This is a genomic window from Actinophytocola xanthii, from assembly GCF_001921205.1.
Taxonomy (GTDB): Bacteria; Actinomycetota; Actinomycetes; order Mycobacteriales; family Pseudonocardiaceae; genus Actinophytocola; species Actinophytocola xanthii.
In genome coordinates this window covers 1-43,576 of sequence record NZ_MSIE01000017.1, presented here as the reverse complement: position 1 = coordinate 43,576, position 43,576 = coordinate 1, and the positions used below count along the sequence as shown (strand labels likewise).

The 43,576-nt window shown below is 65.8% G+C and carries 36 protein-coding genes; 23 read left to right on the top strand and 13 right to left on the bottom strand.

All coding sequences use genetic code 11. The features are described 5' to 3' along the window. Positions 1–1,038: FG-GAP repeat domain-containing protein (locus BU204_RS11720; RefSeq protein ID WP_143229459.1), on the top strand; the 1,038-nt coding region annotated here is incomplete at its 5' end. Between the two features lie 29 nt (positions 1,039–1,067). Next, entirely contained in the window at positions 1,068–2,768 is a 1,701-nt protein-coding gene (locus BU204_RS11715) for an FG-GAP repeat domain-containing protein (protein ID WP_075125653.1), read from the top strand. A gap of 721 nt (positions 2,769–3,489) precedes the next feature. Here the strand turns inward: BU204_RS11715 and BU204_RS11710 are convergent. The 3 genes from BU204_RS11710 to BU204_RS11700 form a co-directional block, all read right to left on the bottom strand. Continuing rightward, the gene (locus tag BU204_RS11710; protein WP_075125657.1) at positions 3,490–4,269 is read right to left on the bottom strand and encodes a maleylpyruvate isomerase family mycothiol-dependent enzyme; all 780 of its coding nucleotides are present in this window, start codon (positions 4,267–4,269) and stop codon (positions 3,490–3,492) included. Between the two features lie 27 nt (positions 4,270–4,296). Further along, the gene (locus BU204_RS42245) at positions 4,297–4,599 is read right to left on the bottom strand and encodes a dihydrofolate reductase family protein (protein ID WP_198942844.1); all 303 of its coding nucleotides are present in this window, start codon (positions 4,597–4,599) and stop codon (positions 4,297–4,299) included. Between the two features lie 200 nt (positions 4,600–4,799). Further along, on the bottom strand, positions 4,800–7,517 hold the full coding sequence (locus BU204_RS11700; RefSeq protein ID WP_075125656.1) for an AAA family ATPase: 2,718 nt from the start codon (positions 7,515–7,517) through the stop codon (positions 4,800–4,802). Positions 7,518–7,624: 107 nt separating this feature from the next. Between BU204_RS11700 and BU204_RS11695 the strand changes: the two genes are divergently transcribed. The 4 genes from BU204_RS11695 (at position 7,625) to BU204_RS11675 (ending at position 10,752) form a co-directional block, all read left to right on the top strand. After that, entirely contained in the window at positions 7,625–8,728 is a 1,104-nt protein-coding gene (locus BU204_RS11695) for a serine hydrolase domain-containing protein (protein WP_075125655.1), read from the top strand. Positions 8,729–8,794: 66 nt separating this feature from the next. Next, positions 8,795–9,433, top strand: coding sequence for a transposase (locus BU204_RS11690; protein WP_075125652.1), 639 nt, complete (start codon positions 8,795–8,797; stop codon positions 9,431–9,433). 294 nt (positions 9,434–9,727) lie between these two features. After that, positions 9,728–10,312 (top strand): CGNR zinc finger domain-containing protein, encoded by a 585-nt coding sequence (locus BU204_RS11680; protein WP_075125651.1) that lies wholly within the window; start codon positions 9,728–9,730, stop codon positions 10,310–10,312. Further along, complete coding sequence (locus BU204_RS11675) at positions 10,309–10,752, top strand: protein-tyrosine phosphatase family protein (RefSeq protein ID WP_075125650.1); 444 nt, start codon at positions 10,309–10,311, stop codon at positions 10,750–10,752. Before BU204_RS11680 ends, BU204_RS11675 begins: the two co-directional genes overlap by 4 nt. A 97-nt stretch (positions 10,753–10,849) precedes the next feature. Here the strand turns inward: BU204_RS11675 and BU204_RS11670 are convergent, their stop codons facing one another. From BU204_RS11670 to BU204_RS11660, 3 genes are all read right to left on the bottom strand, one after another. Then, entirely contained in the window at positions 10,850–11,281 is a 432-nt protein-coding gene (locus tag BU204_RS11670) for a DUF6292 family protein (protein ID WP_075125649.1), read from the bottom strand. A 281-nt stretch (positions 11,282–11,562) separates the two neighbouring features. Continuing rightward, positions 11,563–12,045 (bottom strand): hypothetical protein, encoded by a 483-nt coding sequence (locus BU204_RS11665; protein WP_143229458.1) that lies wholly within the window; start codon positions 12,043–12,045, stop codon positions 11,563–11,565. Positions 12,046–12,701: 656 nt separating this feature from the next. Next, a complete protein-coding gene (locus BU204_RS11660; RefSeq protein ID WP_158073444.1) occupies positions 12,702–16,043 on the bottom strand; it encodes a CHAT domain-containing protein in 3,342 nt (1,113 codons plus the stop codon). A 154-nt stretch (positions 16,044–16,197) separates the two neighbouring features. Here BU204_RS11660 and BU204_RS39065 point away from each other — a divergent pair, with 154 nt between their 5' ends. Then, entirely contained in the window at positions 16,198–16,581 is a 384-nt protein-coding gene (locus tag BU204_RS39065; RefSeq protein WP_143229457.1) for a hypothetical protein, read from the top strand. After that, the gene (locus BU204_RS11655; RefSeq protein WP_075125646.1) at positions 16,578–17,513 is read left to right on the top strand and encodes a hypothetical protein; all 936 of its coding nucleotides are present in this window, start codon (positions 16,578–16,580) and stop codon (positions 17,511–17,513) included. Before BU204_RS39065 ends, BU204_RS11655 begins: the two co-directional genes overlap by 4 nt. A gap of 302 nt (positions 17,514–17,815) precedes the next feature. Here BU204_RS11655 and BU204_RS11650 read toward each other — a convergent pair whose 3' ends face one another. The 3 genes from BU204_RS11650 to BU204_RS39060 form a co-directional block, all read right to left on the bottom strand. Next, positions 17,816–18,973, bottom strand: a complete 1,158-nt coding sequence (locus BU204_RS11650; RefSeq protein WP_075125645.1) for a helix-turn-helix domain-containing protein — start codon at positions 18,971–18,973, stop codon at positions 17,816–17,818. Positions 18,974–19,002: 29 nt separating this feature from the next. Further along, positions 19,003–19,806: a hypothetical protein gene (locus BU204_RS11645; protein ID WP_075125644.1), complete on the bottom strand. Its 804-nt coding sequence runs from the start codon at positions 19,804–19,806 to the stop codon at positions 19,003–19,005. Between the two features lie 346 nt (positions 19,807–20,152). Continuing rightward, a complete protein-coding gene (locus BU204_RS39060) occupies positions 20,153–21,178 on the bottom strand; it encodes a hypothetical protein (RefSeq protein ID WP_143229455.1) in 1,026 nt (341 codons plus the stop codon). 178 nt (positions 21,179–21,356) lie between these two features. Here BU204_RS39060 and BU204_RS11630 point away from each other — a divergent pair, with 178 nt between their 5' ends. The 4 genes from BU204_RS11630 to BU204_RS11615 all read left to right on the top strand — a co-directional run bounded on the left by BU204_RS11630 (position 21,357) and on the right by BU204_RS11615 (position 27,900). Then, positions 21,357–21,896: a hypothetical protein gene (locus BU204_RS11630; RefSeq protein ID WP_143229454.1), complete on the top strand. Its 540-nt coding sequence runs from the start codon at positions 21,357–21,359 to the stop codon at positions 21,894–21,896. A 982-nt stretch (positions 21,897–22,878) separates the two neighbouring features. Continuing rightward, on the top strand, positions 22,879–26,286 hold the full coding sequence (locus tag BU204_RS11625; protein WP_075125640.1) for an NACHT domain-containing protein: 3,408 nt from the start codon (positions 22,879–22,881) through the stop codon (positions 26,284–26,286). Between the two features lie 180 nt (positions 26,287–26,466). Continuing rightward, positions 26,467–26,862, top strand: coding sequence for a nucleotide pyrophosphohydrolase (locus BU204_RS11620; RefSeq protein ID WP_332888572.1), 396 nt, complete (start codon positions 26,467–26,469; stop codon positions 26,860–26,862). Positions 26,863–27,072: 210 nt separating this feature from the next. Next, positions 27,073–27,900: a hypothetical protein gene (locus BU204_RS11615; RefSeq protein ID WP_198942842.1), complete on the top strand. Its 828-nt coding sequence runs from the start codon at positions 27,073–27,075 to the stop codon at positions 27,898–27,900. A 1,049-nt stretch (positions 27,901–28,949) separates the two neighbouring features. Here the strand turns inward: BU204_RS11615 and BU204_RS39055 are convergent. After that, complete coding sequence (locus BU204_RS39055) at positions 28,950–29,216, bottom strand: hypothetical protein (protein WP_143229453.1); 267 nt, start codon at positions 29,214–29,216, stop codon at positions 28,950–28,952. A gap of 623 nt (positions 29,217–29,839) precedes the next feature. Between BU204_RS39055 and BU204_RS11605 the strand changes: the two genes are divergently transcribed. The 3 genes from BU204_RS11605 (at position 29,840) to BU204_RS11595 (ending at position 31,819) form a co-directional block, all read left to right on the top strand. Further along, the gene (locus BU204_RS11605) at positions 29,840–30,679 is read left to right on the top strand and encodes a helix-turn-helix domain-containing protein (protein WP_075125637.1); all 840 of its coding nucleotides are present in this window, start codon (positions 29,840–29,842) and stop codon (positions 30,677–30,679) included. Continuing rightward, on the top strand, positions 30,676–30,870 hold the full coding sequence (locus BU204_RS11600) for a DUF397 domain-containing protein (RefSeq protein ID WP_075125636.1): 195 nt from the start codon (positions 30,676–30,678) through the stop codon (positions 30,868–30,870). Before BU204_RS11605 ends, BU204_RS11600 begins: the two co-directional genes overlap by 4 nt. Before the next feature lie 148 nt (positions 30,871–31,018). Beyond that, positions 31,019–31,819, top strand: a complete 801-nt coding sequence (locus tag BU204_RS11595; protein WP_233160059.1) for an aminoglycoside phosphotransferase family protein — start codon at positions 31,019–31,021, stop codon at positions 31,817–31,819. On the opposite strand, the gene BU204_RS11590 is transcribed toward BU204_RS11595, so the two are convergent. Then, positions 31,719–33,173 carry a hypothetical protein gene (locus tag BU204_RS11590; RefSeq protein WP_075125634.1) on the bottom strand — a complete coding sequence of 485 codons (1,455 nt, stop codon included), beginning with the start codon at positions 33,171–33,173 and terminating at the stop codon, positions 31,719–31,721. The two genes, BU204_RS11595 and BU204_RS11590, sit on opposite strands and share 101 nt — an antisense overlap. 221 nt (positions 33,174–33,394) lie before the next feature. Between BU204_RS11590 and BU204_RS11585 the strand changes: the two genes are divergently transcribed. Continuing rightward, positions 33,395–33,592 (top strand): hypothetical protein, encoded by a 198-nt coding sequence (locus BU204_RS11585; protein WP_075125633.1) that lies wholly within the window; start codon positions 33,395–33,397, stop codon positions 33,590–33,592. Positions 33,593–33,601: 9 nt separating this feature from the next. Here the strand turns inward: BU204_RS11585 and BU204_RS11580 are convergent, their stop codons facing one another. Continuing rightward, positions 33,602–34,015 (bottom strand): GntR family transcriptional regulator, encoded by a 414-nt coding sequence (locus tag BU204_RS11580; RefSeq protein WP_075125632.1) that lies wholly within the window; start codon positions 34,013–34,015, stop codon positions 33,602–33,604. Between the two features lie 100 nt (positions 34,016–34,115). On the opposite strand from BU204_RS11580, the gene BU204_RS11575 reads away from it, so the two are divergent. From BU204_RS11575 to BU204_RS11545, 7 genes are all read left to right on the top strand, one after another. Further along, complete coding sequence (locus BU204_RS11575) at positions 34,116–34,340, top strand: hypothetical protein (protein ID WP_075125631.1); 225 nt, start codon at positions 34,116–34,118, stop codon at positions 34,338–34,340. Positions 34,341–34,530: 190 nt separating this feature from the next. Further along, positions 34,531–35,553 carry a hypothetical protein gene (locus BU204_RS40715; protein ID WP_075125630.1) on the top strand — a complete coding sequence of 341 codons (1,023 nt, stop codon included), beginning with the start codon at positions 34,531–34,533 and terminating at the stop codon, positions 35,551–35,553. A gap of 74 nt (positions 35,554–35,627) precedes the next feature. Continuing rightward, complete coding sequence (locus BU204_RS11565) at positions 35,628–37,754, top strand: cell division protein FtsK (protein ID WP_198942841.1); 2,127 nt, start codon at positions 35,628–35,630, stop codon at positions 37,752–37,754. Between the two features lie 274 nt (positions 37,755–38,028). Continuing rightward, positions 38,029–39,042 carry a bifunctional DNA primase/polymerase gene (locus BU204_RS11560; RefSeq protein WP_083661223.1) on the top strand — a complete coding sequence of 338 codons (1,014 nt, stop codon included), beginning with the start codon at positions 38,029–38,031 and terminating at the stop codon, positions 39,040–39,042. Continuing rightward, complete coding sequence (locus BU204_RS11555; RefSeq protein WP_075125628.1) at positions 39,039–40,298, top strand: DUF3631 domain-containing protein; 1,260 nt, start codon at positions 39,039–39,041, stop codon at positions 40,296–40,298. Before BU204_RS11560 ends, BU204_RS11555 begins: the two co-directional genes overlap by 4 nt. Then, a complete protein-coding gene (locus BU204_RS11550) occupies positions 40,295–40,588 on the top strand; it encodes a helix-turn-helix domain-containing protein (RefSeq protein WP_075125627.1) in 294 nt (97 codons plus the stop codon). The genes BU204_RS11555 and BU204_RS11550 overlap by 4 nt, the downstream gene beginning before the upstream one ends. Positions 40,589–40,599: 11 nt before the next feature. Then, complete coding sequence (locus tag BU204_RS11545; protein ID WP_075125626.1) at positions 40,600–41,925, top strand: tyrosine-type recombinase/integrase; 1,326 nt, start codon at positions 40,600–40,602, stop codon at positions 41,923–41,925. A gap of 135 nt (positions 41,926–42,060) precedes the next feature. Here BU204_RS11545 and BU204_RS39050 read toward each other — a convergent pair whose 3' ends face one another. After that, positions 42,061–42,942, bottom strand: coding sequence for an AlbA family DNA-binding domain-containing protein (locus BU204_RS39050; protein ID WP_143229452.1), 882 nt, complete (start codon positions 42,940–42,942; stop codon positions 42,061–42,063). Positions 42,943–43,576: the final 634 nt, after the last annotated feature.

Genomic DNA, 43,576 nt, shown 5'->3' with positions numbered 1-43,576 from the left:
GGCACGGTCAACGGCGAAGCCACCTGGCGGTCGAACACCAAGGTCAGCCACGGCTGGGGCGGCATGACAGCGGTCCTGCTCGGCGACGTGACCGGCGATGGGAAGTCGGACCTGCTCGGGCGGACCGAATCGGGCGACCTACTGCTCTACCCGCACTCCGGCACGGTCAACGGCGAGTCCACGTGGTGGACCCAGACCAAGGTCGGCCACGGCTGGGGCGGCATGACCGCGATGATGCTCGGCGACGTCACCGGCGACGGGCACAAGGACATCGTCGCCCGCACCGCCTCGGGCGACCTGCTGCTCTACCCGCACTCCGGTTCCGTGAACGGCGAGGGCACCTGGTGGAACCCGACCAAGGTCAGCCACGGATGGGGCGGCATGACCTCGATCCTGCTTGGCGACGTCACCGGCGACGGGCGCCCCGACCTGATCGGGCGGACGGCCTCGGGTGACCTGTTGATGTACCCGCACTCCGGTTCGGTGAACGGCGAGTCCACCTGGTGGAACCCGACCAAGGTCAGCCACGGCTGGGGCGGCATGACCGCGATGCTGCTCGGCGACGTCACCGGTGACGGCTACTCGGACCTCGTCGGTCGCACCGAGTCGGGTGACCTGCTGCTCTACCCGCACTCCGGTTCCGTGAACGGCGAGGCCACCTGGTGGACCCCGACCAAGGTCAGCCACGGCTGGGGCGGCATGACCGCGATGATGCTCGACGACGTCACCGGCGACGGGCGCCGCGACCTGATCGGGCGGACGGCCTCGGGTGACCTGTTGATGTACCCGCACTCCGGTTCGGTGAACGGCGAGTCCACCTGGTGGAACCCGACCAAGGTCAGCCACGGCTGGGGCGGGATGACCGCGATCCTGCTCGCCGACGTCACCGGTGACGGCTGGTCGGACCTCGTCGGTCGCACCCAGTCGGGTGACCTGCTGCTCTACCCGCACTCCGGCTCCGTGAACGGCGAAGCCACCTGGCGCTCGAACACCAAGGTCAGCCACGGCTGGGGCGGCATGACGGCTGTGCTCCTGTGAGCGCCGTCCCAGGGCAGGGGCGACGCGGAATGCGGCGTCCGGTCAGGATCCTCGCCAGCGCCGGTGTCGCCGCGGTGCTCGCGTTGGTGGGGACGCCGAACGCGGTGGCGGAGCCTTCGCCGCCGGTGGGCATGGCCGTCAGCTTCGCGCCGTGCGGTGGTGCGCCGACCCAGAGCGACGCGGCACTCGCGACCGTGCTGAACGGCCGGCTGCGGGCCAAGATGAAAGGGGCGATGACCGCCTACCGCGTCTCGTGCGCTCGGATGATCGTCCAAACCGGACGTTCCCGCGGGTTGTCCGAAAGGGCAGCGGTCATCGCCATCACGACGGCGATCGTCGAGAGTGGCCTGCAGAACTACGCGACGGCGGTCGACCACGACAGCCTCGGCCTGTTCCAGCAACGGGGATCGTGGGGATCGGCCGCGCAGCGGACCGACCCGGTCTGGGCCACCAACGCGTTCCTCAACAAGATGATCAGGGAGTATCCCAACAACTCCTGGCAGACGGCGCCGATCGGCGAAGTGTGCCAACGGGTTCAGGTGTCGGCGTTTCCCGCGCGCTACCAGCCCGAGGCCGGCGATGCCCAGATCATCGTCGACACCCTCGGCGGGCTGGCGGACGTGACCGGCGACGGGCGACCGGACCTGATCGGACGGACGGCGTCGGGCGACCTGTTGCTGTACCCGCACTCCGGGTCGGTCAACGGCGAGTCCACCTGGCGCTCGCCCACGAAGGTCAGCCACGGCTGGGGCGGCATGACCGCGATGCTGCTCGGAGACGTGACGGGCGACGGCTGGTCCGACCTCGTCGGCCGGACGGCGTCGGGCGACCTGTTGCTGTACCCGCATTCGGGGTCGGTCAACGGCGAGGCAACGTGGCGGTCCCACACCAAGGTTGGCCACGGTTGGGGCGGCATGACCACGATCCTGCTCGGCGACGTCACCGGTGACGGCCGCCCGGACCTGATCGGCCGCACCGCATCCGGTGACCTGTTGCTCTACCCGCACTCCGGCACGGTCAACGGCGAAGCAACATGGTGGAACCCGACCAAGGTCAGCCACGGCTGGGGCGGCATGACAGCCGTCCTGCTCGGCGACGCCACCGGCGACGGCCGCCCGGACCTGATCGGCCGCACCGCATCCGGTGACCTGTTGCTCTACCCGCACTCCGGCACGGTCAACGGCGAAGCAACATGGTGGAACCCGACCAAGGTCAGCCACGGCTGGGGCGGCATGACAGCCGTCCTGCTCGGCGACGCCACCGGCGACGGCCGCCCGGACCTGATCGGCCGCACCGCATCCGGTGACCTGTTGCTCTACCCGCACTCCGGCACGGTCAACGGCGAAGCAACATGGTGGAACCCGACCAAGGTCAGCCACGGCTGGGGCGGCATGACAGCCGTCCTGCTCGGCGACGCCACCGGCGACGGCCGCCCGGACCTGATCGGCCGCACCGCATCCGGTGACCTGTTGCTCTACCCGCACTCCGGCACGGTCAACGGCGAAGCAACATGGTGGAACCCGACCAAGGTCAGCCACGGCTGGGGCGGCATGACAGCCGTCCTCCTGGCCGACGTCACAGGTGACGGCTGGTCCGACCTCGTCGGCCGGACGGCGTCGGGCGACCTGTTGCTGTACCCGCACTCCGGGTCGGTCAACGGCGAGGCCACCTGGCGGTCCCAGACCAAGGTCAGCCATGGCTGGGGCGGTATGACGGAGATGCTTCTCTGAGAGGAGTGCCTCCCCGGACGTGGCGCCGTGTCAAGCCCTCGCTGACACGGCGCCACGTTCATTCGCGGAAGGTTCCGGCGCCGCGGGCCTCCCGGTTGCGCGAGTGGCGGAATATGGACCGCCCCCGCACTGGCGGGGGCGGCACGTTCAGCATGCCCCGGGTTGCCGCTCCCTGTCGATCCGTCTCACCTGCCTGGCTGGTACTCACTCCGTCTGGGCGTCGTTCTGAGGTGACAGGGCTTTTCGGACATCTCACCTCAGTGACCTCCGTCGGCAGAATGGAGTAGCCGAGACCTCGGTCGAACCAGCCGATGCCACAAACGGCGTTTGCTGCCTCGGGTTCGAGAATCCGGCATAGACGGACCAGAGGCAGTTTGGCATCTCGTGGCACGTCCCGCCGTCTATCGGTTCGCCTCGGTCGTAGCGCTGTCCTTTGCGGCCACAACGGCGATGGCCGACGGTCTCGTTACCTCGTCAAGTCTCCGCGCTTCCCCGGCGAAAACTTCTGATGTTTCTCCACGCTAAGAAATTTTGTCAGGATATTGCAACTTTGACCCAAACACTGCGGCAAGCAGGCGAACTTTCTCCGTTTGCTACTCGGTGTCTGATGCTCAGTCCTCGCCGGCGCGGCGCGTGCCGCATCGCCAACCGCCGCAGCCACACCGGAGCCCTGTTCGCGCAGGATGGTTCGCTGCCAGATCCTTCGCCCCGGAGGATCGCGTCAGGCGTCGGTGACCCAGTCCATGTGTTCGATCCAGTGGTCGAGCAGTGCGCGATCCCCGTGGACTTCCAACGTAGTTGCCGAACCCAGCGGGCGACGCCGGCTGACCACGAGCAGTAGTTCGGCGGCCGAGCCGCGGACCGCGACGTCTGCCTTGCCGTGCGTGCGTTCCAGGGCGACCCTGTCCGGTTCCCGCCGTGCCAGCCACTCCCCGGACGCGTCGGTTGCGTGGAAATGCAGGGTCTGGCCGTCGCCGCGCATCGCAGTGGCGAAGTCCGGTCTGTTCTCCCAGTAGCCGCGGGACGTCATCGTGTCCAGCCAGTCCTCGATGGCCCCAACGGCGAGCTCCGGCGCCAGCTCGTACCGCGTCCCGAGCGTCGCGGCAGCGTCCGCGCGATGCACGCAGGCCTCGCCGAACAGCCGACGTGACCAGAACGGCACGCCCGCGGCGTCACCGGACGGATCCCACACCGGCGTGTCGTCGGCGACCGACTCGAACGCCTGTCTCGCCTCGGCGGCGCATCCGTTCAGCCAGGCGCGCCACTGGGTCGAATCGCTCGGGGCCGGAACGTAGCCGGCGAACGCACTGCTCGGCTCCGTCATCCGCTGTCCCACGATCATCGCGACCATGCGCTGGGTCGCGCCGACGTGGTCCACAAGATCCGCCAATGTCCACTTCGGACAGGTCGGTACCGGGGTCGTAGCATCCCCGCCGTCCACCCAGTCGGCCAACGTGCTCGTCTGTTCGACGACGGCGTTCAGGTATGCGGTCGTGTCCATCTGCTGCATCTCCACGTGCTCCGTTCCTCAGGCCGCGACCGGCCGGTAGCGCAACCAGACGACTCCGGATCGACAGGGCGTGGCCGCGACCAGCTGCAGGCGGATCGGGCCCACACCATCGAGGATCCGCGGCCCGGCCGGCCAAAGCTGCGGATTCACCCAGAACCAGAACTCGTCGACCAGCCCCTGCTGAGCGAGGGTGTGTGCCAGCTCCCCGCCTCCGGAGACGATCAGGTTGCCTGCGTGCTTCTCCTTGAGTTCGGCGACGGCCTGCTGTTGATGCGCTCCGCGTAGTAGCCCATCGTCGGGTCCTCGCCGAGGTGCGGCCAGACGGCGCGTCGGCCAGGATCAGCTGTTCGAGGCCGGCGTCGCCGCTGTCGGCGTCGAGCTCCAGCCATTCCTCGGGGGTGGGCGCCTCGAAGGCGCCGTTGAGGGTGGTCTGGTGGTGAAGAACGACTTGCCCATGCCAGTGAACCTATGAGTCGAACGGGTGCGTCCGCATCGGTTGAATGACTGGTGGGCACGAGCCTTCACAGGGCGAGCTGCCCCAGCTCCGCCCGTCTTCTGACGCCAAGTTTCGGATAGGCCCGGTAGAGGTGGTGGCCGACCGTGCGTGGGCTGAGGAACAGCTCGGCGGCGATCTCCCGGTTGCTCATGCCCACGGCGGCGCGCCGCACCACCTGCAGCTCCTGCGGGGTGAGGCCGCCGATGCTTCCGGCGTCGGCGTCCCCCGGAGCGGACTCGCCGAGAGCGGTCAGCTCGGCGCGCACGCGCGGGAGCCAGCCATGGGCGCCGATCCGGTCGAACGTCTCGTGCGCCTTCAGAAGCTGCTCCTTGGCCTTGGTGCGGCGGCGGTGCCGGCGGAGCCACTCACCGAAGACCAGTCGTGTCCGCGCCTGGTCGTAGGGCCCGCAGCGCTCGGTCGCCAGGGACTCCTCGAAGCACCGGTCCGCATCGCCGTCGCCGTCGTCGTCGAGGAGCGCATCAGCTCGCAGCAGGAGGGCTCGGGGTACCGCACTCTTGGTGTACGTCGCCCAGTCGATCAGGCCTGGCAGGACCCGTCGGGCGCGATCGGTGTCGCCGACCCGCACCGCGGCCTCGACCAGATCCGGGACGGCGCGCACCATGATGTCGCGACCGGACGAACCCTCGCAGACGCTCTCGAGCCGCTCGAGCGCCCGCTGGGGGTCGCCCCGCATGAGGTCGACCAGCCCGAGCGCCCAGGTGGCCTGCGCGGCCGCCATCCCGTGCTTGCGCGAGTCGTCGAGGACGAGCGCCGCCATCCGCTCGGCCCGGGCATGGTCTCCGCGGGCCGCGGCGAGCCACGCCGCTGTCGCGGAGAGGACGACGACCTCGAGCTCCTGACCCAGCTCCTCGGCCAGCGCTATCGCCTCCGCGACGTTGCCGTCCGCGTCGCGAAGCCTGCCCGTGACCATCTGCGCGAGCACGAGCGGCTCCTGGGCGTACGGCAGCCAGCCCAACGCTCCCTGGCTGCGCAGCTCCGCGACGTGGGCGTCGAGCATCGCCACGGCCGAGTCGTCCTCGCCGATCAGCAACCCCATGAACGCGGCGTTCAACCGCTCCAGGGTGGCTTTGCCCGCATTGTCCCGGGCGGCGATGAACGCGCGGCGCATCGGCTCGACCGCCTCCGCGGCATCCCCGCACAGCAGTTCGACGAAGCCCACCAGCCCGTCGATCAGCCGGGTGGGACCGTCCGGGATTGCTCGGAGCCGCTCGGCGCAGGCACGCAGAAGCGCTGTGTCCGCCGCGTCGCGCGCGCACCAGGCGGCCTCGGTGAGGATCGAGACAGCGAGGTCAGGCTCGGTCACGAGCACCGGGTCGGCGGCTTCCAGGGCGATGCGGGATGCCTCCGCCGGTGATGTGCGCTCGTAGGCCACCTGAGCGCAGATCCAGCCAGCCTCCGCCACCTCACCGGGCTCGACGCTCAGCTCGGCGCCGGCGACCGCCAACTCGACGGCTCTGTCGGCCTGCCCGGCGTCGTAGGCCGCCCGCGCGGCGGCCACCAGTCGTCTGCCGCGGACGGCGGCTGCGCTGGTCAGTTGGGCCGCCCGGTCGAGGGCCTGCGCCGCGGCCGCCGACGCGCTTCGGCCCGTCGCCCGGGCCGCTACCTGCTCCAAGCCGTCCGCGGCCGCGTCGTCCGGCCCGACGGCTGCCGCCGCGACGTGCCAGGCGCGCCGGTCGGCGTCGCGGGGATCGGTCAACACCCGGGCAAGCGCCCGGTGCGCGGCGCCCCGGCGGGCGAAGGACGCGTCCTGGTAGACGGCCGCCCTGATCAGGGGATGGCGGAAGACCGCCCCGTCAGCGGTCACGTGGACGAGCCGACTCCGCTCGGCCGGCTCGAAGTCGGCGGCCTCGCCCCCGAGCTCCGCGGCGGCGGCGATGAGGGTCGGCAGTGCGGACCCGTGGTCCGCCGCGGCGACCAGCAGGACTGTCCTGGTCGGCTCACCGAGGGCACGCACCTGTCGACGGAAGTGCTCCTCGAGCCGTCCCGCGGCTGGCAGCGGCGTGACCGGCGCCGGGACCGCGGGCACCTCGGTCGCATGGGCCGCCAGCTCGACGATGGCGAGCGGATTACCGCCGGACTCAGCGACGATCCGATCGGTCACGTCGCTCGGCAAGGTTTCGACGGCCCCCGCGAGACGAGCGGCGTCGGCGGCGCCCAGCCGTGGGAGCGTGATGCTCTCCAAGCCGGGGGCGGGGAACGGGCGCTCCCCGTCCCGGGCGGCGAAGATGGTCGCGACCGGGTCGGCGGACAGGCGGCGGATGGCGAAGAGCAGGGCGTCGATCGACGACTGGTCGCACCACTGGGCATCGTCGAGTATGCACAGGAGCGGCCGGTCGCCGGCGATCTCGGAGAGCAGCGACAAGGTTGCCGCACCTGGCAACCCTCGTTCGACCGGAGCGCTGCTCGCTCCGAACGCGGCCATGAGCGCCTCCGCCTGCGCGTCGGGTAACGCGTCCAATCGGTCGAGCTCGCTCATGAACATCAACTGGAGGGCGGCGTACGCCACGTCGGCCTCGGACTCGATGCCTACCACCCGCAGTACCCGCATTCCGCCGGCGACGCTTTCCGCATAGTCGAGCAGCGCCGTCTTGCCGATCCCGGCCTCCCCGCGCAGTACCAGCGATCGGCTGCGGCCGTCCTTCGCATCGGCCACGAGGCGGTTGATCCGCGCCTGTTCCGCAGAGCGTCCAACTATCACAACCGGCACGCTACGCCCTCGCATACGGCCGACCATCGCGGTTCTCCGCAATAAGAGCTGCGGTTCTCCGCAGGTCGATTCTGCGGAGAACCTCGTGGTTCGCCACACCATCCCGGAATAGCGTCGTGACCATGCTCCTGAACGCGATCCTGTCCACCGCCCTCGCCATCAGTCCCGGCCTCGCACCGTCCACACCGGACACACCGGCGTCGGAGTTGCACGACCAACTGATCGGTCTGGTGAACGACCAGTTCATCACGGCCGGGCTGATCCACGTTCACGACGGAGAGGCCGAGTGGTCGGAGGCCGTAGGCGTCAGAGACCTGACCACGAGGAAACCTGCCGACCCGAACGGACACTTCCGGATCGGCAGCGTCACCAAGACCTTCGTGGCCACAGTGTTGCTGCAGCTGGTCGACGAGGGGCGACTGGCCCTGGACGACCCGATCGATCGTCACCTACCGGATGTCGTACCCGACGGCGGGCGCATCACCGTCCGACAGCTCCTGCAGCACACCAGCCTCCTGCACGACTACATGAGCGAACCCGGCTACTCCACCAATCGTTGGCGCGGCGACGCACGCTTCGACGACTACACCCCGAGCGAGCTGATCGATGTCGCGTTCACTGCCGACGCGGACGACGCCCCGGGCGAGCTGTGGCGCTACTCGAACACCAACTACATCGTGGCCGGACTGCTCATCGAGAAGCTGACCGGCCGACCGTACGGCGAGGAGGTGAAGCGACGGATTCTCCGCCCACTCGACCTCGATCACACGAGCGTCCCAGGCCATCGCGCGTCCCTACCCGCACCACACGCCCACGGCTACGAACCACTGCCCACGAGTCCACCGACGATCGTGGACGCCACGAAGATGGACCCGTCCCTGGACTGGGCGGCGGGCGAGATGGTCTCCACTACCGAGGACCTGACAACGTTCGTCACGGCCCTGCTCAAGGGCCGTTTGACGAGCCAGACAAGCCTGTCCGAGATGCGACGCACGACACCGGCCGATCCTCTGTTCCGCTACGGCCTGGGGCTACAGGAGTTCACTCTCCCCTGCGCCGACGGGCCCAAGCCGGTCTGGGGACACACCGGCCAGCTGATCGGCTACCTGACCTTCGCGCTGACCGACGGTGAGGGCAAGTCCCTGGTTCTGTCACTGAACCCGTACCAACAGGACCCACCTGCCCCGGCGATCGTGTCCATAGGGGTGACGGCCTTCTGCCGTTAGTCGTCAGTTCAGAATGGGCTGGTGTGTCGGCTTTGCCTGTGACGCGGGATGTTCTGAGATCACGTCGTGCGTGAGGTCCTGACCGACGAGCTGTCGGCACGACTGGAACGGTTGATCCCGGCGCACCCGAGGCGCTTCCGCTACCCCGGCCGCAAGCGAGCCGACGACCGGGCCGCGCTCGAAGGCAATCTGTACGTGGCGCGCACCGGTATCGGCTGGATCGGCTGCCCACCAACCTGTTCGGCCGCCACCTGCTGGCGCCGGTCGACCGAGTGGTACGAGGCCGGCGTCTGGCAACAACTGCACGAGCGACTGCTCGCCGAACTGCGCAGGGCCGGGCTGCTCGACCTGCGCGGCCCTGATCGGCTCCACCCACCTACGTGCCCTCAAAGGTGGATCACACCGGCCCTGCCGCGACACCCAGTGGTGGCCGACTCCATCTACGGCGATGCGGCCGCGTCCCGGCAAGGGCTGACCGACCGGGAGCCTGACCTACGCGATGCGGTCTCGGCGTTCACCAGCGTCCGGCCGGACCAGGCGGTCTCGGGTATCGCCGAGGTGGTCGGCGCCGGCCGTCCACCGACGAAAGGGACCTACCCGGATCGCCGAACTGCCCAGCGCTGGCCTGCTCGGCCTGTCCGTAGCCCTGGCCGACTCCACTCACCCCGGTTGACCGGCGCCAACGGGGGTCCAACCGCCGCCTGATCGCCGACACCCCCGGGCATCCCGCTCGCCGTCACCCTGACCGGCGGCCATCGCAACGACGTCACTCAGCTGATCGACGCCGTCCCGCCGGTCTACGGCGTCGTCGGCAAACCACACCGTCGACCCCCGCCAGCTGGTCCGAGCGCTCAGCATCCCCGGTCATCGCCCAAACGTCGTGTCGAGCATAGGTCCGGCCTCGCTCGGTCCGTCGGCCGCTCAAACGGACCAGCGGCGCCACCTTGATCACCAGGAGGTAATAGCTGTACTCTTCGAATAAGCCTTACAGGAGGGCGTGTGGACATACCCCTGATCGACTACCCAACCGGTGCCACCGTGGCGACGGACCTGGTCAACACCTCCCCGACGGTACGGACCGACGGAGACGGCCTGCCCACCCCCGAGTCGCTCACGGAGTTCCTGGCCGAGCACGGCCTGCGACTCGACGCCGTCACGGACCTGGCGCCGACCGCCGAAGATCTGTTCCAGGTCCACCTGCTCCGCCGCGAGGTGCGCGGGATCCTGGAGACCGAGACGGAGGACCAGGCCATCGCGGGTGCGCACGTGCTGACCCGCCGTGCCGCGCTCGCCCCGGCGCTGCGCCGCGACGTCGAGGACCGGTGGCAGTGGCACGTCCCCACCGCTCCTGGCGCGCCGCTGGCCGACGAGCTGGCCGCGCTCGTGGGCGTCGGCCTGCTCGGCGTGGTCCGGGTGCTCGGCCACGGCCGCTTCCGGGCGTGCGAGGCGTCGGGCTGCCGCGGCGTGTTCGCGGACACGAGCCGGGCCGGACGTCGGCGCTACTGCATGCCGGAACGGTGTGGCAACCGCGTCAATGTTGCCAACCACCGTGCTCGCCAGCAGGTGAGGAGCGTAGTCCGATGAGCGATGCACCCCTGGCCGGCGGCATCCAGCTGCCGGACGGCTCCTGGGTCCGCGGGCGGGGCCTACGCCACCCGCTCCCGGCGGGGCCCGCCCCGGACTTCGGCCTGTACCTGGGCTCCCATCGACTCCGCCGCAAGCACGACGCCACCCTGGGCTGGCCGCACACCTGGCTGGAGTGGCCGGACTTCCGTCTACCCCGCGACCACGACGCCGCCGTCCGGGAAATCCGAGCATTGCACGACCGCGCACGCGCCGGCGAGGCCGTCGAAGTCGCCTGCGGAGGCGGCATCGGCCGAACCGGCACCGTCCTCGCCTGCCTCGCGGTTCTGGCCGGAGTCGACCCGCCGCAGGCCGTCGCCTGGTCTCGCCAGCACCACAATCCCCGAGCGGTCGAGACCCCCTGGCAACGACGATGGATACTTCGGTTCCCATCTGAATAACGCCATGCGCCCAGCGGAACACCGGCTGACCGAGACAGTCTCCCTCCTCGACGCGGAAGGGATTGGCCGCCAGCAACGCCGCTTTCTCTGTCGTGGTTCAGGTGGACTGGTAGGTGGCCAGTACCTGCTCCAGGCGCGGGTTATGGTCGGTGGCCCTGCGCTGGGGTCGCGGGCCCGGCTCCGGCGCCCGGCTGTCGAACCCTTCGTCGATCCGTGCCACCACGTCAGCCGGCGCGGCGACGACGTCCACACCGAGCCCGTAACGCGCCTCCGTCCAGCCATGTGGGGGCCCGAGAGAGTGCGCGGCCATGATCGTCCAGCCGAGTTCCTCGTCCCATTCCAGCGTGACTTCGGCGGCGTACTTCCAGCCGTCCCAGGGCTGGAGGGTGTAAAGGAACATCGCCGCCGAGCGCTTCGCCGGGTCACCGGCCGACTGGTTCCGACACATGCCGACCTCCATGCCGCTTGCCTTCAGGGCGGCGGCGACCGCTCGCACGTAACCCATGTGTTGGACGCCGGAGGAGGCCACCGGTGCATCCTCCCAACGCGGCTCCGACGCCGCAACGGTCCCGATGCCTAACCCACGGATCCGTTGCGGCGGCCAGGTGAAGTGGTGCGTCACCAGTACCCGCACGAGCCGCGGGATGTGGACCGTGCCCTGCCATGCGATCGCGGACCGAGCTCCAGCTCGCCGCAGGTTCGTGCTCGCCCGTCATAGGGATCAGCGGATGGCTAACCCGCTCGGAGAAGAGGTAGCCCGATTTGGTCTCCCACCGCTCGAGGTATGGCAGCCGATGATCCCGCGCGTGTTCAACGCAATATCCGGAAGTCGCCTCTGGTAACAGGGAACTCCTGCTCTCGCGACATGTGACACGTCGTCACCTGCTCTCGCGAAGCGACGCTGAGGGTGTCCTGCCCGCCGTTGTCGCGCACGGTCAAGGCGATCGAATCGCCCGGGGCCGCCGGTGCGAAGTCCTGAGCGTCGCTCACGACGGCCGTCACGACAGCCCGCGAGCCTACGGATCGAACGCAGTCGACCCTGGCAACCATCCAGCCGACGAGCTCGTCGTTGTGGTGCGACATCCATAGCACGCCCTCACCCGAGCGGCCATCTCCCCGCGCGTGAACCGAGAACTCGAATACCGAGTACGGGTCGTGAATCTCTTTCTCGGCGCTGCCCAGCACCGCGACACTCGGTGCGGCCTCGACGTCGGCGGTCGCCGCGCCGGTTGTGGTCAGCATCGCCAACGCCGCGGTCAGGGTACCGAGCACTGTTCTACACGTCTTGTTCATGGCCCAAGGATCTCCACGCTCGGCTGCGGGATCCTCCCCTGCCAGAGGGAGATCACTCATCCTTGGGGAGGACAGCTCACATGCGGGACATCCGTCTCCATACGTCGGTTTGATCGGCACATCAGGCGGGCTGTGCTTCTGGATGACCGAGTCGCCTCGGGGGTCGTGTCGCACTCAAGGCGCTACTCCGCGAAGCCGAGGTCGGGACGCTCGGCTGCACGCCGCCGGGACAGCATCTCTGCTCAGGTCAACACGCTGCTCCGGGCACTCAAATGAGACCCAGGCGGACGACGGTCGAATCGGTTGTCGCGCTCCAACCGCCGTCTTCGCTGGTCAGGCTATGCGGAGGCGGAGGGATTTGAACCCCCGGACCCGTGAAGGTCTCCTGTTTTCAAGATCTACGCAACCACGTTCAGAGAAATCCATCGACCTACATAGACCAGGTCAGACCGCTTCTCATCGGCTCTGCGAACCGCGGCGAGCCGAGGTGAATGAGACCCGAAAAGAGACCCTCGCCGCAACGCGTCAACGGCTGCCACAGCGGTGACGCCGAGCAACGCGCTCTACCTGTCGACAGCACTACTCCTGTCACTCAAAGTGACCATCAAGGATGCCAAGGACCAGGAGGCTCGTGCCTTCTCTACATGGTTTCACTTCTAGTGGCCTGTGTGGATGTGGGCAGCCCATTGCGTCGGTTGGTTCGGGTGAGTGTTGCGATGGAGTCGGGTGGCCTGATGCAGGGCCTCAGCGGCGTGGTCGGGCTCAAGCGCGCTGGCGTTGGTGTTCGTGAGGTGGGTGTAGACGTGGTTGGTGATGGCGGCCGCAGCGGTGTCATTAATGGGCCAGATGGTGCCTATGACAGAGCGGTAACCGGCGAGTTGGAAGGCGGCGGTGAGGTGGGTGGCTTCGTCAGTGTGTTGGGGGTTGGTGTCGGTAGTGCTACACGCAGAGAGGTAGGCGAGCTTGGCCTGGGTGAGACGGAGCTTGGCTACGTCGGCGACAGTGAAGGGACGGGTGTGGTGGTCATGAAGGATGAGCCTGCTGGTGGCTGGGTCGGTCCAGTCAGCGAGACCGTGACAGGCAAAGTGTGCGATCGCGTGGTCAGGTAGGGCAGCGAGTACTGCCTCGTGAGTGGCGACCTGACCAAGCGGAGAAAGGGTGGTGGCGCCGGGGATGAGTTGGGAAAGACGACTGGCCTCGGCAGCGGCCCCGGGAAGACGGTTAACGCCGGGAGCATCGGGTACAACGACGATCAAGGCGCGGTTAGCACTAGCAGGTGGACGGCGCGCGAGGGTGTGGAGGAGCGCGCGGGTAGTGGGTATGTACGAGGAGATCACTCGGTCTATCACGGTGCTAGCTGTGGGAACGATGCGGCCGGTGTTGATGTCGTCTCGGCCAGGGTGGTATCCGGCTGCGTGCAGCGGGAAAAAGGTGGCCACGTCCACGGGGCACCAGTAGATCCGGGGCCACTGACGTCCTTCTAGCGGCGTGGCGCAGTAGCCAAGGTGATCAAGGACTGGCTGGGTGATGACGTCCCACAGCCAGCCGAACACCTTGAGAATCTGTGCTTGGGCCGCGATCTGATTGCTTGCAGGGCTGTCACGATCAGTGGCCGTGTGGTGAGCGTGGCGCAGCAGGTGAGTGCAGTCGCCGGCAGACAGTTGGGTGAGGCCCGGGAGCGGGATGGGGTGCGTGGGCTGGTTGGGATCATTCCTTAGGATGATGGCGTGGCTACCGTGAGCGTGGATGACGATGTATACGATCGGGCCGTGGGCCGCAGCGTGCTGAAGCTGTTGAATGGGGGGCGGTAGCAGGAATCCAGACAGGGCGGGGACGCTCCGAATTCGGCCGAGAAGCCGCTCCCAGTCGCCGAGAATGCGTTCTCGCGTCTGCACCTGCTGCTGATAGTCCTCTTCCGTCGTGGTGGTGGCGAGCGTCGGGGTGTCGCTGTGGTCGAGCTCGTCGATGGCGTCACGGAGAACCGCAAATTCCGCAGCTAGGTCGGGTGCATACCGCTGGAGTGAGCTGACGTCTCCTCGTGTGTCGAGTGTGTCCGCGATCAGCAATCCGCGCGCTTGTTCCAGCAATTCCACAGCGCGATCGCTGCGTCCAGCAGCCAGGGCGGCGGTGGCCACTGTGGATGCCAACCCCGTAAGGCTGGTGATCCTATGCCGACGGTCTGACCGGCGCAGCCGTCGCGGCGCCACCAGCCCGAGCAGTCGCACCGCGAGCTCCGCCATCTCCAACGCGTGATCGAGATTGCCAGCAAGCAAGTCCGCATCGACAGCTCGCCGCGCAGCCATTACACGCACGTCCACCGCTCCAGACGTCTCCTGCGCGGCATTCGTGAACCACCCTCGAGCCTCGTTGAGTACGGCCAGCTCTCCGGTGCGCTCGAACTGCCTCAACAGCGTGACGCCGAGGCTCAACAAATAACTGCCGCGGTTGGGGTGATTGTTTGGGGTGGTAGTCACCGCCTGATGTCTGGCCCGGATGGCCTCGCGGAGGAGCGTGACGTCTCCGGAACGCTCGAATCGGGTTAACAGGACGCCGCCGAGATTCGACAGGTAGTCGCCGCGGTGAGGGTCGTTGCCGCTGACAGCGTCCACAGCCTCGCGGGCGACATCAATGGCTTCGGAGAGGGCGTTGACGTCCCCCGTGCGTTCGAACTGCTTGTTCAGAACACCGCTGAGATTGGACAAGTAGGCGCTGCGGTTGGGGTGGTTTCTCGGGACTGCGGCCACCGCCTGCCGGAGGAACAGGACGGCTTCAGCGAGACCAGAGAGGTTTCCGCCTCGTTCGAATCGCCTATATAGAGCGGTTCCGAGATTCGACAGCCACCTGGACCGGTCGGGGTAGTTGTCCGGGGCGGCCGCCACCGCTCGTCGGCCGACATCGATCGCCTCGTTAAGGACCGCCAGCTCCCCGCTGCGCTCATACAACCTGTGGAGTGCACCGCTGAGGTTGGATAGGAGAGTGGCACGGTCGGGATAATTGTCCGGGGCGCCCGCCATCGCCTGTCGGGCAACGTCAATGGCTTCAGAGAGAACGGCCAAATCAACGGTGGACTCGAACTGGCTCCGCAGGGCATTACCGAGGTTGGACAGGTAACCGACGCGGTTGGAGTGGCTGTCGGGTGCGACGGCCACCGCCTGCCGGTGGGCATGGATGACCTCATCTAGAACCGCCCGCTGACCAGTGTGCTCATACAACCTGTGCAGAGCACTACCCAGGTTGGACAGATAGTCGCCACGGTTGGGGTCGTTGTCGTGGGTGGCGATCACCGCCTGCCGGTGGGCGTGAATGGCCTCACCGAGAATCGCCAGGCCCCCCGTGTGTTCGAACTTCCTCTTCAGGATGAGTCCGAGGTTGGAAAGATACAGGCTACGGTTGGGATCGTTTTCGACGCTAGCAGCTACGGCCTGCCGGGCCACATCGACGGCCTCGTCAAGGGCCGATAGTTCTCCAGTGCCCTCGAACCTGGTCAACAGGACATTGCCGAGGTTGGACAGGGCACCGCTGCGGCTGGGGTAGCCGACGGAGCTGGCGTCGGCAATCTGGCGGAAGTAGGCCACTGCCTGATCAAGAGTTTTCAGGTCACGCGTGTACTCGTAGGCGCGTGCCAACTCCACGGCGCGGCTGATCTGCTCGTCGAGGGCGCTTCGGGAGTAATGGGAAAGAAGCTCAGGCGGCACAGCCTTCGGGTTGACTGCGGCGATGGGTGCCAGCAGACTGACGGCGAGCCGAAGGTCGGTCTGATCCTCCCCGACGGGAAGGGCGAGATAGCGCAGCCAGTGCCACCACCCCAGTACATGACGAGCTTCCAGATCCTCATGAATACTTGATACTGCGATATCAACGACTGTGGCGGCTAGGGTTGTCAATTCCGGAGTCAGCACTGCGGTGGGATCAACTCCCGATACGACCCGGTTGAGCTCGTTCCTCAGTGCGTTGATCGCCGCGTCACGATCGAGGTGTCCCTTCCGATCCCCGGCCACGCCTGCCCCTTCCCGAACGGAGTCACTCTTACACGACACGTCGGCCAGACCGCTCGATCGGTTACGGTGAGCCGCCGACAACCGATACCCGTGGAGACCGGGCCGTCGAACACGCGCTGGCAGCGCCCGTAGTTGGAGACAAGGGGCAGCACCCATGGGGACGGAACGCATCTCGCAACTCTGTGAGAGGCTGGCACGGGATGCCACCCTGCAGGACGTTCTAACGCAAGGCGGTGTCAACGTCGAAGAGTGGGACGCTCTGTACGAGGCAGTCCTGGCAGGCGCAGATCCGCAGGCCTTGACAGGCCTGCTGGACCGGATTGATCTGATCGCCGATCACCTCGGCCTGGACCCGGTCACCAGTGGGAGTCGGGAGTACCGACCCCTGCCGACCGGCCTGCCCGGCTATCGGTCGGTAGAAGCGTGGAGATGCCCCCACCAGCGGGCCTGCGGCCGCAGTCAGGTCGGCGGGTCGACGGCGCCGACCTGTGGACTGACCGGAGATGCGCTGGAACAGATACGGGTGGTCAGCGGATGAGCGGGTTCTTGGATGAACTCGGCAAGAAAGCCGCCGAGCGCTGGCTCGCGCTCCTCGTCCTACCCGGTTTGCTGTGGACGGCCACATTGCTGGCGGCCATCCACCTCAACCACGCCGCTCCCACCAGCGTTCAGCCGCTGATCGAGGCAATCAGTGCCCGGACCTCAACACCCTTCACCACGCCCGTGATCATCGCACTGCTGGTCGGGTTCCTCCTATCCAGCATCGGCGCTGGCATAGTCGCCGCTGGAATTGGAGTCTTCATCCGCCGCGTCTGGACTCTACCTGGCCGACGCCGACCTGCCCGATGGCTCATCACCTGGCGACGCCACCGCTGGAACATACGCAACCAGCAAGCCGACCAACTCGTCCTCAACGCGATCACAACGTCCGCTGGTGCCCATCCAACTGGATCCGACAAGCAACCAGTCGTTACCGCCAGCCCTGCTCTCGCGGAGACGTTGGCCCTTCGCGATGCCATCAGTCTCGAACCTCCCAGTCGGCCCACGTGGATCGGCGATCGGTGGCAGTCCACCACCAAGCGCATCTACCGCGCTCACGGCCTGGATCTCACGGTCGCCTGGCCCCGACTCTGGACTGTGCTTCCCGACAACCTCCGCACCGACATCACTACTACTCAAACGGCCTACGTCACCAGCAGTACTCTCACCAGTTGGGCCTTCCTCTACCTCCTGCCGGCCCTGCACTGGTGGCCCGTCGTCCTAATCTCCCTTGCCACTGCGGCTACCAGTCTGGTTCGAGTCCGCACTGCCACCAACACTCTCTGCCTCCTCATCGAGACAGCCGCTGACTTCCACACCCACACCCTCGCCGAGAAACTCAACCCGCCCGACCCCGAAGTTGGCTACACAATCAACTCTCACCTCCACAAGCAGGCGCTGCGAGCTCCAGGAACCAACGTCAACCATTGAAGTTGCCCGTAACGGCATAGGCGCATGTCAGGAGTGACAACAAACAAGGACCACCGATCAAACGGTCATTGCGCGTGGCCAGACTAAACACACCAAGGACGATCGACCGGAAGGTGGTTGCTCCTCTTCCTCCTCGCCTTCGCTTTCTGACCAGCAAGGCGAAACCGCAGGCTTGCCTTGTTATCCGTCGTCGCCCTCTTCGTCTACCTCCAGGATATGCGACCGCCGGTTCTGTAGCTCGTCGACAGCATCAGAATCCGCCTGCGGAGCGCGTCCCGAAGGGCAGCTTGTGCCCACCATCCTCATCGGAGGCGTCGCTCCAGCAGTGAAACCACCCGGTCACTTGCAGAATGCGGGCTTACCGACGTTTCAACTGGCGCAGTTGGTTCAGTTTCGGGTGCACGTGCTGTAATGACGCGGAACAAATCCGGCGGCACGCGGCACTGTGCGACCAGGTGCACCTCGTCAATACCTTCTTGTGACAGCAGCTCCACGGCCCTCGGCAGCAGGGACGGCTGTTCGATCGCGCTAACCAGCCCTGGTTCGTTACGGCGCCAACCACGAGCAGAAATTGTCGTCATGGCGTTGCGGTACGACACGTCACTTAGTCGCCCTAGCCACCGGGCGCGGTACAGCAGAGCCTGGATGCTGACGCCCCATTGCTCTTTGAGCCGGGCTAGCGTTCGCCACACGTTGCCGCCCATGGTGACCGGCAAGAGGTCACGGACCTGGTCGGCGGGCATCAACAGCTCAGCAGCAAAGCGATGCGCCTGGTCCTCCACGATGCGTCCCCCCGGCTCGGCGTCGGCATGCATTACCAGATGTCCCAGCTCATGCGCCACATCGAACCGCTGACGGTAGTAGTCCCGCTTGATCGGATTGAGAATCACGACGGGCCGCAGTTTGCTGTCGAATGAGTAGGCGTCGACCGAGGCTGTCTGAGGTGGGCTGAACACCACGAGCGTGCCGTGGTTCTCCAGCAGTCGGACAAGATGCCCGGCGGGGCCGGCTTCCATGCCCCACTCCCTGCGGACGAGCCGCGCGGCGCGCTCGGGGCCATCCCCGTTCTGATCATCCGCAAATACCGACAGACTAGGTATGCCCGGATCTGGAAATTCGACGTGTCGCTCCAGGCTAGTGGCGATGTCCACGGCGAGTTGCCCATAGGCGTACGCCTGGTCGCGGGCCAGCTGGCTGGTGGAACGCAAAGAGCGAAAGTGCGGGGTGGTGCTCAGGGCAGCCACATCCTCCGGGCGTACAGCGAAGAACCCTGGATCGACCGACAAGGCCAACGCCAGCTGCGCCACTGTGACGGCTGTAGGTCGCTTTGCACCGGACTCCCACGCCGCGACGGCTGTCGCACTCTTGTCCACCAGCGCGGCGAGATCGCTCTTGCGGAGACCCGCCAGATGTCTGGCTAGTGTCAGGCGGGCTCCGTCGAAGAAGGGGACGACTTCCATCGCCCGATCTGCACTGGGCCTGCGAGAGCTCACTGTTCACCACGGGCGTGATCATCGCGCCGCTCTTCTGCGGGTCGACGCAGGCGAACAGGTGCGTCCAGCACCGTATTGGGTCCGGTCGGCAGCGGAGTGCTGTCCCTACGGCGTCCACCGCCAGCCGGCGGAGTGCCCAGGAGGTTCTGCCTCCAATGCCACGCCTGGCCGCCGCCGGTGTTCAGCCGGGGACGACCGAAGATCAGCTCGATCTGCTGACTGAGCGGGTCGAGGCTGTGGGCGACCACATAGGTCGTGAGGTCGGGGTCCTGCTCAGCTGTCGCCATGGCCTCCAATCCGCCGATCTCTTCGAACGCGAGGTCTTCAAAGAGCGAGGGCTGCGACGGTTCCGGGTTGCGCTGGCGGGCGACGCGCTGCTTCGTCGGGCTCTTCTGTGGCCAGGGCATCTGGTCCACCTGGCCGAAGGCACTCGACGCGAGCAGGAACCGACGTTCGCTGTGCGCCCAGCCAGGACTGCCGTTGAGGTTGACTCGCCGTACAAGTCCTGCATCCAGCCGCGGCATGGTATCGATGTCCCGCTTGGACAGCTGGTCGTACAGCAGATCAAGATCGGCATCGTCATTGCCAGAGCGCACCGCGTAGCGCTCGCACGCGAAGACGCGGTCAAGACGGTCGCGGAACAGCGTGTATCGCGTGTTTCCTAGCCAGGCGGCGTCGTGGCCGTCGGCCTCCGAGTAGGTCTCCAGCGACCGGGTGGTGGCTGACAGGTATGCCCAGCGCACGCCAGCCAAGACCTCAGCATCGCCGAGCTCCCCGATAACATCTTGCTGTTCGCTCACGGCGCTGAAGGTACACCACTACCAGTATTTGACGTGCCAGACTCAACCCTTACGGCGTGTCGGGACCTTCAAACGCACCGTCAGGGCGAGTGAAGAGCGCCAGGATGCGCACCCCAGGACCAGACTGCTGTGCGGATGAGTCGGGCCTTGCTGCACCGGATAGGACACTTGGTCTGGTTCCGAGAGCTAGCGCCAGGAGGCTGGTGGTTCCGGCCGGTCGCTGAGCACGTGGCCCACTACCTCAACCACATATGTCCGAGACCAGGTTCCGACTCTCCACCGTCGGTCGGTTCTACTCCGGTGAGTGCTCCTCCAGTACCAACTGCGTGATCTCGGGGAACGACGGTCAGCTTCCCGCCTCGCCCGCGTTCTGGTCGGCGGACGGGAGGTGGACCATCTTTCCGCAGTGTTCCGGGGGAACTCGGCCGCGGTCGCCCCATTCACCCACGCAGACGCGGGCTGCTGCCAGGTCCTGGTGCTCCACCTTGCCGACGACCATGGCTTTGGGGCGTTTGCGGCCGTTGCAGGTGTGACCCTTGGTGTTGTACCAGTCGGTGCGTGAACCACTCGGTGCGGTCAGCTGCAAGATCGCGGAGTTGCCGTCCGGCGCGTTGTCGTAGACGAGGAACAGGTTGTTCTTCCGGTAGTACTCCGCGAACGCGACGTCGCCCTCGGCCTCGATGACCAGATCCGGCTCGTTGGTAGTCACTGTCGGGCACGCGACCACGGGGCCACCGTCCGACAGCTGCCCTGAACTGGTCGGAACCTTGCCTTGAGTGTAGTAAACGGGTGGATCGTCGATGCTCAGCAGCAACGTCAGCACCATGACCGCGACCACCGCGACGGCCAGGTCCGCAGTGACCCATGCCGCGGCGGGGACGTGTGTTCGTCGAGGTGGCCTGCGCTCTGGGTAGGGAGATTGAGGCACGTCCTGCTCTTCGTACAACGGTGACTCCTGCTCTTGCGCGGGGTCCGCTGTCCTGCCATGACTGGCCACGTCGTCCTGGGTCGTCGCGTCTTCCTCTGCTTTGGCGGCGCGCAGCCGTGACAGCCAATCGTTCTTCTCCGTGGTAGACAGGGTGATCGGCGCCCGGTCGCCGAGGGGATTCCCGGCCCGCTTCAGCGCCAGCAGTCGAAGCACTGTGATCACGGCAATAAACTGCTCTTCGTCGCGGGGTACCCGTCGTCGGAGTTCTCCTGTCCGCCGGTCTTTCTCCCCGATCCACCCGCGGATCGTGGATGCCGGGACTTCCACCCTGAGATGCGTTAACCCTGCTTTGTGAATCGTCGGCGCCTTGGGGTTGTCCGCCTGGCCACGCAACGTGTCAACAACTCGCCACAGTTCTCTGATCGCAGATGGCACGGCGACCATCTTGACTCACGGTGTGCACGAGCCGTTGTACTACCGCCCTGGTCGGCGAGGCGAGCATGGCGACTCGTCGCGACTCGCTCGGTTATTGCTGGCCAGGAGGCACATGCTGGGGTTCCGGATGAAGCGCCCTCGCGCCGCTCGTCTCGAGGAATGACTAGACGAACCGGAAGGAACTAGGATGAACCGTCCCCGTTGGGGCCGCCGCGTCGCAGGTGTCGTCGTGGTAGGCGCGTCCGTTGTCGGCGTCTCTGTCCTGGACGCAACCCCGGCCAGTGCGAGGCCGTCGATCGACAACTGCATGACGAGGAGCCAGCCGATCGGCTACGCCCTGTCCCAGCCGGACCATAACGTAGTCGGGATTAAGCCCTACTACATCACGGTGGAGTCCATACTCCACCGGTGTGGTGGCTGGGTCGCGGCCAAGCACATCGTCCACCTCGACGGCAGGTGGCTCGACCTCGGAACAGACATCCACCTCCGGATCAGCACCAAGCGAAGTGACGGGCGCTGGGTCGGTGCCGACCGGACCATCACGGCAGCCAAGAACTACAGCGACGAGACGTATTACCAGATGCGGGGTGTCGGTGACGGCCGCAGCATCACCGATGTGCACGTCAAGCACTTCGCTGAGCCGGGCCAGACCTCGGTCTTCCCGGCCTCCAAGGCCAAGGCTGGGTACGGCCCGTGGAACGGCTCCGAAGCCAGCCCGCAGAACTGACACGAAGCAGCGGTGGCGAGCACGCTCGCCACCGCTGCTCGTGGTCAGGGCCAGGTGATTGAATGAGACCCAGACGGACGGCGGCCGGATCGCTCCTCGCGGTCTGGCCGCCGTTTCCGCTGGTCAAGATATATGGAGGCGGAGGGATTGACTCCGGACCCGTCAAGGTCTCCAGTTATCAAGATCTGCGAAACACTCTTCGGCACTCTCGCATGGAGGTGTTCCGCAGGTCGGCGGTTTACGGCTAGCTCCACGAACGCCTCCGAACGAATGAGACCCACCCACGAAGCGCTGCGCCCGCTGGCACGCAGGCAGTGGTCGCGGCGTAGCAGCGGTGGACGCAAAGGGGCTCGAGATTCTTCCGGAGTGACGGCATGTACCAGCTGAGCTCCGATAAAGAGACGTGAATCCTTGACAACCATCGGCAGGGTGGTGGGCGGTGGGTATCACCCACCGTACATTCCTGGGACCAGCGGTTCAGCAGGTCGCCCGCCTTGGTCGCCGATGCGCGCTGTCCGGCTCGGCGGAGCAGTTCCGCGAGTCGACCGCCGTGCTGGCCGGTGACCTGTGCCTCGTGTATGGCGGAGCATGCGACGGCCGCGACGCACCTGCCCCAAGCAACTGTCGGCGGGCCACCGCGTCACGGGCTGTCTGTCACAGTCTCTCCGATGCAGCGCGGGCGCACGGTCAGGGGACCTGGGCCGGCGGAAGCCCGCACCACATAGTCGCCGGACAACCGGCGATCAACCCCCACCAAGCAGGGAGGCCCGACTCGATGACGACGCGTGAAACAGGAGTCGCGCGCCTCACTCCATCTGCGATCGTCCGCGCACGATCGGGCACGACTCGTCACACCCAATCACATGGCGCTAGAGGTTGGATGAGGCTCGTGCGAGTCTGGCACGTCGACGTCGGGCCGCATGTCGTACATCGGCGCCCCGGCTGGCTAGTATGAGAATGGGAGTTCGTCAAAGGAGTCAGGTTGCCTGAGAGTCGCCACAAGTACCTGTACGAGCGTCTTGGAGATCACGACTTTCAATTGCTAGTTAACGCCCTGTTGACCGCTCGCTTCACAGACTTCGTGCCGCTGCCCTTGCGGCAGGCTGACGGTGGTCGAGATGGTCTGCGAAGGTCGTCTGGGAAGACGCTTGTTTACCAGGTTAAGTGGTCGGCCAACGGGAGGCACAGGGACCCGGTTGGCTGGCTGGATGCAACGGTGCGGGGCGAAGAAGACAATCTTCGCCGACTGGCTACCGAGGGGGTGAAGCGGTACGTATTAGTAACGAACGTGCCCAGTACGGGGAGGGCAAGAACTGGCACTTTCGACCAACTCAACAAGAAGCTCGACACGCACTCAAAGGCCTTCGGGTTCGACGAGATGACGTGCTTGTGGCGTGAAGCGGTCGATGGAATGGTCGACGGTGCTGGCGTCGAGATCAAGTGGCAGTACGCTGACATGCTCGCTGGCTGGGATCTTGTCCGTTACCTCATCAGCGAAGAGGCTGCAGGCCGTAGGGACCGCGGATTGCGGGCTCTGGTGCGGAAAGTCGCGGCGACGCAATGGGACGATGACGAGCGCGTCAAGTTCAGTCAGGTGGACATCGACCGCGAGAAGGTCGTGGATCTGTTCATCGACGTAAGCGCAGATCGGTTCCCCACTACAAGTTCTATGCGTGGCGACAGCACGCTGCCGATATCGCCACCAGTGCCCGCGGGCGGTGCTGCCGCGCACTTGCTGCATAACGCCGGCACCTGCACGTTAGTGCGGGGCACTCCGGGGCAGGGCAAGTCGACACTGTCCCAGTACGTCTCGCAGGTGCACCGTTCTGCCTTCATCCCGTCAAGACAGCGGCCACCGGAGTTGCCCGTCGTTGATCTTCCTTTGTTCCCGTTGCGATTCGACCTCAGCGACTACGCACGATGGCTTTCGGGCGTCGATGTGTGGGATAAAGACGCAGAGACCTCGAGGAGGGCACGCAAGCGATCAGCGAATCAGTCAACAATCGAGTGCTTCCTCGCTGAGTTGATGACACATGCCAGCGGTGGCAGCCCAGTGACGGCCAAGGACGTTCAAGACATCTTCGAGCGAGTCCCGAGTATCGTTGTTCTCGACGGCCTTGACGAGGTTGGGCGCCCGAGAACCCGCGAGAAGATCGTGGACGCCATCGAGCAGTTCTGCCGTCGCGGCAAGGCTTATTCGACCGCGCCGAAGATCATAGTCACGACGCGCCCCAGTACTAACGCGCTTCCGGAACCATCAATCGACCAATTCGATCTGCTTATTCTGAATCCGCTTGACGTCAAGCAGCGCGACGAGTACCTGCGGAAGTGGTGCGGAGTGCGCGGAATCCGTGGAAGTGAGGGTCGGGCACTACGGAAGAACTTCAAAGTCAAGAGCGCTGAGCCTTACATCGGGGACCTAGCAGGGAATCCGATGCAGCTGACGATCCTACTCGACCTTCTCCACAAACACGGGGAAGCGACCCCGACGCAGCGAACTGAACTGTACGACTCGTACGTCGACCTGCTCCTAGCTCGCGAGGCCAACAAACATCCCGAGTCCGTCAGCAAGCATCAGAAGCAGCTACGCGAGATCATCCCATTTCTCGGCTGGTATCTGCAGTCTCAAAGCGAAGCGGACAGTCTGAGCGCGCGCATGTCCATCGCGGACCTCAAGGCTGCGATCCGCCACTTCCTGTACACCTACGGCAAGCCTCAATCGGTCGTGGACGAACTGTTTGAAGCGACGAGTGATCGGCTGTGGGCCCTGACAAGCAAGCAGCAGGGAACCTTTGAGTTCGAGGTGCTGTCCTTGCGAGAGTACTTTGCAGCCCGCTTCCTTTACCGGTACGCGGGAGAGGACATCAGGAGATTTGACCGGAACACGGTCTTCCGGGAGCTGTTGCGGCGGCCATACTGGCTCAACACCGCGCGGTTCTACGGCGGCAACGCGGAGGGCGGAGACGTCTACGTCCTCGCCGACGGCATCCGAGACGAGATCAGCGAGAACAACAACCCGCCGTCGGTGGTGGCGGCATGGACGTTGCTGACCGACGGTGTGTTCGCAAGCAGGCCCCGACAGGCTCGAGATGTGCTGAACACTCTGTGCACCGACCGCAACATCGAAGTGCTTCTCGAAGCTCTACGAAAGAAAGAGATTATCTCCCTCCCCGAGATTCCGCAGCTCCCGCCCACCGACGGCGGAGACCCCACGTGGACGCGACTGACAGAACAACTCGCCACTGATCCCAGTGCTCCTGAAACTCCATGTCGTGTGCAGACTCTCCGCGAACTACTCGATCAGCGAGCCGAGTTCACCAGGTGGTGGGCTAAACACATGCGAGCCGCCATCAACACCCCTCACGAAGATGCGTGGTTGGAGATGGCGGCCCGATGCGAGGGCGCCGCTGGCGCCGCAATAGACCTCCGCGACATTGACCTATCCCGCCCGCTCACCGCCCAGTTCGTTCTCGACACCGGCCTCGTACCACCCCCGGGTAGCAAGTTCGAAGCTGACCTTGTCCAAGCAGTGCTTGATGGTCTTTGTCCGAACGTCAGTTCAGTGCGATCGCTACCAGCGCAGATTGCGGTCGCTTTCGGAACAGAAGGGTTCTTCACCGCCTCGTCAACCGGGTTCGCTGAAAGCAGCGCCGGTGCTCGACGTCGGCGACAAGAAGCCATCACCTCTCTGCGTAAGGCAGGCTCACCATTCGCTGCTGCCGCCGCGCTGCGCCGGTTCAAGGCTGGCGAGAAGGGCAGCACGTTCCCCTGGTCGAACACAGCAGCGGCGCTGTTTGAGCAGGCCGGCCCTTGCTGGCTGGCCTCCCATATCGCAATCATCGGCGCTGCATCACCCCATAAACTTGGTGTCACCCGAGGGCCAACGATGACACCGTTCGGGCGCGACAGTCACCCGTCGGTACTCCTTGCTGAGACCCGCGCTCACGCCTCTGACCAGCAGTGGTGGCTTGACCAGCTCCAACGCCTGAACAACGAGGGCGATGTGGCCACCGAAACAACCGTGAACGGCAATCTCGCTCATGCCGAATGGGCGCTCGCGCTGTGGTGCGTCGCGTCAGCGGCTGTGACCACTGCGCTGTTTACAGAATGGCAGTCCGTGTATACCCAGCTACCTGAGGTCCGACGCCTTGGAGTTACCGATGTTGCGCTGCGTATGAGCGGCCATGGCTGGCTCAAGCCGCTAACCGGCGCAACGGATCCGGCTACCGACGTCATCCGTATACTCACCAAAGCGCGCGAACCTCAAACCCCTTCAACGTCTCCAAGCACGTACACTCGGAAGCCGCAACACCCCGCGTCGCCGCCGCTCCTTTCCGTTGCGCGCGCCCAGAACTGGCTCAAGGTGGATACCGTCGGCGCCTATCGGTAACTGCGGGCCCGCCGGCCTGGCAACTGCTGGGCCGCACCCCTGCATCATGGTGCGGCATGCGCGGGTGCGCCCAGTCACGACAAGCACGACTCACGTGCGGCGTGGCTGCAGCGCGGTCGTCCCACCAGTGCCCCTACTTACATCGACCCACACTCGAAAGCTAGAACGTATCTCAGTAACGTGCTCTACGTGATGAGCGACATTCAACAGCTACAGGCGCGGCTGCGCCGTTTCGCCGACGAACGTGACTGGGGACAATTTCACACGCCTAAGAACCTCGTCCTTGCCCTGATAGGTGAGGTTGGCGAACTCGCAGCGGAGGTGCAGTGGCTCACCGACGGCGAGGTCCAACGGAGGCTGGCTGCCCCGGCGCTGCGGGAGCGTGTCGCTGACGAGATAGCCGGCGTCTTCATCTATCTTGTACGGTTCGCAGACATTACAGGGATCGATCTGCTGTCGACGGCATACAGCAAAATTGAGCGAAACGAAAGTCGCTACCCGGTTGACCTCGCTCGCGGACAAAGCACCAAGCACACACAACTGGGTAAATCTATCGGAACAGAACATCACGAGTAGGGGTCTCACGTGACACAGGTGGTCATCCAGCCGTCGTATGGAAATAGAGAAGCATGGCGACACTGGGAAGATACACTCAACCAAGAGGTACCCTACGCTATTCCACGACGACTCGAGACGTTGACGATGGACCAGCTATCCGCATTGGACGCGCTGCATCCGACCCGAGCTGCACGATTCTGGGGAGCCACGTCTAACCACGATCGCCGCATGAAGACCCTGCGGATAGGCGACGTCGTGCTCTTCACGGGAAAAAAGCAGGTTCGCGCCATAGGCGAAGTAGGACACAGCTTCCGCAACGCTCTGTTTGCTGACTCGCTCTGGAAACCTCACGCGGACCGAGGGAGCTATCAGAACGTCTACAGTCTTCTGAACTTTGAGCCGACCGATATCGGTTACGAAGAAATATGGGACCTGCCAGGATTCAACTCCGGCGACAATTTCATGGGCTTACGCTTCTTGAATCCGGAGAAGTCTGCAGTAATCATTGATGGGTTGGGCATTGAAACTGGGACGTCTCGGTACGCGATCTCTCAGCAGCAGCGGCGACTTGAAGTTGCACTCCGCTCCGGAACGCAACGAATTGCTCCCGAAGCTGTTAATACTGAGAGGACCGCGTATAGCCGACCAGCGGCGACACTAACCGTTCGACGGGCAGAGGCGTTGCTTGTTAGAGAGTACCGCGCGTCACTGGATGGATTGGAGGTCCATCGCATCCGGTCGCCTGCTGGAGTCACTGACCTGCACGTGACCTCCACGGAGGGAGTCGAGGTAATCGAGGCAAAGAGCGGATCAACACACTTCCTTGTTCGCCAAGCCCTTGGGCAGCTACTCGATTACGTGGTTCACATATCTGAACCTGTCACTCGCCTCTCTGCCCTATTTCCGCTGCGCCCGGCCGACGCTGACGTAGCCCTTTTGAATCGGTATGGCATCGACTGCCTCTATCGTACATCATCTACAACCTTCACAAGATTGGAGGCGCCAGCCTCACGTCGTGATCACATGAGGCTTGCGTGGAAGAACCCACTGGGATAGTTGCCGGATTATGCTCGTGGTGAATGATACCTACTCGGCCGTCATTAACCCCGCGTCATTTCAACGCCGAGTGTTGTGAGTTGGCCTGCCAAGAATACCAGTTCGTGTCCTATTCTGCCTAGCTGATGAGGAGATAGGTCAACGCCGGACGCAAGCCGGTGTTTGCTTTGTGCAGTCTCATCGAAAAGAAGACTGATAGCATCCAAACGGTGGATTATGGGAGAGAGTTGCTCGAATATCTCTCGCTTGTTCATCGGACCCCAATCCATTGCAGAACGTTACCCTCTTCTGAGGCCAATGCCGTAGTTGCACCGACAATCTGCAATGAGCAGAAAGTGCTCTGGATCAACCAATCTGCCGTGATCCACGCGCGATCACATCGGTCAGGTCTGAGGCAGGCCGTCAAGGGTAACCAGGGTGCAGTCATGCAGTTCGCGGACCAGCTTGGTGGCGCGCATCCAACGGATAGAGGGGTCATCGTAAGCTATCGACTCATCGCCGTGAGTGATTATGCGGCGTCCTTCAACACGGTAAAGCGCGCCATAGACGCCCACAATGGGGCATCGACCTACTCGAATTACAGCAGCCCCCTTGCGGAGAGCCGGACACAATCGGACAGCTTTGTGAGCGCACGGCGTACAGACCGGCGGCTCTGTGGCCGCCAAATTTTCCGGCCAGTTCGGCCAGTCGTCGCGGAAGTCGCGGAGTAGCCACAAGACGCCATCCTCTGTCCAGCTCGCAGGTTCCCCGCAGACCTGGCACAGCAGTCGTCGCATGGCACGGCGCTGTCGGAGCGAGTGGACCATGCCGAAGATGGGCCGGCCATGACCGGGCCGGGAGGGCGTGCGGCGCCAAAGGACGCCATGCTCGTCTCGATCCATGATGTTTTCATCGGCGTAGGCGAGACCAATGCTTTCGCGTTCCACCAATTCGTATCCCCCGTCCTGCTCAGCAGTCCACTGAGTGACGTACGGAACGATCATATGGGACGTTGTCCGTTCGGTGTTTGACATTTTTTCCTTTTGCTGACACGACGAGGTCGGATCACTTCAAGAAAGCGCCGGCAGTTCTCGTACAGCGGCGATGACTTTAGGTAGAGATCCGGTAGTTGACCACACGTGGCCCGCGTTCCAGTTCTCCCGAATGAAACAGGCTTCTTTCGGACTCAGAACGATTAGCGTGTCGATTGAGCCGTCCTGCAAGCAGCGCGTGACGATCAGGCATGCTGAGGCGGCTACTACACACCAGTGGTGGTCAAGCGCTTGGAGAGTCTCGAGTGCGTTGACGAGTTGCTCCTGGTCATGATTGGTGCTCACGAGCTGGCTCCATCCGCAGGCGGCGGGTTGTGTCGACGGCGACGGGAGAACCAAGTCGACTGGCGCCGCGTGATTCGTTTCTCGCAGCCGCGTAGCTCGACGCGGGCACGCAAGAAGGCCTGGCACTGGGAGCACCTACCACGCGGCGCGGCGTTCATTGCGGCGGCTAGGAATTCGATTCCGCATAGCGTGGCAAAAATTCCATCGCCTGCCGCCATGCCGGCCACCTGGGCGTCGTCCGTCACGGCGTGTTCGGTTCCACCCTCCTGGGCCGTGATCCACGAGTACCGCAGTGGTGGTACTGCGCCCGCGCTTTGGACGGTCACTGGACTGCCCCCCAGCCGGCCTGTGCGTCGCCGATGGCGAGTCCGAGCTTGGTGCGCATGTCTCGAATGACTTCAGCCTCGGCGACGAACGGGGGGCCTGTGGGGATGTCCACGGACACCTGCCCGGGTGAGGACTCAATGACCATCACGTGGTCGTGACTAGCTACTGTCCACTGCGACACGAACGCCTCCTTGCTTACGTTGCTTACGCTTGAGGATGGACGACGTAAGCAAGGTAAGCAACCCCTCCTTTTGGGGGATGGCGGTAGCCCTTGGTTCTCGTCGTAGGCTCGCTACATGTCTGTAAGCAGACCTGCCAGTGCGCACGAGCTGGGCGCTGAGATCCAGGCGCTTCGCACGTCCGCTGGCCTGACTCTGCGCGCGCTGGGTGACCAGGTCCGTATGTCGAACGCGAAGATCAGCCTGTGGGAGAACGGCCATCGGCTTCCGTCGCTGGACGACCTGACGAAGGTGCTGGACGCGTTGAACGTCGCGGGCGATCAGCGTGAACGCGTGCTTGCCATGCGTCGGGAGGCCGAGGGACCGGGCATGCTGGTCGCGGGCACGACGACCATCGGCGCCCAGCTGTCGAAGCTCATCGAGTGGGAGCAGGGCGCGCGTCGGATCACCGATGTCTCGCCGCTCCTGGTCCCCGGACTGCTCCAGACGGCCGACTACGCGCGCGCGATCCTCGGCGACCTGCCCGACGCCGAGACCCGGATCGCCCTTCGTATGGGCCGCGGCGAGGTACTGCGGCGGTCCCGGGCCCCCGTCGAGTTCCACGCGTTGATCGACGATGAGGTGCTCGTGCGCGGGTTCGCGTCGCCTGAGGTGATGGCCGACCAGCTGAGACACCTGCTGCGGATGGCTGAGTTGCCCAACGTGACCATTCAGCTCGTGCCCAGCACGAACGGTGGCTACACGCCGATGCTCGCCGGTCCGTTCATCCTTCTGGACTTCGACACCGCGCCGTCGATCGTGCACCTGGAGCACCACCGCGCGAGCGTCTCGCTGTGGGAAGAGGCCGACATCGCGGGGTTCAGGGACGCGGTCGAGCAGATCACCGACGCGGCGATCTCGCCGGACGACTCGATCGACTTCATCAGGGAACTTGTCGACGGAATGGAGCAGAAGTGACGGGAGTAGCGAGCGGCGACGGCAGGTGGCGGAAGTCGAGCCGTTCGTCTGGTCAGGACACCTGCGTCGAGCTGGCCAGCTTCGGCGCGGTCCGGGACAGCAAGAACGCCGCCGGCCCGAGGCTGGCCGCCGATGTTCGCGCGCTGGTCGAGGCGGTCAAGGCAGACCGGCTCCGGGGCGTCGACAGCTGATCCACCTCTCGAACGGCGCTGCTCATAGGCTGAACCCGTGAGCGAGTCCGAGCGCGTCAACCTAGCGCCGTTCAGCCAGTCTTCGGCCTGGTCGGTCCTGCGCGCCGCGGCCACCATGGGCGGACTGAGCGAGGCGGATGCGCGCCTGATGCGGCTCGGCGAGAACGCGCTGTTCCACCTGCCGGCCGAGCAGCTGGTGGTGAGGATCGCGCGCAACATGGACTTCTGGGCCGATGCCGAGAAGGAGGTCAGCGTCTCGCGGTGGCTCAACGGCCTCGGGTTCCTTGCCGCCGAGACGCACGACGTCCCTCAGCCGATTCGGGTCGACAACCACCCGGTCACCTTCTGGCGGTTCATCGAAGGGCGGACAGGCGACAGGCGGGACATCGGGACGTTGGGCTCGGTTCTCCGCCGGCTTCACGAGTTACCGCGACCCGACGAGTTCGCTCTCCCCGTTGAGGACATCCTGAGCCGGGTACAGCCGCGGATTGAGTCCGCGGCTGTACCGGACTCGGATCGGTCGTTCCTGTTGCGACGGTTCCACGAGCTCGACGAGGACGTTGCCGCGCTGCGGTTCCCGCTGGCGCCGGCTCCGACACACGGTGACGCGCACAACGAGAACTTGATGTTCCGTGACGGGCAGCCCATCCTCATCGACTTCGAGCGGTTCTCCTGGGGGCAACCGGAATGGGACTTGGCCATGACGGCTACGGAGTACCTGACGGCCAAGTGGTGGAGCCGGGACGAGTACGACCAGTTCTGCGAGTCCTACGGCTACGACATCACCACGTGGACGGACGGCTTCGCCACGCTCCGGGCCGTACACGAACTCAAGATGACGACCTGGCTCATGCAGAACGTGTCCGAGTCTGAGGAGATTGCCGAGGAGTACGGGGTCCGGATGCGGACGCTTCGAGGCGAGCCGTCGCCCGGTTGGCGGCCGTTCTAGCTCCACCCGGTGTGATCGCCAGTGGGTGAGCCTGTTCGAGCAGCGCAGCGAACTCACGCACGGAGCTGTGTCCGGGTGCCTTCTCAACGAGGCTCCGGTGGAAGTCGGTCAGGTACCGGATGTACCTGCGGGACTGCAACCCGCTCGCCAGGCCAACTGCGTTCGTCGCGATGGAGACTGCCTCCTCCAGGTGGCCGTCCGTCAACGTCGCCGCCGCGCTCACCATGTCGATGAACGCTCGTGTCCGTGGCGGCGTGAGGACGGGATCGACGGCCTGCACCGTGAACTGCTGTGTCTGCGCCGACTGGCCGAGGTCCCGGAAGCAGTGCGCGGCCTCGCCGGCCAGCTCCAGGGCGTCGAAGTAGCTGATCCAGTCCGGATCCTTGTCGGGGTCGCTCCGCTCGAACATCTGCTCGGCACGGTGGAGGATCTCCGCGCAGCGACGTGCGTCGCCGATGCTGGCCAGGGCGCGTGCCTCCATGGCGAGGAACATCGCGGAGACGGTCGCCGAGGCATTGCCGTTCGTCGCGGCCTGCGCTGCCCGGGCGAACTGGATCGCGTCGCTGAAGTTGCCGAGGTAGTTCGCCTGGTGGCTGAGGTTGGAGAGGATCTGGCCGCCCATGAGGTGGTCGTCGGCCTCGCGGGCGAGGCGCAATCCCTGGATGAAGTAGCGCTGAGCGGCACCGTGCCGGCCGTCGTCGTAGGCGCTCCAGCCGAGCACCTCGGCGGCATCGGCAGCGGCGCTGAACACCTCTCTCCGCACAGCCTCGGGGTGGTGCTGCCGTAGGGCTGGGACGATCTCGGTTTGCCAGTAGAACAGCAGCATGCGGCGCGTGTGCCCGCCTCCGAACTTGAAGTCCAGATCCATGAAGTACCGGACGGTGGCTCGGATGCGGGCTGCGATGTCCCGGCCGGCCTCGTCCAGGGTCGCGGCGTACTCGATCCGGTGAGGCTCGCCGAACAAGTAGCCGGTGATCACGCGCGGAGCCGCTTCGGAAACCCAGTCGGCAGATGCGAGCGCGGAGCTGTCGGCAAGGTCGGCAGTCGTGAGGCTGTCCAGCGTGTCCACGGCCTGCTCGGGTTCAGCCGGGTACTCCGTGCTGTCGTCGACATCGCCGACACCCTCGGCGACCGGCCCCCTGGACTCGAAGCCGATGTCAGCCGGGGTGACAGCCCGCCCGAGTTTCGCGCTGAGCGCTGCGGCTATGCAGGGGATCGTGTCCGCGTGCGGTTGAACGCCGTTGAGCCAGCGGCGCACCGCGACGTGATCGGTCGAGAGCACGAGACCGGACTTCTCGGCCTCGGCACGCACCCGTGCGGCGAGGCCCTTGTTGCTGATGCTGGCCTCTTCCATTACCGCAGCTAGCAGGCGGTTCGGCTCTCGCGCTGTGGTCAACAGACATCACCCTCCGTTGCTAGTAAAGCACCCCGTGCACCCCCTCGATGCACTAATGCACCCCCTCGTGCTCGCTGCCGCACCCCCGCCCTTCGCCGGTTTCCTTGCAGCCATGAACGAGATGAGCGGATCCAGGAGCCGAACGGAGTCGCTCCCGCTTCGAGGTGAAGGAGATGGCAATGCCGAAGAACGTGTTCCCGCCGGATACCGGCGGCGGCGTGCTTCGCAAGGTGGTCGGCGTGCTGGTGGCGCTCGCCGTCCTGGCGCTGGTGGTGAAGCATCCGAACGACGCGGCGACCTGGGTGAGCAGCGTCTTTCGGATGCTCGGCGGGATGGTCGACGGGATCAGCGAGTTCCTGCGGGAGGTGCTGGGGTAGCCGGCTCGGCTACCGTCCGTTCCTTCTGGCCTGGTCTTCCAACCGAGCGACCGTCTCGGCCAGCTCTGACAGGCGGGCATCGATCGCGTCGAGCTGTCCGCCGGCTTGCCGCACCTGGCCTCGCAGCTCGCCGAGTTCGGTCCGCAGCGCTCGCAGCTCCAGTTCCGGATCGGCCTGGTTCGTCCGGTCGCGCACGTAGTTACCGGCGTTCGGCCTGCTGGTCACGAGGCCCTCGTCGGCGAGCAGTCGAACCGCGGCCATGGCCGTGTTCACCGCCACCCCGTGCTCTGCCGCGAGTTGGCGGTACGGCGGCAGCGCGGCGCCCACCGGATACGAGCCGGCCTCGATCGCTGCCCTGAGTTCATTCGCCACGCGACGACTAGCGAAGCGCTTGCTGTCGTCCTCATCGGCTTGGCCCGCCACGTTCCCACCCTACTCCATGTCTTGCGACATGCCTTGACTACTGCGACATCTACTGCCTATCGTCTGCGACAGACCAAATGTCTTAAGACAAGGGATCACGATGAAACACGGATCGCTCCCGCGCTCGATCGCCCTGCCCACCGAGCCGACCGACGTCACGTACTCGCCGGACGGGCTCAGCGAGCGCGCCATAGACCGAATGATCACCGAGACCGGCGTGGAACTGCCTCCGGTCGACGACATCGAGTTGGCCGCCGCTCTGGCCGCTCCGGTCACGGAGGTCCCGTTGCCGTCGTCGCCCCGGCCACGCGATGAGGCCGCATGAACGCACAGCTATCCACCCGGCCCGACGCTCATTCCGGCAAGTCTGCACGCCGGGCCGGGGCTCTCAACCACCTGCAAGGAAGTGGAGAGGAACCCATGGTAGGCAACGAATCCACGCCAGACAGCTCTCGCCGCCTTGTGGCCAGCGGAGCGATCTCCCGACTGCACGGCCTCGGCAAGGCGGTGGGCCTGTGAGCTGGCGCGAAGAGAGGCGGCTCGACGAAGCCGCCCGGGCCGAGCAGGCCCGCCGTGATGCGGTGGCCGCGGCCGAGGTGGAAGCGCTCCGCACACGCATTCGGGTGGAGGCCCACCAGACCGTTGCTGCTCAGCAGGACCAGATCCGGCGCCGTGCGGCCATGGATCGGCAGGAGGCCCGAGCGGCCGCACGACAGCGCCGAGCGGTGCGAGTGCTCGCCTTGCGCTCTTGGGCGTCGGCCCACCTGGTTGATCTGCTCATCTACCCCCTGGCGCTGGTGTCGGCCGTGATGGCGGTGCCCGCCATGGCCGAGTTCGGTCGGGAGATCTACGGCGGCATCACCGGGTACGCGCTGTTCTGCATCACCGAGCTGGGCATGTGGGCGTTCGCGCTCGCGGTCCAGGTCACCCAGCGCCGGTTTCCCGATCGCCCGGTGTGGGCGTTGCAGGTGGGGGTGTGGGCGTTCGCCGGGGTCGCCTTCGGTCTGAACGCCTTGCACGGCCTACGGCAGAGCTGGGTGGCCGGCGTGGTGATGGGTGTCGGCAGCATCGCCGGGGTGATCGCTCACCAGCTGGTGACGGCGGCGCCTCGGCGGGGACGTGCCGAGCGGGATGAGGCGCGGCTCGCCCGCCGCATGGCGCGCAAGATCGCGCGGGTTCGGCGGTCGGCGGTGCGATCGGCGGTCGCCGAGATCGACCGGGACGGAAACGCTCGCCTGGTGTTCGCTCCCGGCCGCTACGCCTTGACCGGCCGTGGCCTCAAGCCCTCGGCGGGCGAGTCCCCGCGGCCCAGCGATCCGCCCGCGAAGAAGCGGCGGCGGCAGGGGCGCAAGCTGCTCGCCGACTATGTGCGCGACGCTCGCGCGTCCTGGTCCCCCGGGGTCGAGATCACTCCGGCGTGGGCGCGTCGTGCCACCGGTTGCTCGGCCGGCCTGTCGGTCAAGGTCGCCCGCGCACTGCGGGAGGACCTCGCCAACCAGTCCTCGGCCACGCTCACGAACGAACGGGAGGCGGCCTGATGAGCAGCCATCACGACGACGTTCATGAACCCACTCCCGTGAACATTCCCGGTGTTGTCGGTGAGGTCATCCCGTTGCGGCCTCGAAGCGACCGTGACGACGACCAACCGGTGTTGTTGACCGACGAGGAGAACAAGGAGCTCGACCGCCGGCTGTCCGGTCCGGCCGTGCTCGGCAAGCTGACCCGGCTCGCGCCGCCGGCCCGGCACGCTGTGGCACAGGTCGTGCGGGTCGTGCGGGAGTCCGAGCGCCCGAAGCAGGCCGGCAAGGGCGGGATTCGGTTCGCGCTGGACGTGGTGCAGGGCGTGGAGTCGTTGGCGAAGCGCGCGTGGGATGCCTCCACGATGGGCGTGTACCGGCGGCAGATCCGCGCCGCCGAGGCGGTCGGCAACCAGGAGTTGCTCGCCGAGTGGACCGAGCGCAAGGAGGCCGCCGCCGAGCGACGCCACGACCGGCTCAAGGACCTGCCGGGTGTCCTTGGTGGGATCGCCCGGGTGATCGTCGGCGGACTGTTCGGCCTGGTGTTCATGGTGCTGCTGGTCGCGTTGTTCGTGCAGCTCTCGGACACGGGACAGTTCACGGCCGTGCTCGGCGGATTCATGAACGCCGTGAGGTGGGTGTTCACGGCGATCGCGTTCGCGTGGACCCCGTTCGTGATGATGCTGCCCGGGATCGTCGTGCTTGCGGCGTGGCGCGAGGGGCGGCGACGTGGTCACCGGCCGGGGTGGTTGCAGACCTCGGCCGAGGCGGACCTGGACGTGACGATCGACGAAACCACGATCGCGCGTGCGCTCTCGGCGCTGCGCATCCCGCAGATTACGGCCTACCTCAAGGAGGGGTTCCCGCTCCAGTTCATCACCCCGGCCCGGGTCGACGGGCGCGGCACGCACGCGGTGGTCCGCCTGCCGGCCGGGGTGACGGCAGAGACCATCGCCCGCAAGCGCGCCCAGCTCGCGACCGGCCTGCACCGGCTGGCGAAGGAGGTCTGGCCGACCACGGGCAGCGAGGCCGGCATCCTGGATCTGTGGGTGGCGGATAAGGGCGCGCTCGCCGAAGGCGCGGGAGCGTATCCGCTGCTGCATGACGGCCTGGTGGACGTGTTCAAGGGCGTGCCCGCCGGCCGGACCCTGCGGGGCGAGCCGCTGACCGCGCCCGTGATGGAGCGCAACACCATCACCGGCGGTATGCCAGGGCAGGGCAAGTCGGCATCCGCCCGGGTGCTCATGATCGGCGCCGCGCTAGACCCGACCGCGGAACTGCGGATCTGGGTCCCGGACACGAACTTCGACTTCGAGGTGTTCCGCCCGCGCTGCTCCCGCTACGTGATGGGCGCCGAGGACGAGAAGGTCGAGCAGATCCGGGACCACCTGGTCGAGCTGCACGCCGAGGTGCAGGCCCGCGGCGAGCTGCTGCTTAAGTACGAGACCCCGGCCGTGACCAGGGACCTCGCCAACCGGGATGTGGGACTGCACCCGCTGTTCTGCCTGCTGGAAGAGGCCCACGTGGCGATCCAGCACTCCGAGTTCGGCAAGGAGATCTCGCAGCTCCTGGTCAACATCGTGAAGCTGGGCCGCAAGCGCGGCATCCACATGATCGTGTCAACCCAGGCGCCGACGAAGGACTCCATGCCTAGGGACGTGACCCGCAACTGCTCGAACGGGGTGGCGTTCGCGGTGGGCGACCACCACGCGAACGATGCGCTGCTCGGCCAGGGCGCCTACGCCGCCGGACATCGGGCCACCGAGTTGATCCCGGGCACCGACCGCGGTACCGCCGTGGTCAAGGGGTTCACGGGGGAGCGGTCGGAGATCCTCCAGTGGTACTTCCTGGACGTGGCTCGGGAGAACGACCAGGTCACCCCGCTGATCGAGCGATCGTTGGTCGCTGTCCGAGACCGGGGAGCGCTGCCCGGCGGGGAGGCACCTCAGCGGGAGATCGAGGCCCGGCGGGATCTGCTCGAAGACCTGGACGAAGTGCTCGGCAGCGAACCCGTCTACGCCGCGGATGTGCCCGCGCTGCTCAAGCGGCTCGCGCCGGGCTGGGTGCCGTACCAGCGGCTCAACGGCAAGGCGTTGCGGGAGGAGTTGGCCGAGCTGGGCGTCAAGGTCCCGTCCACGGGCAACCGCTGGCCCGTCGATCCAGTCACGATCCGTGATGTTCTGGCGAAGCGAGCGACAGCCGACCTGGACGCCGACGACTAGTCGGAACGAGCCGAGTTACGCCGCCGCGCATCCAGCGACAGCATCGGATTCCCACTCCCCTCGGGGCCGTCGAGCAGGCGACGTAACTCGGCTAACTCTCTAACTCTCCGCTGGCCAGCGCTGTTGTGCGCCCGCTAACCCGCTCGGTGAAGAACCTAACCCGACCATCCTGACCTAACCCCCGCCATCACTCCGGCCGGACACCGGCACTCGGTGCCAGCCGCGATCCCGCACGCCCGTCAATGACTACCAAAAGTGACCAAAGGACTAACCGATGGACATTCGTTCAGCACTCTTGACCGCCGCACTCGACGCCGCCCGGCGTGGATGGCACGTCTTCCCGCTCCGGCCCGGCACGAAGCGCCCGGCACTGCACTCTCTGGACCGTTGCCCGCGAACCGGGGTATGCGCCGAGGCGCACGCCGGCTGGGAGCAGCGCGCCACGACCGATCTTGATCGCATCCGAGCCGCGTGGTCGGCGAGGCCCTTCAACGTCGGGATCGCCACCGGTCCCTCGGGACTGGTTGTGGTCGACCTGGACACGCCCAAGTCGGCTGAGGACCTGCCGACGGAGGGCTGGACCCGGAGTGGGATCCGCGACGGGCATGACACGTTCGCCGCCGTCTGCGAGCAGGCCGGCCAGCCCGTGCCGTGGGACACCTACGCCGTCCGCACCGCCCGCGGTGGCTCGCACCTGTACTTCGCCGCTCCGGCCGGCACGGCGTTGCGCAACACCGAGGGCGAGCAGGGCCGCGGGCTCGGCTGGAAGGTCGACACCCGCGCACACGGCGGCTATGTCGTCGCCGCCGGCTCCACCACCCCGGACGGCTCATACGAGATCGTCGAGGACCGCGAGCCGGCCGCACTGCCCGGCTGGCTCGCCGAGCGACTCACACCCACGCCACCGCCGACTGTGTCCGCCACGGCGACCGTGCCGGCCGATCGGTTGCCGTCCTACGTGGCCGCAGCACTGCGGGGCGAGGTCGAGAAGGTCGCGTGCGCTCAGCCCACCCAGCATTCGCGGGTCTTGTTCTGCTCGGCTGTCGCGTTGGGACAGCTCGTCGGCGCCGGGCACCTTCCTCCGGGTACAGCCGAACAGCACCTCACCCACGCCGCGCAGCACATGATCACTGGCTCGTGTCGCTGCACGGAGCGGGAAGTCGAGCGAACCATCCGCAACGGACTGCGTGTCGGTAGATCCGACCCCCGCACTGTCCCAGATAGACCGTCCACCCCCACCCAACCCAGCCCGCGCACGGCGCTGCTCGACGAACAGGGGGCCGCATGACCACCCACCACCCCGCCGAGGACCTGGCCGGCGCTGAGCTGCTCGACGCCACCCGCGCGGCGCTGACCCGGTACGTGTCGCTGCCCTCGGCCGAGGCCGCTGACGCGGTCGTGCTGTGGATCGCCGCCACCCACGCCCAACCCGCGTGGGCGCACGCACCGCGGCTGGTGATCCGGGCACCGGAGAAGCGGTGCGGCAAGTCCCGCCTCCTGGACGTGATCGAGGCGACCTGTCACAACCCGTTCATCACCGTCAACTCGTCCTCGGCGGCGGTTTACCGATCGATCACCGACGATCCGCCCACGATGCTGGTCGACGAGGCCGACACGATCTTCGGCCCGAAAGCGGACGGCAACGAGGATCTCCGCGGCCTGCTCAATGCCGGCCACCAACGCAACCGCCCGGCCAAGCGGTACGACGCCGCAGCCAACCGGGTCGAGTCCATCCCCACGTTCGCCATGGCCGCGCTTGCCGGGATCGGCGCCATGCCCGACACCATCGAAGACCGTGCCGTGATCATCCGCATGCGTCGCCGAGCACCCGGCGAGACCGTCTCGCCCTACCGGCATCGCCGGGACCGTCCGGCGCTGCGGGCGCTCGCCCACCAGCTCAAGGCATGGCTGCGCGCCGACCTGACGGTGCTGGAAGCCGCCGAACCCGCCATGCCGGTCGAGGACCGGGCCGCCGACACGTGGGAACCGCTGGTGATCGTCGCCGACCACGCCGGCCAGCACTGGCCCGACCGCGCCCGGGCTGCCGTGCTCGCCCTCGGCGCCGAGGCCGAGGAGAACGGCGAGGAGTCCATCCGCGTGCGCTTGCTCGGCGACTGCCACACCGCCTTCGAGTACGACACCGCGCTTTCGACCAGTGAGCTGCTCGGCCGGCTCAAGCGCGACCACGAAGCACCCTGGATCACCTACGGGCCGGCCGGGCTCACCGCGGCCAAGCTCGGCGCGCTGCTGCGGGAGTACGACATCCGGTCGGGGAACATCCGCTTTCCGGACGGTACCCAGGCCAAGGGCTACCACCGAGCCCACTTCACCGACGCCTGGACCCGCTACTGCCCTCACGTCGGGCAGGAAGCGTCCCAGCCGTCCCACACGTCCCCGGCGAGGTCAGCCCGGGACGGCCTCACCCTCTGGGACGGCTCAACCCGTCCCGTCGCCCCCACCCGTCCCGACCCGACCAGCAACGCGACGCCCGGGACGGCTGGGACGCCCACCCCACTGCGCCGAGTCCCCGGAGGTGCCGCATGACCACCCCAAAGCCTGCCCTCGCCGCAGTCCTCGCCCAACTCGCCCAACTGCTCACCGACGACACCCCGGCCCCGTTACCCGAACCGCGACCCATGCCCGAACGAGTCCTACTCACCGTCGAGGAAGCCGCCGAACGACTCCAGATCGGCCGCACGGTCGCCTGGCGCCTGGTCAGCACCGGAGAACTCCAGTCCGTCCAGATCGGCCGACTCCGCCGCGTCCCAGCGGCCGCTGTCGCCGAGTACGCCGCCCAGCTCATCGCCCAGCAAGCCCGTCGGACCTCGGCCTAGGGGGCGCTCGAATGGCTCGCAAGAAGAAGTCCCGCAACGCAAATCGTCGTTCGAGCATCTACTTCGGCGCCGATGGGTGCTGGCACGGCCGCGTCACGATGGGCGTCAAGGACGACGGCAAACCCGACAGGCGGCACGTCAAGCGCCGGGGCGAGGGCGCGTATGACGCCGTGGTCGAGGCCGTTCAAAAGTTGGAGCAGGAGCGGCAAGAGCGTGTCGTGCGCACTCCTCGCAACAAGTCGCAGACCGTAGCTGACTGGCTCACCTACTGGCTGGAAGAGATCGCGCGACCGAACATCCGGTACAAGACGTACGAGGGGTACGAGAACGACATCCGCAACCATCTCATTCCCAGAATCGGCGCGCACAAGCTGGAGAACATCCAGCACGAGCCCGAGCGGTTCGAGAAGGTATACGTCGCCCTGGCCAAGGCGGGACTCAGCCAACACACGGTGCACCATGTGCACATCACCGTGCGGGCGGCATTTCGCGAGGCCAAGAAGCGCAAGGCCATCACCGAGAACCCGTTCGAGATCGTGAAGGCGCCACGGGTCGATGAAGAGGAAGTGGAGCCCTTCGAGGTCGAGGAGATCCAAGCGCTCCTGACAGCCGCGTTGAAGCGACGCAACGGAGTTCGCTTCGTCCTCGCGCTCGCCATCGGCACGCGGAAAGGGGAGACCATCGGGTTCCGGTGGAGCTGGTTGAACAAGAAGACGAAGGTCCTCCGCGTTCGCAAGCAGCGACAACGGCACACCTACCAGCACGGCTGCTCCGACCCTGCCACGTGCGCGGCGGGCCGCCACAAGACGAAGGCGTGCCGCCAACCGTGTAAGAGGCACAAGAGGCAGTGCCCGCTGCCCTGCCCACCGGACTGCACCAAGCACGCCATGCATTGCCCCCAGCGCATCGGCGGCGTGGTGGACGTCGACGTGAAGTCCCAGGCCGGCCGACGTGGCATCCGGCTCCCTGACCAACTGTTCGCGCTGCTCATGGAGCACGAGAAGACACAGGCCAAGGAACGGGAGCGGGCCGCCGACCTCTGGCACGAAAGCGACTTCATGTTCACCCAGCCCACCGGCCGACCCATCGACCCCCGCACCGACCACGACGAGTGGAAGGCATTGCTCGCTGCGGCCGAGGTGCGCGACGCTCGGCTCCACGACGCGCGGCATACCGCAGCGACCGTGCTACTCCTTCTCGGCGTCCCACTGCCAGCCGTCATGGAGATCATGGGCTGGTCCAACAGCAAGATCGCCAAGCGGTACTCCCACGTCACGGCCGCGATCCAGAACAGCATCGCCGCCCAGGTCAACACACTGCTCTGGGGACCTACATGACATCCAGGCGGACGGTGGTCGAATCGCTCCTCACTATCGGCCGCCGTTCGACGAATCGGGCACTGCTGAGGTGGCAGGATATATGCCGGCGTGTTTGCTGCGCTCGGTCGCTTCCGGGTGGAGCGACTGCTTGCCTCAGTCGGATTCGTTCAGTGGCCCGCTTGTATGGCTGCGCCCTCCATTCCACCCGGCGCTCAGAAACCGTTGAAGGTCCGAACGCGCGAGCCAATGTGTTGCATCCGCGTCCCGGATGGGAACTCCCACTGAGGGAAAACTTTTCGACCTTTCCGGGCCTGGCACGACGAACGGTTTGTCAGTCTCAGCCTGAACTGGAATGTCGATTACAAGTATTCCTTTGTCGGCCCCTATGTCATGCCAGGTAATTTTCAGACCCCGAACATGTGGAGCTATATTCTTCCTGATCGTCTTTCGGTAGCGATCCGTGTCTACGAGCACCTTGGGTACCGGCCGAATTTCGCCAACTACCTCGACGGTCGCCTCTGAAAGCGTTCGGTACCCAACAACTAGTAAGCCTCCGTCAGAGTTGGCAAAAGCAGCGACGTCTTTGAGGAGTTCGGCCGCGCTAGCGTCATCCTCCATTCGGTAGGACCCCTCCTTCACATCGAGCCAGATGCACTCATGAGCCCCGATAAGCTGGCTGAATTTTCCAGCATTTAAGGCTTGGCGTGCTTCGTCGACAGTGGCGACAGTGTTGAGACTTGACACAACTGCGTCGAGTAGACTTTCCGTCCTATTTGTTAGCAGATCGGCAAAAGCTGCTTGGACATCTGCATACTCACGCAATTTCCTATCGAGCCACGATTCACCGAACCATTCAAGCTCGAACGAGTATCTACTTCCGATATAGTCGAACCAGTCGAGAGTTGCTGCGGTTAGCTCTACAGGCGCCACAATCACGACCTTGTATGGATTTATCTCCTCCATCCGCTGCAGTACACGCTCTATCTCTCTGCGTTGCCCAGGGCCAACCTTTAAGAAAAATTTTACCTCGAACACGATGGGACCATCGGGAGTTTCTTGGCGCGCGTCATAGAACTCACGAGGTCCGCGTCGAACTGTATCAAGCCCGCTGTAGTCTCGAGCGAGAATCAGCGTGACAAGTCGTTCGAAGTCTTCATAGTTAGACGCGAAAGCGTCCCAACGTCCTGGCATCAAACCTCGTCTTCGGTGGGTGCATGGTGGCGGACATGTAGCCTAAATGCTGTCACGTACCCCGGCAAATGGACGCTGGGGCCGGTAGTTGATGACGCCGCTGGGGCGGGGTATCGCAGCGTTAAGGCCAGAGTGGCGTGCCCCGCGCACCAACTGACACCGGGCCAGTTTCGCAAGCTGATGCGCCTGGTCGCGGAGTTGGGGTGAAGGGGAGATCGTGGACGGGCCGCCTGGTTGGCAGTGGGCGCTGCGCTGGCCGACCGAATACTGCTGGTCGCGGTGTGCTGGCGGACGAACGAACCTAACGGCGTCAGCATCGCCTACGTCGGCCCACTGCTCCGGGGACCCAAATGAGACCCCAAATGAGACCCCCGCCCAACAGCGGTCGGCTCATACGTCACGGTCTGACCACCGTTTCCGCTGGTCAGACTAGGCGGAGGCGGAGGGATTTGAACCCCCGGACCCGTGAAGGTCTCCT

Excerpts from the sequence above, each read along its gene's own strand:
- BU204_RS11715 (WP_075125653.1), top strand. The coding sequence starts at position 1,068 with ATGCGGCGTCCGGTCAGGATCCTCGCCAGCGCCGGTGTCGCCGCGGTG.
- BU204_RS11710 (WP_075125657.1), bottom strand. The coding sequence starts at position 4,269 with ATGGACACGACCGCATACCTGAACGCCGTCGTCGAACAGACGAGCACG.
- BU204_RS11700 (WP_075125656.1), bottom strand. The coding sequence starts at position 7,517 with ATGCGAGGGCGTAGCGTGCCGGTTGTGATAGTTGGACGCTCTGCGGAA.
- BU204_RS11695 (WP_075125655.1), top strand. The coding sequence starts at position 7,625 with ATGCTCCTGAACGCGATCCTGTCCACCGCCCTCGCCATCAGTCCCGGC.
- BU204_RS11675 (WP_075125650.1), top strand. The coding sequence starts at position 10,309 with ATGAGCGATGCACCCCTGGCCGGCGGCATCCAGCTGCCGGACGGCTCC.
- BU204_RS11665 (WP_143229458.1), bottom strand. The coding sequence starts at position 12,045 with ATGAACAAGACGTGTAGAACAGTGCTCGGTACCCTGACCGCGGCGTTG.
- BU204_RS39065 (WP_143229457.1), top strand. The coding sequence starts at position 16,198 with ATGGGGACGGAACGCATCTCGCAACTCTGTGAGAGGCTGGCACGGGAT.
- BU204_RS11655 (WP_075125646.1), top strand. The coding sequence starts at position 16,578 with ATGAGCGGGTTCTTGGATGAACTCGGCAAGAAAGCCGCCGAGCGCTGG.
- BU204_RS11650 (WP_075125645.1), bottom strand. The coding sequence starts at position 18,973 with ATGGAAGTCGTCCCCTTCTTCGACGGAGCCCGCCTGACACTAGCCAGA.
- BU204_RS39060 (WP_143229455.1), bottom strand. The coding sequence starts at position 21,178 with ATGGTCGCCGTGCCATCTGCGATCAGAGAACTGTGGCGAGTTGTTGAC.
- BU204_RS11630 (WP_143229454.1), top strand. The coding sequence starts at position 21,357 with ATGAACCGTCCCCGTTGGGGCCGCCGCGTCGCAGGTGTCGTCGTGGTA.
- BU204_RS11615 (WP_198942842.1), top strand. The coding sequence starts at position 27,073 with ATGAAGACCCTGCGGATAGGCGACGTCGTGCTCTTCACGGGAAAAAAG.
- BU204_RS11605 (WP_075125637.1), top strand. The coding sequence starts at position 29,840 with ATGTCTGTAAGCAGACCTGCCAGTGCGCACGAGCTGGGCGCTGAGATC.
- BU204_RS11595 (WP_233160059.1), top strand. The coding sequence starts at position 31,019 with ATGCGGCTCGGCGAGAACGCGCTGTTCCACCTGCCGGCCGAGCAGCTG.
- BU204_RS11590 (WP_075125634.1), bottom strand. The coding sequence starts at position 33,173 with ATGGAAGAGGCCAGCATCAGCAACAAGGGCCTCGCCGCACGGGTGCGT.
- BU204_RS11585 (WP_075125633.1), top strand. The coding sequence starts at position 33,395 with ATGCCGAAGAACGTGTTCCCGCCGGATACCGGCGGCGGCGTGCTTCGC.
- BU204_RS11575 (WP_075125631.1), top strand. The coding sequence starts at position 34,116 with ATGAAACACGGATCGCTCCCGCGCTCGATCGCCCTGCCCACCGAGCCG.
- BU204_RS11560 (WP_083661223.1), top strand. The coding sequence starts at position 38,029 with ATGGACATTCGTTCAGCACTCTTGACCGCCGCACTCGACGCCGCCCGG.
- BU204_RS11555 (WP_075125628.1), top strand. The coding sequence starts at position 39,039 with ATGACCACCCACCACCCCGCCGAGGACCTGGCCGGCGCTGAGCTGCTC.
- BU204_RS11550 (WP_075125627.1), top strand. The coding sequence starts at position 40,295 with ATGACCACCCCAAAGCCTGCCCTCGCCGCAGTCCTCGCCCAACTCGCC.
- BU204_RS11545 (WP_075125626.1), top strand. The coding sequence starts at position 40,600 with ATGGCTCGCAAGAAGAAGTCCCGCAACGCAAATCGTCGTTCGAGCATC.